This is a genomic window from Pseudomonas sp. LP_7_YM (genome assembly GCF_004364435.1).
GTDB lineage: Bacteria > Pseudomonadota > Gammaproteobacteria > Pseudomonadales > Pseudomonadaceae > Aquipseudomonas.
In genome coordinates, this window is record NZ_SOCT01000004.1 from 172,020 (window position 1) to 227,588 (window position 55,569).

The 55,569-nt window shown below is 60.2% G+C and carries 57 protein-coding genes and 1 pseudogene (2 of these 58 running past the window's edge); 34 read left to right on the forward strand and 24 right to left on the reverse strand.

Annotated features, from left to right (window positions below):
* Together EC915_RS12515 and EC915_RS12520 are read left to right on the forward strand one after the other, a co-directional pair.
* Positions 1-812 carry the final stretch of a hybrid sensor histidine kinase/response regulator gene (locus tag EC915_RS12515; protein ID WP_133750847.1) on the forward strand. Its footprint begins 1,984 nt before the window's first position, so the window shows 812 of its 2,796 coding nt (coding positions 1,985-2,796); the start codon falls outside the window, past its left edge; the stop codon is at positions 810-812.
* A gap of 66 nt (positions 813-878) precedes the next feature.
* Complete coding sequence (locus tag EC915_RS12520; RefSeq protein WP_133750848.1) at positions 879-1,475, forward strand: MarC family protein; 597 nt, start codon at positions 879-881, stop codon at positions 1,473-1,475.
* Between the two features lie 3 nt (positions 1,476-1,478).
* Here the strand turns inward: EC915_RS12520 and EC915_RS12525 are convergent, their stop codons facing one another.
* From EC915_RS12525 to cobG, 7 genes are all read right to left on the reverse strand, one after another.
* Positions 1,479-2,123 carry a hypothetical protein gene (locus EC915_RS12525; RefSeq protein WP_133750849.1) on the reverse strand — a complete coding sequence of 215 codons (645 nt, stop codon included), beginning with the start codon at positions 2,121-2,123 and terminating at the stop codon, positions 1,479-1,481.
* Positions 2,120-2,794, reverse strand: a complete 675-nt coding sequence (locus EC915_RS12530; RefSeq protein ID WP_133750850.1) for a hypothetical protein — start codon at positions 2,792-2,794, stop codon at positions 2,120-2,122. Before EC915_RS12530 ends, EC915_RS12525 begins: the two co-directional genes overlap by 4 nt.
* Before the next feature lie 89 nt (positions 2,795-2,883).
* Positions 2,884-3,657, reverse strand: a complete 774-nt coding sequence (locus EC915_RS12535; protein WP_133750851.1) for a hypothetical protein — start codon at positions 3,655-3,657, stop codon at positions 2,884-2,886.
* A gap of 324 nt (positions 3,658-3,981) precedes the next feature.
* Positions 3,982-5,694, reverse strand: coding sequence for a precorrin-3B C(17)-methyltransferase (gene cobJ, locus EC915_RS12540; RefSeq protein WP_133750852.1), 1,713 nt, complete (start codon positions 5,692-5,694; stop codon positions 3,982-3,984).
* Positions 5,694-6,428: a precorrin-2 C(20)-methyltransferase gene (locus EC915_RS12545; RefSeq protein ID WP_372237887.1), complete on the reverse strand. Its 735-nt coding sequence runs from the start codon at positions 6,426-6,428 to the stop codon at positions 5,694-5,696. The genes cobJ and EC915_RS12545 overlap by 1 nt, the downstream gene beginning before the upstream one ends.
* Entirely contained in the window at positions 6,425-7,051 is a 627-nt protein-coding gene (locus tag EC915_RS12550) for a precorrin-8X methylmutase (RefSeq protein ID WP_133750853.1), read from the reverse strand. The genes EC915_RS12545 and EC915_RS12550 overlap by 4 nt, the downstream gene beginning before the upstream one ends.
* Positions 7,044-8,396, reverse strand: a complete 1,353-nt coding sequence (gene cobG, locus EC915_RS12555; protein ID WP_372237889.1) for a precorrin-3B synthase — start codon at positions 8,394-8,396, stop codon at positions 7,044-7,046. The genes EC915_RS12550 and cobG overlap by 8 nt, the downstream gene beginning before the upstream one ends.
* Before the next feature lie 341 nt (positions 8,397-8,737).
* Here cobG and EC915_RS25460 point away from each other — a divergent pair, with 341 nt between their 5' ends.
* The 8 genes from EC915_RS25460 (at position 8,738) to EC915_RS12595 (ending at position 15,141) form a co-directional block, all read left to right on the forward strand.
* Positions 8,738-9,094 (forward strand): hypothetical protein, encoded by a 357-nt coding sequence (locus tag EC915_RS25460; protein ID WP_177413372.1) that lies wholly within the window; start codon positions 8,738-8,740, stop codon positions 9,092-9,094.
* A 99-nt stretch (positions 9,095-9,193) separates the two neighbouring features.
* Positions 9,194-10,396 carry a precorrin-6y C5,15-methyltransferase (decarboxylating) subunit CbiE gene (gene cbiE, locus EC915_RS12565; protein WP_133750855.1) on the forward strand — a complete coding sequence of 401 codons (1,203 nt, stop codon included), beginning with the start codon at positions 9,194-9,196 and terminating at the stop codon, positions 10,394-10,396.
* Entirely contained in the window at positions 10,396-11,493 is a 1,098-nt protein-coding gene (locus EC915_RS12570) for a cobalt-precorrin-5B (C(1))-methyltransferase (protein ID WP_133750856.1), read from the forward strand. Before cbiE ends, EC915_RS12570 begins: the two co-directional genes overlap by 1 nt.
* Before the next feature lie 11 nt (positions 11,494-11,504).
* A complete protein-coding gene (locus EC915_RS12575) occupies positions 11,505-12,245 on the forward strand; it encodes a cobalt-precorrin-6A reductase (protein ID WP_133750857.1) in 741 nt (246 codons plus the stop codon).
* A 9-nt stretch (positions 12,246-12,254) separates the two neighbouring features.
* Positions 12,255-12,671: a DUF2946 domain-containing protein gene (locus EC915_RS12580; protein WP_166650976.1), complete on the forward strand. Its 417-nt coding sequence runs from the start codon at positions 12,255-12,257 to the stop codon at positions 12,669-12,671.
* A 53-nt stretch (positions 12,672-12,724) separates the two neighbouring features.
* Positions 12,725-13,198 (forward strand): copper chaperone PCu(A)C, encoded by a 474-nt coding sequence (locus tag EC915_RS12585; protein ID WP_133750859.1) that lies wholly within the window; start codon positions 12,725-12,727, stop codon positions 13,196-13,198.
* Between the two features lie 38 nt (positions 13,199-13,236).
* Positions 13,237-13,683 carry a DUF2946 domain-containing protein gene (locus tag EC915_RS12590; RefSeq protein ID WP_372237896.1) on the forward strand — a complete coding sequence of 149 codons (447 nt, stop codon included), beginning with the start codon at positions 13,237-13,239 and terminating at the stop codon, positions 13,681-13,683.
* An 84-nt stretch (positions 13,684-13,767) separates the two neighbouring features.
* Complete coding sequence (locus tag EC915_RS12595; RefSeq protein WP_133750861.1) at positions 13,768-15,141, forward strand: PepSY domain-containing protein; 1,374 nt, start codon at positions 13,768-13,770, stop codon at positions 15,139-15,141.
* A gap of 114 nt (positions 15,142-15,255) precedes the next feature.
* Here EC915_RS12595 and EC915_RS25270 read toward each other — a convergent pair whose 3' ends face one another.
* A complete protein-coding gene (locus EC915_RS25270) occupies positions 15,256-15,390 on the reverse strand; it encodes a hypothetical protein (RefSeq protein WP_256658722.1) in 135 nt (44 codons plus the stop codon).
* A 137-nt stretch (positions 15,391-15,527) separates the two neighbouring features.
* On the opposite strand from EC915_RS25270, the gene urtA reads away from it, so the two are divergent.
* The 12 genes from urtA (at position 15,528) to EC915_RS12660 (ending at position 27,438) form a co-directional block, all read left to right on the forward strand.
* Positions 15,528-16,793, forward strand: a complete 1,266-nt coding sequence (urtA, locus tag EC915_RS12600) for an urea ABC transporter substrate-binding protein (RefSeq protein ID WP_133750862.1) — start codon at positions 15,528-15,530, stop codon at positions 16,791-16,793.
* A 170-nt stretch (positions 16,794-16,963) separates the two neighbouring features.
* A complete protein-coding gene (gene urtB, locus EC915_RS12605) occupies positions 16,964-18,553 on the forward strand; it encodes an urea ABC transporter permease subunit UrtB (protein ID WP_133750863.1) in 1,590 nt (529 codons plus the stop codon).
* Positions 18,553-19,632, forward strand: coding sequence for an urea ABC transporter permease subunit UrtC (gene urtC / locus EC915_RS12610; protein WP_133750864.1), 1,080 nt, complete (start codon positions 18,553-18,555; stop codon positions 19,630-19,632). The genes urtB and urtC overlap by 1 nt, the downstream gene beginning before the upstream one ends.
* Entirely contained in the window at positions 19,629-20,495 is an 867-nt protein-coding gene (gene urtD, locus EC915_RS12615) for an urea ABC transporter ATP-binding protein UrtD (protein ID WP_133750865.1), read from the forward strand. The genes urtC and urtD overlap by 4 nt, the downstream gene beginning before the upstream one ends.
* A 67-nt stretch (positions 20,496-20,562) precedes the next feature.
* The gene (gene urtE, locus EC915_RS12620) at positions 20,563-21,261 is read left to right on the forward strand and encodes an urea ABC transporter ATP-binding subunit UrtE (protein ID WP_133750866.1); all 699 of its coding nucleotides are present in this window, start codon (positions 20,563-20,565) and stop codon (positions 21,259-21,261) included.
* A gap of 86 nt (positions 21,262-21,347) precedes the next feature.
* Positions 21,348-22,193 carry an urease accessory protein UreD gene (locus EC915_RS12625; RefSeq protein ID WP_133750867.1) on the forward strand — a complete coding sequence of 282 codons (846 nt, stop codon included), beginning with the start codon at positions 21,348-21,350 and terminating at the stop codon, positions 22,191-22,193.
* 154 nt (positions 22,194-22,347) lie between these two features.
* Complete coding sequence (locus tag EC915_RS12630) at positions 22,348-22,650, forward strand: urease subunit gamma (protein WP_081563993.1); 303 nt, start codon at positions 22,348-22,350, stop codon at positions 22,648-22,650.
* 28 nt (positions 22,651-22,678) lie between these two features.
* Positions 22,679-23,230 carry a GNAT family N-acetyltransferase gene (locus EC915_RS12635; protein ID WP_133750868.1) on the forward strand — a complete coding sequence of 184 codons (552 nt, stop codon included), beginning with the start codon at positions 22,679-22,681 and terminating at the stop codon, positions 23,228-23,230.
* A gap of 48 nt (positions 23,231-23,278) precedes the next feature.
* Positions 23,279-23,815, forward strand: coding sequence for a GNAT family N-acetyltransferase (locus EC915_RS12640; RefSeq protein ID WP_133750869.1), 537 nt, complete (start codon positions 23,279-23,281; stop codon positions 23,813-23,815).
* Positions 23,812-24,117, forward strand: a complete 306-nt coding sequence (locus tag EC915_RS12645; RefSeq protein WP_133750870.1) for an urease subunit beta — start codon at positions 23,812-23,814, stop codon at positions 24,115-24,117. The genes EC915_RS12640 and EC915_RS12645 overlap by 4 nt, the downstream gene beginning before the upstream one ends.
* A gap of 223 nt (positions 24,118-24,340) precedes the next feature.
* Positions 24,341-26,041 (forward strand): urease subunit alpha, encoded by a 1,701-nt coding sequence (gene ureC, locus EC915_RS12655; protein WP_133750872.1) that lies wholly within the window; start codon positions 24,341-24,343, stop codon positions 26,039-26,041.
* A 263-nt stretch (positions 26,042-26,304) separates the two neighbouring features.
* Entirely contained in the window at positions 26,305-27,438 is a 1,134-nt protein-coding gene (locus EC915_RS12660; protein ID WP_133750873.1) for a sensor histidine kinase KdpD, read from the forward strand.
* A gap of 128 nt (positions 27,439-27,566) precedes the next feature.
* On the opposite strand, the gene EC915_RS12665 is transcribed toward EC915_RS12660, so the two are convergent.
* Positions 27,567-27,866 (reverse strand): chaperone modulator CbpM, encoded by a 300-nt coding sequence (locus EC915_RS12665; RefSeq protein ID WP_133750874.1) that lies wholly within the window; start codon positions 27,864-27,866, stop codon positions 27,567-27,569.
* 2 nt (positions 27,867-27,868) lie between these two features.
* A complete protein-coding gene (gene cbpA, locus EC915_RS12670; RefSeq protein WP_133750875.1) occupies positions 27,869-28,831 on the reverse strand; it encodes a curved DNA-binding protein in 963 nt (320 codons plus the stop codon).
* Between the two features lie 296 nt (positions 28,832-29,127).
* On the opposite strand from cbpA, the gene EC915_RS12675 reads away from it, so the two are divergent.
* Entirely contained in the window at positions 29,128-30,393 is a 1,266-nt protein-coding gene (locus tag EC915_RS12675) for an Hsp70 family protein (RefSeq protein ID WP_133750876.1), read from the forward strand.
* Between the two features lie 216 nt (positions 30,394-30,609).
* On the opposite strand, the gene EC915_RS12680 is transcribed toward EC915_RS12675, so the two are convergent.
* Both EC915_RS12680 and EC915_RS12685 read right to left on the reverse strand, forming a co-directional pair.
* Entirely contained in the window at positions 30,610-31,620 is a 1,011-nt protein-coding gene (locus EC915_RS12680; RefSeq protein ID WP_133750877.1) for an AI-2E family transporter, read from the reverse strand.
* A 190-nt stretch (positions 31,621-31,810) separates the two neighbouring features.
* The gene (locus EC915_RS12685; protein ID WP_133750878.1) at positions 31,811-32,101 is read right to left on the reverse strand and encodes a PsiF family protein; all 291 of its coding nucleotides are present in this window, start codon (positions 32,099-32,101) and stop codon (positions 31,811-31,813) included.
* Between the two features lie 152 nt (positions 32,102-32,253).
* Here EC915_RS12685 and EC915_RS12690 point away from each other — a divergent pair, with 152 nt between their 5' ends.
* On the forward strand, positions 32,254-33,138 hold the full coding sequence (locus EC915_RS12690) for a DMT family transporter (RefSeq protein ID WP_133750879.1): 885 nt from the start codon (positions 32,254-32,256) through the stop codon (positions 33,136-33,138).
* Positions 33,139-33,142: 4 nt separating this feature from the next.
* On the opposite strand, the gene EC915_RS12695 is transcribed toward EC915_RS12690, so the two are convergent.
* Both EC915_RS12695 and EC915_RS25275 read right to left on the reverse strand, forming a co-directional pair.
* The gene (locus tag EC915_RS12695) at positions 33,143-33,379 is read right to left on the reverse strand and encodes a hypothetical protein (protein WP_133750880.1); all 237 of its coding nucleotides are present in this window, start codon (positions 33,377-33,379) and stop codon (positions 33,143-33,145) included.
* A gap of 60 nt (positions 33,380-33,439) precedes the next feature.
* Positions 33,440-33,644 (reverse strand): annotated as a pseudogene (locus EC915_RS25275) (triacylglycerol lipase); the annotation flags it as partial.
* 225 nt (positions 33,645-33,869) lie between these two features.
* On the opposite strand from EC915_RS25275, the gene osmE reads away from it, so the two are divergent.
* Together osmE and EC915_RS12705 are read left to right on the forward strand one after the other, a co-directional pair.
* The gene (osmE, locus tag EC915_RS12700) at positions 33,870-34,208 is read left to right on the forward strand and encodes an osmotically-inducible lipoprotein OsmE (protein WP_133750881.1); all 339 of its coding nucleotides are present in this window, start codon (positions 33,870-33,872) and stop codon (positions 34,206-34,208) included.
* A gap of 271 nt (positions 34,209-34,479) precedes the next feature.
* Positions 34,480-35,013 (forward strand): bacterioferritin, encoded by a 534-nt coding sequence (locus tag EC915_RS12705; RefSeq protein WP_133750882.1) that lies wholly within the window; start codon positions 34,480-34,482, stop codon positions 35,011-35,013.
* A gap of 295 nt (positions 35,014-35,308) precedes the next feature.
* Here the strand turns inward: EC915_RS12705 and EC915_RS12710 are convergent, their stop codons facing one another.
* Entirely contained in the window at positions 35,309-37,375 is a 2,067-nt protein-coding gene (locus EC915_RS12710; protein ID WP_133750883.1) for an AsmA family protein, read from the reverse strand.
* A gap of 205 nt (positions 37,376-37,580) precedes the next feature.
* Positions 37,581-38,033 carry a hypothetical protein gene (locus tag EC915_RS12715; protein ID WP_133750884.1) on the reverse strand — a complete coding sequence of 151 codons (453 nt, stop codon included), beginning with the start codon at positions 38,031-38,033 and terminating at the stop codon, positions 37,581-37,583.
* 25 nt (positions 38,034-38,058) lie between these two features.
* Here EC915_RS12715 and EC915_RS12720 point away from each other — a divergent pair, with 25 nt between their 5' ends.
* The 6 genes from EC915_RS12720 to EC915_RS12745 all read left to right on the forward strand — a co-directional run bounded on the left by EC915_RS12720 (position 38,059) and on the right by EC915_RS12745 (position 42,979).
* Positions 38,059-38,691, forward strand: coding sequence for a TetR family transcriptional regulator (locus tag EC915_RS12720; protein WP_133750885.1), 633 nt, complete (start codon positions 38,059-38,061; stop codon positions 38,689-38,691).
* Positions 38,692-38,982: 291 nt separating this feature from the next.
* Positions 38,983-39,483, forward strand: coding sequence for an urease accessory protein UreE (gene ureE, locus EC915_RS12725; protein WP_133750886.1), 501 nt, complete (start codon positions 38,983-38,985; stop codon positions 39,481-39,483).
* A complete protein-coding gene (locus EC915_RS12730; protein ID WP_133750887.1) occupies positions 39,480-40,184 on the forward strand; it encodes an urease accessory protein UreF in 705 nt (234 codons plus the stop codon). Before ureE ends, EC915_RS12730 begins: the two co-directional genes overlap by 4 nt.
* 63 nt (positions 40,185-40,247) lie before the next feature.
* Positions 40,248-40,862, forward strand: coding sequence for an urease accessory protein UreG (ureG, locus tag EC915_RS12735; RefSeq protein ID WP_133750888.1), 615 nt, complete (start codon positions 40,248-40,250; stop codon positions 40,860-40,862).
* A 26-nt stretch (positions 40,863-40,888) separates the two neighbouring features.
* On the forward strand, positions 40,889-41,476 hold the full coding sequence (locus EC915_RS12740) for a HupE/UreJ family protein (RefSeq protein ID WP_133750889.1): 588 nt from the start codon (positions 40,889-40,891) through the stop codon (positions 41,474-41,476).
* 366 nt (positions 41,477-41,842) lie between these two features.
* Positions 41,843-42,979 (forward strand): AGE family epimerase/isomerase, encoded by a 1,137-nt coding sequence (locus EC915_RS12745; RefSeq protein WP_133750890.1) that lies wholly within the window; start codon positions 41,843-41,845, stop codon positions 42,977-42,979.
* Between the two features lie 66 nt (positions 42,980-43,045).
* On the opposite strand, the gene EC915_RS12750 is transcribed toward EC915_RS12745, so the two are convergent.
* The 8 genes from EC915_RS12750 to EC915_RS12785 all read right to left on the reverse strand — a co-directional run bounded on the left by EC915_RS12750 (position 43,046) and on the right by EC915_RS12785 (position 53,079).
* On the reverse strand, positions 43,046-43,819 hold the full coding sequence (locus tag EC915_RS12750) for an SDR family oxidoreductase (protein WP_133750891.1): 774 nt from the start codon (positions 43,817-43,819) through the stop codon (positions 43,046-43,048).
* Positions 43,820-44,597: 778 nt separating this feature from the next.
* Complete coding sequence (locus EC915_RS12755; protein WP_133750892.1) at positions 44,598-45,314, reverse strand: ABC transporter ATP-binding protein; 717 nt, start codon at positions 45,312-45,314, stop codon at positions 44,598-44,600.
* Positions 45,311-46,186, reverse strand: a complete 876-nt coding sequence (locus EC915_RS12760; protein WP_133750893.1) for an ABC transporter ATP-binding protein — start codon at positions 46,184-46,186, stop codon at positions 45,311-45,313. The genes EC915_RS12755 and EC915_RS12760 overlap by 4 nt, the downstream gene beginning before the upstream one ends.
* Positions 46,183-47,481, reverse strand: coding sequence for a high-affinity branched-chain amino acid ABC transporter permease LivM (gene livM, locus EC915_RS12765; protein WP_133750894.1), 1,299 nt, complete (start codon positions 47,479-47,481; stop codon positions 46,183-46,185). Before livM ends, EC915_RS12760 begins: the two co-directional genes overlap by 4 nt.
* A 2-nt stretch (positions 47,482-47,483) precedes the next feature.
* Positions 47,484-48,398 carry a branched-chain amino acid ABC transporter permease LivH gene (locus EC915_RS12770; protein WP_133750895.1) on the reverse strand — a complete coding sequence of 305 codons (915 nt, stop codon included), beginning with the start codon at positions 48,396-48,398 and terminating at the stop codon, positions 47,484-47,486.
* Between the two features lie 182 nt (positions 48,399-48,580).
* Positions 48,581-49,714, reverse strand: a complete 1,134-nt coding sequence (locus EC915_RS12775) for a branched-chain amino acid ABC transporter substrate-binding protein (protein WP_133750896.1) — start codon at positions 49,712-49,714, stop codon at positions 48,581-48,583.
* Positions 49,715-50,070: 356 nt separating this feature from the next.
* On the reverse strand, positions 50,071-51,354 hold the full coding sequence (locus EC915_RS12780) for an FAD-binding oxidoreductase (protein WP_133750897.1): 1,284 nt from the start codon (positions 51,352-51,354) through the stop codon (positions 50,071-50,073).
* A 222-nt stretch (positions 51,355-51,576) separates the two neighbouring features.
* Positions 51,577-53,079 (reverse strand): aldehyde dehydrogenase family protein, encoded by a 1,503-nt coding sequence (locus tag EC915_RS12785; protein WP_133750898.1) that lies wholly within the window; start codon positions 53,077-53,079, stop codon positions 51,577-51,579.
* Positions 53,080-53,241: 162 nt separating this feature from the next.
* Here EC915_RS12785 and EC915_RS12790 point away from each other — a divergent pair, with 162 nt between their 5' ends.
* Both EC915_RS12790 and pncB read left to right on the forward strand, forming a co-directional pair.
* Positions 53,242-54,147 (forward strand): LysR family transcriptional regulator, encoded by a 906-nt coding sequence (locus tag EC915_RS12790; protein WP_133750899.1) that lies wholly within the window; start codon positions 53,242-53,244, stop codon positions 54,145-54,147.
* Positions 54,148-54,457: 310 nt separating this feature from the next.
* Positions 54,458-55,569 carry the 5' portion of a nicotinate phosphoribosyltransferase gene (gene pncB, locus EC915_RS12795; protein WP_133750900.1) on the forward strand. It continues 88 nt past the right edge of the window, so only the first 1,112 of its 1,200 coding nucleotides appear in the window; the start codon lies at positions 54,458-54,460; its stop codon lies off the right edge, out of view.

Sequence of the window (55,569 nt, forward strand, 5' to 3'; positions counted from 1 at the left end):
CCTGGGGTCTGAATGTCAGCGCCGTACCCTCGGGCAAGGAAGCCCTGGCGTTGCTGCGCACCAAGGCGCACTTGCGTGACTATTTCGACATTGTCCTGCTCGATCAAAACATGCCTGGCATGACCGGCATGCAACTGGCAGCCAAGATCAAGGAAGACCCGAGCCTGAACCACGACATTCTGCTGATCATGCTCACCGGCATCAGCAATGCGCCGAGCAAGGTCATCGCCCGTAATGCAGGGGTCAAGCGCATCCTCGCCAAACCAGTGGCCGGTTACACCCTGAAGACTACTCTGGCCGACGAGCTGAACCAGCGTAACAAGGGGCAGGTGCCATTTTCTCCGGGCCAGTCGGTGGCCAGCGAAGTGGACGTGCCCAGCGATTTCCGGATTCTGGTGGCCGAAGACAACAGTATTTCCACCAAGGTGATTCGCGGCATGCTCGGCAAGCTCAACCTGCAACCGGACACCGCCAGTAATGGCGAGGAAGCGCTGCAAGCGATGAAGGCCCAGCGTTACGATCTGGTGCTGATGGACTGCGAGATGCCGATCCTCGACGGTTTTTCGGCGACCCAGCAATTACGCGCCTGGGAGGTGGGCAACCAGCGAGTCCGCACGCCGGTGGTCGCCCTGACCGCGCATATCCTCGCCGAACACAAGGACCGCGCCCGCCAGTCGGGCATGGACGGGCACATGTCCAAGCCGGTGGAACTGTCGCAGCTGCGTGAGCTGGTCGAATACTGGGTCGAGCAGCGCGCGCGTCAACAGATCGGTATCCATGGTGGTGATCAGGAGCGCTATCAGCAAAACTGACCCTTCTTCCCGGGCGGCGCCTGATAGACTTGCCCGCGTCCAAGTCTGCCGCCACGAGCTCAAACCATGCTTCATGTGCTGTTCAGCGTTTATCTGAAGATGCTGGTGCTTTACAGCCCGTTCTTCGTTCTGTCGTGTTTCATCAGCCTGAGTCGCGGCTATTCGCGCAAGGAACGCCGGTATCTGGCGTGGAAAATTGCTTTCGCGACCTTGGTATCGAGCGTGTTGCTTTACCTGTTCGGTCGGGCCATTTTCGGGGTTTTCGGCATCACCGCCGACGCCTTCCGTATCGGTGCCGGCAGTGTGCTGTTCATTTCGGCGCTGGGCATGGCGCAGGGCAAGTCGGGCGTTCAGACCGATAACGTCCAGCAGGATGTTGCCATCGTACCCCTCACCATTCCGATCACGGTCGGCCCCGGCACCATCGGAGCGCTGCTGGTCATGGGCGTCAGCCAACCTCACTGGGACGACAAGCTGACCGCTATCGTCAGCATTGCCTTGGCCAGCTTCACGGTGGGCGTGGTGCTTTACCTCTCACACAGCATCGAACGCATCCTGGGTGAGCAAGGCCTGCAGATCGTCAGTCGGTTGATGGGCCTGTTCGTCTGCGCATTGGCTGCACAGATCATCTTCACCGGCATCAAGGGTTACCTGTTTCCCTAGGCGTCAGATAGGGAACGCTTTGATCGCATGATCGGAATTGGCGTTCAGCTGCATGCGGATCTGCTCTCTGTAACCGGCATAGACCGCCCGATCGAAATGGTAGACGCCGCCGCTGATACGCAGGAGCATGTCCCGCCGGGTATCGGTCCAGAAATCGAAATCACGGGTGTCGACCGACGCGGTCAGGCGGATGGCGCAGATCAGTATCAGCACCTCGCCCTTCGAGTCGCTCAGGCATGGGACCATTTGCAAGCGCCCCAACTCTCCATCGCGCGAGCCATTGCTGAAAAACCGGTCGGCGTGGCGATTGACCTTCAAGGAGCGCCAGGCGGCACCGGCCAGACTCGCGAGCGCCCGTGACCCGGCTGAATCAATGATATTGAAGGTTACGGCGTCCAGCTCCGAAGGATGAAAAATGACCTGCGGGGTATGCCGGATCGGAGAGACCAGCAGACAACCGCGGTTTTCGAGTCGCGTACGGTAGCGGAATATCCAGTTGGAATAATCGTCCCGCTGATCGTGATATCGACTGGCGAAGGCGTGGGCATGGGACAGGCAATCGAGGATGTCTTCGCGGTCCTGCCTGCCGATCCCGTCGTACAGAGAAACCAGGCTGGAGCCGACGATTGCGCCGACTGCGGTACTCACGACCGTGCCGCCCGGACCGGGAGAGAAAGCTGCGCTCGCTTTTCAGCCAGCGCCGTATCGACCCGCTGTCGAAACAGGGAATATCGCAGGTCGTCCAGCACGCCGACAAACGCGAAGGATCTGAATTCGCCGACCAGCCGACCGGGCTCCAGGCGCTGGGCAAACGGGTTCGCGCCAACCCTTTCCAGGGTGTCAAAAGCCATACACAGCAGGATCATCTCGCGTGAGGGCAACACGAATCCGATCTGAAGGACGACCGAAGTGACAACTTCAGGCTCCTCTGCTGTGGCAGTTCGGGCGCTGGTATTGCTGGCGGCCACTTCAACACAGCGCTCGTGGAGCGCCTTTAGGACATTGTCATCGGCGACGTCGAAAATCGATGCAAGCACGTTGTCCAGCCGCTCGCCGCGCCATTGGTCGAGCGCATCGGGCAGTAATTCGTGCAACACCCGGGCAACAACGACACTTTCGCTTTTTGCTTCCCGCTTCTCGGCAAAGTCCAGCCGCAGCCAGCCGAAGGCAGCCAAGGCCTTGATCAACGTGGCTTGCCAATCGCGATAGTGAGTGAATTTGTTGAACTGCCTGTTTGCCGCCAACTGCGTATACAGACTGCAGTCCAGAACGTCGCGCTGAAGGCTCTGGTCCACCGGCGCAACGAAGACCAGCAGCACCCCTTCGTTCAAATAAGTTTGCACAGTTTCCTGACTCATCATGCTCACTCCTGTGAAAGAAGGCCGCGCAAACAGCGCGGCCTGATTCCTTAAATCGGGAACTCACTCAAGGCTGCATCGGACGACTGCAAGAGTGCCTGGCGAACGCGCTCGCGGCGTTGTGCGTAAAGCGATTGATGAAATACCAGGACATCTGCGCTTTGGTTCAGATCCACGGCTACCGAATTCCAGTTGGCAAACAACACGTTGGTCACATTGAGACTGGTTTTGACCTCAACTGCACCCACGGCCAGAACGATGACCCCTTCGGCGCTCTCGTTGCATCCGCCGACGAGGAATCGCGCACCTCCAGGTTTCTCGGTCCGGCTGTTGAACAGGCGGGCAGGTTCATCCTGACCTCTCAATGCCTGGACGGCATCCTGGGCGATTTGCAGGATCAACGCGCCTGCTGCTGTGCCACCCGTAGCTGCAGCGGCAAGGGAGGAAGCGATGAGCTGCAGGCCGACCTGGTCCAGGGTCAGCACTCTTTCGCGGCTGGAACGACTGACGTAAGCAAGATCCTGTGGGGTCCAGTTCAGGGCGCGGGTCATCGCGCTGCGGAAGGTCTTGTACCACTCGCCATTCTCCGTCACTACGTCGTAACGCTTGTCTGCCGCCAGGGTCGCGTAGGTCACCGTATCCAGAACGTCTTCGCGCGCCTGCTGGCTCATGCCCTCGACAAAGCCGATGAGGGCTTGCCCCGTGACGGCTGCACGGGCCGGCTCAATGGCTTCGAGCTGCGAAATGTGCGAGACAAGGGCGGGAGGGATTGAATCCAGCGAAGGGATAGTCGACAGATGATTCATGAATGCTTCGTTGTTCATTGCTAAGTCCTTTTAAGAATCCGTCCGTCATGGACGCCGATACCCTAGCGCATACCGCGCGCCCGCGATCAGTCGAACCGGGCTTCATGCGGTGAAGATCACGAAGCGAAAAAAGGGTTAGAAAATGTGTGTTCAGGCTCGCACCGCCTGTGCTGAAAGGGGTGAAGGCAAGTGGGGAATAAGACTGCCAGTAAAGGGATGGACTGATTCGCGGGTGAACAGCTGAAGATTCCAAACGACTGAGACGTCGAATCCCGCATGGGAGAGGCGCTTTCTTACGCACAAACGGAGGGATTCCGAAGCCCCTCCGTTCAGGTCATTGACTCATCCGGCAGGTTTGATGCCATACCAGCGTGGCGTATAGACCCAGTGCCGTCCCTCGGCCCTTGGGAACCTGGTCGTCAGCGATGAACCGACCAACACCATCGTGCGCATGTCCACCTGCTCGGGAGTCAGTTCGCCCAGAGTGATGACACGCAAGGTTTGCCCAGGACGCCCAATGTCTCGCCCCAGCGTCACCGGGGTTGCAGGGACACGGTGCTGACGCACGATTTCCAGCGCGCGTCCGAGCTGCCATGGGCGGGAACGAGAAATCGGGTTGTAGAACGCCAGCGCAAGGTCGGCCTGACAGGCCAGGTCCAGACGCTTTTCGATGATGTCCCAAGGCTTGAGGTTGTCCGACAGCGACATCACGCAGAAGTCGTGGCCCAGCGGGGCGCCCGCTTGTGCAGCCGTTGCCAGCGAAGCCGAGACGCCCGGCAGGATTTCCAGATCAACAGCATGCCAGCGCGGATCGTCTGACTCGTGCAGCGCCTCCAGCACAGCCGCCGCCATGGCGAAAACGCCGGGGTCGCCCGAAGACACCACCACCACGGAACGCCCTTGGGCTGCGAGCTCGAAAGCATGGCGGGCACGCTGCATTTCTTCGCGGTTGTCCGTGCAGTGCAGCACCTGATCGGCACGGAACGGCCCGGCCATGCGCACATAGGTCTCATAGCCCAGCACGTCATTGGCCCGCGCCAGTTCGGCTTTGACGGCCGGGATCATAAATTCGGCAGCGCCCGGGCCCAGACCAATGACCGCCAGCCGTCCGCGACCAGTGCCGATGCGCTCGATATCCAAGGGCTGTGGCGCAACGGCAATGGCGATACCGTCGCGCGGCGTGATCGGAGGCAATAGCTGTGGCAGAACCCGCTGTGCCCTATCGCTGGCCGATACGCCAGAGGTGAAGCGCACCGGTACACCCAGTTCCTGCGCCGCTACATGCAACGCCGAGGCGGCCATGACGGTTTCGCTCGCCAGCAGACACGCGAGCGATTGCAGGGCGATGCGTGAGTCGTGCAGCGCAGCCCTCACAACGTTGACCAGATTCTCGATGTGCGCATCCACCGAAACCAGCACATTGCGCGGGTAGATCAGCAGTTCGTGGGCAGAAGGTTCGCGCTCGGCATTGCCGACATGAATCGCCAATTGCGCACGCTCGTCCTCCGGCAGTTGGGCTTTGGCCAGCCACGGCGCTTCGCCTTCGATACGCACGGTTTCGCCGGACAGCAGATCGGAAACGAAACGCTTGCCCAGTTCCAGGTCGCCCAAGGTGTAACCGGGCGGCGGGTTGAGCAGGCAGGTGCCAAAACGCAATTCGCCGCTGGTGGTGATGGCGGCATTGGTCTTCAAGCCCGCCGCGATTGCCCGGGCCATGACGTTGACCCCGGCCAACCCACCCAGTAACGGCACCACGGCGCTGCCATCTTCGGCCACCGCCAGCACTGGCGGCTCGGCGCCCTTCTCCAGTAATAACGGCGCAAGTGTGCGAATGACAATGCCCGCCGCACACAGCGCGATGATCGGCGTGTCCTGCTGGTACAGGCTGCGCAACGTTGCGCCGAACTCGGTATAGCTGCGATCAGCGCCTTCCACCCGGTCAGCCAGGCCGTAAATAAGCGCATCCGGGTACAGCCGTTGAATCCGCTGAGCGGTGCTCAGCGCGCCTTTGCTGAGAATGACGATGGCCGGAGCCTTTATAGAGGTAGCGCCCATCAGCCTTGCCACCTTTCACCGGGAACGATGATCAGCGAAAAATACGGCGAAGACATCGGGTCGACTTCCGCCAGTGGCACGATCTTTTGATTGCTCATGGTGGCGCGTTCGACGTACAGCGCGCGCTCGGCCAGGCCAATGTCCATCAACACCTGACGCACCTTGGGCAGGTTGCGGCCCAGCTTCATGATTACCGCCGCATCGGCGTCCACCAGTTTGCGCTTGAGTTCTTCGGCCGACAGCACACCCGACAACACCGACAGACTCTGATTGCGATACACCAGAGGCGCGCCCAGCACCGAAGCGCCGCCGAGCATCGAACACACACCAGGCACCACTTGGGCTTCGTAGCGTTCGGCCAGGCGATCATGCAGGTACATATAGGAACCGTAGAAAAACGGGTCGCCCTCGCAGATCACTGCCACATCCCGACCGGCGTCCAGATGGGCGGCGATATCGAGGCTGGACGTGTCGTAGAAATCGCTGATGATCTGCTCGTAGGACATCGGCGCAGGCAGCGCTTCGGTGGTCACCGGGTACACCAGCGGCATCAGGGTTTGAGCCTCTTGCAGGTGCGCTTCGATGATGCCGAACGCGTTGCCCTTCTTGCCTCTGGCGACGAAGTACGCCACCACCGGCGATTCGCGCAGCAGGCGCAGTGCCTTGACGGTGATCAGCTCAGGATCGCCGGGGCCGACGCCCAGACCGATCAGACGACCGCGTGCCTGCATCATTCGACCTCCGTAGCGAGCGCGTTGACTGCGGCAGCGGCCATGGCGCTGCCGCCACGACGGCCCTGCATGATCACGTAGGGCACGCCACGGCTGTCAGCGGCAAGCATGTCCTTGGATTCCGCAGCGCCGACGAACCCGACCGGGAAGCCCAGGATCAGCGCCGGTTTCGGCGCCCCGGCATCAATCATTTCCAGCAGGTAGAACAGCGCGGTCGGCGCATTGCCAATGACCACCACTGCGCCTTCCAGATGCGGGCGCCATAGTTCCAGCGCTGCGGCGGAGCGGGTATTGCCCAGCTCGCGAGCGAGTTCAGGGACGCCTTCGTTCTTCAGAGTGCAGATCACCTGGTTGTTGGCTGGCAGGCGCGCACGGGTCACGCCCTCAGCCACCATGTGCGCATCACACAAAATCGGCGCGCCCGCTGCGAGGGCCTGACGGCCTGCAGTACCGGCACCAGGGGAGAAACGCAGGCCCTCGACCGCATCGACCATGCCGCAGGCATGAATCACGCGCACGGCGAGTTTTTCCAGGTCGGCCGGGATGCTGTCGAGCAGTGCTTCGGCACGAATGATCGCGAAGGAGTTGCGGTAGATCTCCTGGCCGTCGCGGATGTAATCAATCATCGGTGTTGCTCCGTGAGTCGGCGGTCAACATCGCGCCGACTGCTTCAATAGTGAGGTCACGCCCACGCAGCACACCGAATCCCGGCTGAGCTGCGTCGCGAAAATACAGGTCATAGCGGCCAGCGGAAACCGCCAGCAAGGTGATAGGTGCCACATGGGCAGCGGCGCAGGCCCGGTTGCAGCCGGACAGGTGCACGGCCTGGCTTACACCCGCATGTTGCAGGTACGCGGCCAGTTGCAGCGCTTGGGCCTTGGTGTCGGACAGGCCTTTGCCACAGGCGGCGGAGCCTGTGCAGGCAATCAGTTGCGACAGGGCCTGATCTGCATCGCACAACAGCCCGGCCGCGCGCAGTCGCTCCAGAGCAGACCCGGCCCGTTCGCAACGGACATTGCGCACCATCAGGCTTTGCCAGGGCGTCATCGCCAGCGAACCATCGCCACGTTCCACCGAGAGCGTTGCAGCGCTGCGCAACATGGACGGACTCAACCGCCCCAAAGGCACGACACCGCCGACCGAGACCAAACCGGACTGGCGCTGTGGATAAAGGCCGATATGTGAATTGAGTTGAGTCGGCGCACGACGCCATGTGGTGATTCGTTGATCATGTCGCAAGGGGTGCTGCAGACGTTTCGATAAACGCTCGAGAAACTGCGAGGCGGGCATCTCCTGCAACAGATGACGCATGCGCGTTTGCTCGGGCCGGGCGTATTCGAGGAACAGCTCAAGCACCGCCACCACCAGAGCATGGCCCGCTTCCAGCGCCACGGCTGCCAGCGGCGATTGCGTCGCAGGGCAACCGGCAAGGCCGAAACCCAACAATGTCTCGCCGTTGACGTTCAGCGCCGACAGCCAAAGATCATGGGGATGCTCAAGCATTGCCAGGCCTTCGCCCGCATCCAGCGACAACGCGAATTTGGGCGACAGCTCATGAAAGCGCGGGTGTGTTTCCAGCGAACCAAGGATCTGTGCCGCGAGCGGACGAGCATCGAACGATTGCAGAGCGTCCATGCCCGCAGTGGGACTGAGCATCAGGTTGCGCACATCGTCGCTGGCCGGGTTTTTCGGACCCAGACCGGCGTCGAGCAGTGTCGCGATCAGTTGGTCGTGTTCGGTCCCGATGCCGCGAATCTGCAGATTGCTGCGGTTGGTCGCCTCGATCACACCCCCGGCAAAACGCTCGGCAGCCTCGGCCACGGCGATAGCCTGCGCGGCGGTAATGAGCCCGCCCGGCAGCTTGATCCGGCAGATGCCCCCGTCCAGCGCCGGGACGATACGCAACAACCCCGGACAGGCCGAGGGGCGCAAAGGCATGGCGGGAATGCGAGCGAACAGCGGCTCGGTCAAAGGGTCACCTGACGTGATCGGGCTGGGAAGAGCAGATACCGGGATCTGCGAGGGCCGTATTATGCCTGCTTTGGCAGGGGCCATGAAAACACGGTCTGTCGGAAGGTCTCATTGGCCTGCGCTGAACTGCGACAGGCTTCGAAAACCTTCCGATGAAGAACCTGCTCATCAAGCGCTATTTGATGCCTCAAGCCTGGACTGAAACACACGACTGTGTGCATCAAAATCTGCCCGAGCCGCACTCAAAGAAGCCTCCCTTATTCTTCCGCGATTCGTCCTACATAACCCCTGCAGAAATTCGTTTAGCGTCTGCCCTCCAGCACCCCCATCCAAGGAATGGCATGACCCCCGTCGCCCGCCTTGGCGATATGCACCTGTGTCCTGTTCCCGGTCAGGGTACGTCGCCCATCCTCTCGGCCTCCTCCACTGCCCGCGCCATCGTCGATTTCGCCAAACTCGGCGCCATACGTCTGGACGGTTCGGTGGATGACGCCCTGATGGCTGAACTGCTGGCCGATCCTCACCTGCAACAGCGCGCCTTGCTCTCGAGGGCGCTGGTGCAGCCCGGCGGTTCAGCTGCCACCACCGCCAACGCGCCGTTAACTCCGGAACTCCATTGCGCAGTAAGTCCCTCCTCAACCCATGCGGACGATAGATGGCCTTGGCAGCCGTTGTTACGCTCTCCAACGCTGCGCTAACGAATAAACTCGCTCCCACAATCGCCTCCGTTTCGTGCTTGCAGCGCGACAGCGCAGTATCATGGCGCCTTTATCCACTGATCGGGTCGAGGTAAACACATGTCCCCTTGGCTGACAGTCGTGGGAATCGGTGAAGACGGGTTCAAGGGGCTGGGCAGGAATGCCAGGCACGCGTTGCTACAGGCACGTCAGGTGTTTGGCAGTGCGCGTCAGCTCGATTTGCTGCCGCCGTGCATTCAGGCCGAACGGCGTCACTGGCCCAGTCCGTTTTCATTACAGCCTGTACTTGATGGGCGAGGCGAATCGGTTTGCGTCATTGCCAGCGGCGATCCGATGCTGTTCGGTGTCGGCGCCAGTCTGTCGCGGCAGGTGCCCATCGAGCAGATGCGCGTGATCCCGGCGCCCTCTTCCTATTCGCTGGCCGCCGCACGCCTGGGCTGGGCGTTGCAGGATGTGCTGACATTGTCGGTGGTCGCCCGGCCCGTGGCTGCGTTGAGTGCACAACTGCATCACGGTCTGCGCCTGTTGGTCCTGAGCAATGACGGCAGCAGTCCTGCCGCAATCGCCGCACTGCTGCGCGAGCGCGGTTTTGGGCCGAGTGCCATGACCGTGCTGGAGCATCTGGGCGGCGCGACGGAACGCCGGGCTGATGGCAGCGCCAATGAATGGTCAGACCTGGAAATCGCCGATCTGAATCTGGTGGCGATAGACTGCCGGGCAGCGCCAGGCACCTTGCGTTTGTCACCGCTTGGCGGCTTGCCGGACGACGCATTTCGTCACGACGGCCAACTGACCAAACGCGATGTGCGCGCCATCACGTTGGCCCGGCTGGCCCCGGTGCCCGGCGAGTTGCTATGGGACGTTGGCGCAGGCTGCGGCTCTATCGGTATTGAGTGGATGCGCGCGCATCCCACGTGTCGTGCGGTAGCGATCGAGTCAAACGAAGAACGCCAGCAGCTGATCGAATTCAACCGCGACGCGCTGGGTGTTCCGGGCCTGCAACTGATTCGCGGACGCGCGCCCGACGCGCTGGAAGGGCTTGAACAACCTGATGCGATTTTCATTGGTGGCGGCGTGACCGGTTCCGGCGTGCTGGACAGTTGCTGGCAACAGCTGCGCACAGGGGGACGACTGATCGCTAACGCAGTCACGCTGCAAAGTGAGGCGATGCTGGTCAACTGGCGCGAGCAGAACGGTGGCGAGCTGACCCGCATCCACCTCGCGCACGCCAAACCGCTGGGCGAGTTCGCTACCTGGCGTCAGGCGCTGCCGATTACCTTGCTCGAAGCGATCAAGCCCTGATGCGCGAGGAAACCGCCGAACAACCTGCGCCCTTGCGCAGCGGCCTGACCACCGGCAGCTGCGCCACGGCCACCTCACTCGCCGCAGCACGCCTGCTGCTGGCGGGCGAGGTCAATGACGCCATCCAGATCACTTTGCCCAAAGGCAGGCAGGTGCAAATGCGCCTGGAATTCTGTCGCGCTGTCGATGGCGGTGCGCAAGCGGGAACGATCAAGGATGCAGGCGATGACCCGGACGTCACCCACGGCGCGCTGCTGTACTCGCAAGTTCGCTTGATCGACACGCCGGGCGTAACGTTCGTCGCAGGCTCCGGGGTCGGCACCGTTACCCGTCCCGGCCTGGTGCTGGGCGTCGGCGAGCCGGCGATCAACCCGGTGCCACGCCGCATGATGACCGAGCACCTCACGCGCCTGGCCGTTGAGTTCGATTACCCGGGCGGGTTCGAAGTCACGGTCTGCGTGGAAAACGGCAGTGAGCTGGCGCTCAAGACCATGAACCCCCGTCTGGGTATTCTCGGCGGTCTGTCGATTCTTGGCACCAGCGGCATCGTCAGGCCGTTTTCCTGCGCGGCCTACATTGCCTCGATTCATCAGGGCATCGACGTTGCCAAAACCAACGGCTATGAACACATCGCCGCCTGTACGGGCAACGCCAGCGAGGACACCATGCGCCGGGTGTACGACCTGCCCGATATCGCGCTGATCGAGATGGGTGATTTCGTCGGGGCGGTACTCAAGCATCTGCGCAAGGCGCCTGTGGCCAGGCTCAGCCTTTGCGGCGGGTTCGGCAAGATCAGCAAACTCGCAGCCGGGCACATGGACCTGCACAGTCGGCATTCGAGCATCAACCTTGAGCAATTGGCGCGGTGGGCGGCGGACGTGGGTGCCGATGACGATCTGCAGCGAAAAATTTGCGAGGCCAATACCAGTCAGCAGGCCTTGGCGATGGCAGCGGCGGTTGGAATAGCATTGGGAGATGCAGTGTGTCAGCACGCCCTGGATTTCGCCCGCAGCGTAGTGCCTGCGCAGGTGCAGATCGAGGTCTTCGCCATCGACCGGCAGGGCGGCATTGTCGGGCATGCGGGGGTGTTTCTATGAGACAGCGGACAGTGAAACGCGTTCTGTTGCTGGGCGGGATCACGGAAGCGCTGGCCATCGCCCGTACGCTGGGGCCTCGCCATATCTACAGTCTGGCAGGTGTCGGGCGAGTACCGAGCGATCTACGCTGTGAGGTGCGCGTCGGCGGATACGGCGGCGCTGAAGGGCTGGCGCAGTTCGTGCGAGACGAAGGCATCCGTCTTATCCTCGATGCAACCCATCCCTACGCGGCTCAGATCAGTCAGCACGCCGCGAGCGCCGCGAAACTGGCGGGCATTCCTTGCTGGGCCCTACGCCGCCCGGCATGGCAAGCCGGTCCCCACGACGACTGGCGCGAGGTCGCTGACTGGGCAGCGCTGATCACGGCCCTGGCCCCCTTCAAGCGGCCGTTGTTCACCCTGGGCCGCGAGCCGCTCGCACATTTGCATGAGGTCCCCACGCATCAGTTCTGGACCCTCCGTGCCCTCGACAGCTACCCCGGCAACGAACGCTGCGAAATCATCGGTGCTCGTGGCCCTTTCAACCTTGAAGGTGAGCGCGCACTGTTCGAGCGCCGCAGCATCGATGTGCTGATCAGCAAGAACAGCGGCAGCACGGCGACCGAGCCGAAGCTTGAAGTGGCGCGGGAGCGTGGAGTGCCACTGTTGGTTCTGAAGCGGCCAGTGTTGGCGGGGGTGGATCGGGAGTTTTGGAGTGTGGGAGAGGTGTTGAAGGGATTGGAGCTTTTTACATCTGTCGGCCATTCAGGCTAAATGGCCGACATGAACCAACAACAAAAGAAAATCATCAGCCTTGAACGACGCCGTGCCTTTGCCTGGGTGGCGTGTTTTGCGCTGCTGTTCGGCATGCTGATGATGCCCATGACACCGACCATGCCGCGTACGCAGGGTGATCAACTCGTTGGGGGCAGCCTGTGCAGCGGCGGCGGGACACGTCTGGTGGCAATAACCATCGCGCCGGTGGATCAACGCAACCCTGATCGTAACGACCCTGTCCTCATGCAGCATTGCCGGTGTTGTTCCGGGGCGCTGTCGATGGTGGCGGTGCCGGCGGGTAATCAACCGGGTTTCATCATGCTCGTTCAGCCCCTGCGCTTGCCAAATGCCGTGCTGGTCATTCACGCACCTGCGCGGGTGCTGTGGCCCAACCTCAATCCCCGCGCCTCACCTCGAGTCTGATCGTTCGTTCGCGCTGCACATTGCGTATCTGAATGGCTTTGAGGCTCCCACCCATGTTGAAGAAGATTCTGTTGCTGGCCGCCCTGCTGCTGCCCGTCTGCCTCGTTGAAGCTCATGAGAGTGAAAACGGCCAACTGTCCATTGCCCACGCCTGGTCGATGGAGTTGCCGCCAAACGCACCCACGGTCGCGGCTTATTTCGTCATCCGCAACACAGGGACGCAGGCCGATCGGCTGATCAGCGTCGACAGCCCGATCGCAGGCGCCGCCCAGCTGCATGAGCATGTAAACCAAGACGGCCTGATGAAGATGCAGCAGGTCGAGACCGTAGACGTGCCAGCAGCCGGCACACTGACATTTGCGCCCATGGCTTACCACGTCATGCTGCTGGACCTGAAAGATCGCTCGAAACTGACAACCGGTCAGACCTTCCCGCTGACCCTTCACTTCGAGAAAGCCGGTGACCTGAGCGTTCAGGTCATCGTGCAGAAACAGGCGCCTGACGATGCCCCGCCCCATAACCATTGATCGATCTTGATCGTCGAAGCTGAACGCCTTTGCAGCGCATATCCGCGATGAGCAGCCGTAAAATCCCCGCCCCCCGCAAGCAGTCGGGTGTGTGGCTGAGCCTGTTCGCCATGCTGATGATCTTCATCGGCCCGCTGATATCGCAATCAATGCCGATGGAGCATCACACGGGCACGCCGCCATCCGTGTCGATGGCTGCGGACATGGACATGTCGCAGCCAATGGACATGTCGGCCCCCGAACACCGCGGACATCACGCAAACTCCGTTGAAACGGCTGGCGTCGATCACGTGCTCTGGGCCAAATGCGGCTATTGCACGCTGCTTTTCAGCTGCCCGGCGCTGACTCGAACCCTGGCCGTTGCGGCCCCTGTGCCGCCGACACCTGCCGATTTCTACAATGCAGCCCCGAGTCAGGGCCATGCTCGGCACGCTGTATTTCCCAACGCACGCAGCCGCGCCCCGCCGTTTCCTGCCGCCGCCTGAACCTTGAAAAGATTCGTACACGCTGGCGGCCCTTAGGGTGCCAGCGTGCTGCGCCGTGCTTATCCCTGACGGGAGCGTTTCACCATGTCCAAACCCAACGTGTCGTTCTATAACCTGGCGTGGCGCTGGCATTTTTATGCCGGGCTGTTCGTCGCGCCGTTCATGATCGTCCTGTCGCTGACGGGCATCGTTTACCTGTTCAAACCGCAGCTCGATTCGCTGATGTACAGCGACTTGCTGACAGTCAACCCCGCTCATCACCTCCTCAGCGCCGATGCGCAGCAACAGCGGGTACTCGACGCCTACCCCAACGTGCTGATCAGCAAATACCTGCCACCTGTGAATGCACAAAGCAGCGCGCAGTTCGTGGTCAGGCAGGACGGTCGTGACGTGAACCTGTTCATTGATCCCTACAACGGCAAGATCCTCGGTACCCAGGACGCCAGCAACAATCTGCAAGCCATGGCCCGGGAGCTTCACGGCGAGTTGATGATCGGCACGCTGGGCGATCGTCTGGTGGAGTTGGCTGCCGGTTGGGGCGTCGTACTGGTGGTTTCTGGCCTGTACCTATGGTGGCCGAGGGGGCGCTCGTCAGCGGGCGTGCTCTGGCCACGCTTCTCTGCTCGCGGACGCCTACTGTGGCGCGACCTGCACGCGGTCATCGGCTTCTGGGGCTCGGTGGCACTGCTGTTCATGCTCCTGAGCGGTATGACCTGGACCGGGCTGTGGGGCAAGGCGTATGCGGATGTGTGGAATACGTTTCCGGCAGCGATGTGGAACGACGTGCCCACGTCTGAAAAACAGGCAGGCGAACTGAATACGGCCAGCGTGCAGACCGTTCCCTGGGCGATGGAGAACACGCCCATGCCGGTGTCCTCTGGCGAACATGGTGAGCATATGCATCACGCGGGCATGTCCAGCGCACCTGCCGCGCCCGCAATCACGTTGCAGCAAGTCGTCGATATCGCCAGAGAGCGCAAAATCGAGCCCGGCTACAGCATTACCCAACCGAAAACCGCTGACGGTGTATTCACGGTATCGGTGTTCGCGGACGACCCGCACAACGACGCCACCCTGCATGTCGATCAATACAGCGGCAAGGTGCTCGCTGATGTGCGTTATGACAATTACAGCGCCGTCTCCAAAGCCACCGAACTGGGGGTAATGCTGCACGAAGGCAAAATGTTCGGCTGGCTGAATCAGTTGGTGATCCTGATCATCTGTCTGATGGTGCTGCTCAGCTCAGTGAGCGGCATCGTGATCTGGTGGAAGCGTCGGCCGCAAAACGGCTTCGGTGTTCCACCGCTGCGACACGCCTTACCACGCTGGAAAATCGCGACCGCAGTGATGATTGCACTGGGCGCCGCCTTCCCGCTCGTCGGGATTTCGATGCTGGTCGTATGGCTGCTGGATCGGCTAGCTCTTACGCACTTTGCCAAATCGACGACAACAGCTTAGATTGCGTCCTGCGGGGCCTGGAACCTCTTGAGTGGTTTAGTGATGAATTCCTCCTCATTTCCGGTTTCAGGCCCCGCCCTTTCTTATTTCCACTTCTCTGGCCACTCGCGCCTTTCACTCGGCAAGCCCGACTGCAGCCAGACGCTGCATCCGTCCCGGATAGAAAACGGTCACCCCGGACAACCTCACGCACCAGATCGGCGCGCACGCTGCACCGCCCGCCTGACCACAGCCCAGATTGGTGCGCACCCTTTTGATCTGCCGACGCCTTGCATTGATTTTGCGACCGTTCCGGCCTTGGCCCAGCCTTTGCTAAAGCCTATGCAGATCCCGTTTCTGCATTGCCAACAGCAGTCATGCCAAAAATCAAAGAATGGAGCCCGCCAATGAAGCGTCGCAGTTTGCTTAAAGCCTTCACTTTATCCGCATCGATCGCCGCCATGGGCCTTAGCTGGACCGCGCAGGCCGCAGACACCATCAAGGTCGGCATCCTTCATTCTTTGTCCGGCACCATGGCCATCTCCGAGACTTCGCTCAAGGACATGGCGCTGATGACCATCGACGAGATCAACGCCAAAGGCGGCGTCAACGGCAAGAAACTGGAGGCGGTGGTGGTTGACCCGGCATCCAACTGGCCGCTGTTCGCTGAAAAGGCGCGCCAGCTGATCACTCAGGACAAAGTCGCGGTGGTGTTCGGGTGCTGGACCTCGGTGTCGCGTAAATCGGTACTGCCGGTGTTCGAAGAACTTAACGGTCTGCTGTTCTACCCGGTGCAGTACGAGGGTGAGGAAATGTCGCCGAACGTGTTCTACACCGGCGCGGCACCTAACCAGCAGGCGATTCCTGCGGTCGAGTACCTCATGAGCGAAGACGGCGGCGCGGCCAAGCGCTTCTTCCTGCTGGGCACCGACTACGTCTACCCGCGCACCACCAACAAGATCCTGCGTTCGTTCCTGCACTCCAAAGGCGTGAAGGACAGCGACATCGAAGAGGTCTACACCCCGTTTGGCCATGCCGATTACCAGACCATCGTGGCCAACATCAAAAAGTTCTCCGCAGGCGGCAAAACCGCTGTGATATCGACCGTCAATGGCGACTCCAACGTGCCCTTCTATAAGGAACTGGGTAATCAGGGCCTCAAGGCGACCGACGTGCCGGTGGTGGCGTTCTCGGTGGGCGAAGAAGAACTGCGTGGCGTGGACACCAAACCGCTGGTGGGCAACCTGGCCGCGTGGAACTACTTCGAATCGGTGAAGAACCCGGTCAACAGCCAATTCGTCGCTGACTGGAAAGCCTACGCCAAGGCGCACAACCTGCCGAACGCCGACAAAGCCGTGACCAACGACCCGATGGAAGCCACTTACGTGGGCATCCACATGTGGGCGCAGGCAGCAGAGAAAGCCAAGTCCACCGATGTGGATAAAGTTCGCGAAGCGATGGCTGGCCAGACCTTCGCTGCACCATCGGGTTTCACTCTGGAAATGGACAAGACCAACCACCACCTGCACAAGCCGGTGATGATCGGCGAGATCAAGGCTGACGGTCAGTTCAACGTGGTGTGGAAAACCACAGAGCCGATCCGCGCCCAGCCATGGAGCCCGTACATCGAAGGCAACGACAAGAAGCCTGACCATGCGGTGAAGAGCAACTGATACCAGCCCCTGATGGTTCCCATGCTACGCGTGGGAACTGAGCCTTGGGCGCTCCGCGTCTGTCACCGGATGACGCCGAGCGTCAGGGAATGCATACCCACGCCGAGCGTGGGAACGATCAGCATCCGCGCATGGCCACCCAGTCATGCGGGTGCTTTCAGGACACCGATATGCCCAGACGTCTCTATCGCCTCATGCTCGCCCTGAGCCTGTTGCTGCCTGTCGCAGCTCATGCCAGCGAAGCCGGCGACTTTGCCGCGGCCGAATCTTCCGAACGTGCCCAATTGCTGGAAGCCTGGGCCGCCAAACCCGACCCTGCGCGTATTGAATGGCTGGTTGCGCTACAGGAAGGCCGCGTGGCCGTCGACAGCAGCCATCGCGCGTTCATCCAGAATGGCGACACCTTCACCCCGGTTGATCCGGGTGCGCCGGCATTGGCCGATGCCCCCGACCCCGATGAGCCTGAAACGCTCAGCCTGAACAACCGTCTGCGCGGCCTGGTGGAAACCGCCCTGGCCAGCCATCAATTGCTCGCCGCGGATGCCAGGCTGCGCTTGACGGCCGCGCTGACCTTGCAAAAAAGCGCACGCCCCGCTCAGTTGTCATTGCTCATGCAGCAAGTGGCGAGCGAGCAAGACGCTGCCGTGCACTCAGCGCTGAACCTTGCGCTGGCCAATCTGCAACTGGTGGACAGCAGCCCGACGGTGCGTCTGGCCGCTGTACGCTTGCTCGGTGAAACCGGCGACCCGCTGGCCCGCACGCGCCTGGAAAACCTGCTCGAACCCAACGTCGAAACCGACCCGACCGTGCGCCTGGCCGCTGAAACCAGCCTGGCTCAGGTCAAGCGCAAACTAATGATCGGTGAAGTGCTCGGTCAGGTATTCAGCGGTATTTCGCTGGGATCGATCCTGCTGCTGGCAGCGCTGGGCCTGGCGATCACCTTCGGTTTGCTGGGCGTCATCAACATGGCCCACGGCGAGATGCTGATGCTTGGCGCCTATGCGACTTACGTGGTGCAGATCATGTTTCAGCGCTACGCCCCCGGCGCCATCGAGTTCTACCCGCTGGTGGCGCTGCCGGTGGCGTTTTTCGTTACGGCCTGTATCGGCATGGCGCTGGAACGCACGGTGATTCGGCACTTGTACGGTCGCCCTCTGGAAACCCTGCTTGCGACCTGGGGCATCAGCCTGATGCTGATCCAGCTGATTCGCGTGCTGTTCGGCGCGCAGAACGTCGAAGTGGCCAACCCCGTGTGGCTGTCCGGCGGGATTCAGGTGCTGCCCAATCTGGTGCTGCCCTACAACCGGATCATCATCATTGCCTTTGCGCTGTTCGTGGTAGTGCTGACTTGGCTGCTGCTCAACAAGACCCGCTTGGGCCTGAACGTGCGCGCGGTCACGCAGAACCGCAACATGGCCGCCTGCTGCGGCGTGCCCACCGGGCGCATCGACATGATGGCTTTCGGGCTGGGCTCCGGCATTGCCGGGCTGGGTGGCGTGGCGCTGAGTCAGATCGGCAACGTCGGCCCTGATCTGGGCCAGAGCTACATCATTGATTCGTTCCTGGTGGTGGTGCTCGGCGGTGTCGGGCAACTGGCCGGTAGCGTGACGGCGGCCTTCGGGCTGGGCATCGCCAACAAGATTCTCGAACCGCAAATTGGCGCAGTACTGGGCAAGATCCTGATCCTGGCGCTGATCATTCTGTTTATCCAGAAACGTCCGCAAGGGCTGTTCGCGCTCAAAGGACGGGTGATCGACTGATGAATCAGCCACTGATGGTTACCGCCGCGCAACGCGCTGGCACCCACGTCACGATCTCGGTAGGGGTGATTATCCTTGCCGTGTTGATCGCGTTGCCACTGCTCTCACTGTTGCCCGAAAGCAACGGCCTGCAAGTGTCGGCCTACACCCTGACGCTGCTGGGCAAGATTCTCTGCTACGCCATCGTTGCGCTGGCCCTGGATCTGGTCTGGGGTTACGCGGGGCTGCTGTCGCTGGGGCATGGCCTGTTCTTCGCCCTCGGCGGTTACGCCATGGGCATGTACCTGATGCGCGAAGCGTCAGGTGACAGCCTTCCCGCGTTCATGACCTTTCTGTCGTGGACCGAGCTGCCGTGGTACTGGGTCGGCACCGAGCACTTCCTCTGGGCCATGTGCCTGGTGGTGCTTGCGCCGGGGCTGCTGGCGCTGGTGTTCGGCTTCTTCGCCTTTCGCTCGCGGATCAAGGGCGTGTATTTCTCGATCATGACCCAGGCCCTGACCTTCGCCGGGATGCTGCTGTTCTTCCGCAACGAGACCGGCTTCGGCGGCAACAACGGCTTCACCAACTTTCGTAGCATTCTGGGCTTCAGCATCACCTCCCAGGGTACCCGTGCGGTGTTGTTCCTGCTGACCGTGGCGCTGCTGGCGGGCAGTTTGTTCGTCGGCTGGCGCCTGGCATGCAGCAAGTTCGGTCGGGTGCTGACCGCGGTGCGTGATGCGGAAAACCGCCTGATGTTCTGCGGCTACGACCCTCGCGGTTTCAAGCTGTTCGTCTGGGTCTTGAGCGCGGTGTTGTGCGGTCTGGCAGGCGCGCTGTACGTGCCGCAGGTCGGGATCATCAACCCGAGCGAAATGTCGCCGACCAACTCCATCGAAGCCGCTGTCTGGGTGGCCCTTGGCGGACGCGGCACGCTTATTGGCCCACTGCTCGGCGCAGGAGTGGTCAACGGCATGAAGAGCTGGTTCACCGTGGCGTTTCCCGAATATTGGCTGTTTTTCCTTGGCGCGCTGTTCATCGTGGTGACGTTGTACCTGCCCAAAGGCGTGATTGGACTGATCAGGAAAAGGGGCGAACCATGAAAAGCTCTCCGACTCCGGCATTCGACCCGATGCTGGATCCGACTCTTCATCCAAACAGTGACGCCGGTACCAGTCGCGACGCCATCGGTCTGGGACAGCTCGCCGGCCAAGGCCTGAACACCCGCCACGGCACCATCCTGACCCTGGAAAACATCAGCGTCAGCTTCGACGGTTTCAAGGCGCTCAACGACCTGAACCTGTACATCGGCGTCGGCGAGTTGCGCTGCATCATCGGCCCCAACGGCGCGGGCAAGACCACGCTGATGGACGTGATCACCGGCAAGACTCGCCCCAGCCACGGCACAGCCTGGTTCGGCGAGACCCTGGACCTGACCCGGATGAGCGAAGTGCAGATTGCGCAAGCGGGTATCGGCCGCAAGTTTCAGAAACCCACTGTTTTCGAGGCGCTGAGCGTATTCGAAAACCTGGAGCTGGCGCAGAAGACCGACAAATCGGTGTGGGCCAGCCTGCGCGCCAGACTCAATGGCGAGCAACGCTCGCGCATTGACGAGGTGCTGGACACCATCCGCCTGACCGCTTCGATGTCGCGTCCGGCAGGGTTGCTGTCCCACGGGCAGAAGCAGTTTCTGGAAATCGGCATGCTGCTGGTCCAGGACCCGCAGTTGCTGTTGCTCGATGAGCCTGTAGCGGGCATGACCGACGCCGAAACCGAGTTCACCGCCGAGCTGTTCAAGAGCCTTGCCGGCAGGCACTCGCTGATGGTGGTCGAGCACGATATGGGCTTCGTCGGCACCATCGCCGACCACGTGACCGTGCTGCACCAAGGCAGCGTACTGGCCGAGGGCTCGCTGGAAGACGTACAGGCCGATGAGCGGGTGATCGAGGTTTATTTGGGACGTTGAATTCTGGCTGTAGGAGCGTTCGATCGTTCCACGCAGAGCATGGGAACGATCACTGGGAGAATCGAACATGCTGCAAGTAGAAAAGCTTCACCAATATTACGGCGGCAGCCATATCCTGCGCGGTCTGTCCTTCGATGCGAAGATCGGCGAAGTCACATGCCTGCTGGGGCGAAACGGGGTGGGCAAGACCACTTTGCTCAAGGTGCTGATGGGCCTGTTGCCCGCCAAAGAAGGCGTGGTGCAGTGGGAAGGCCAGCCGATTACCCGCTTCAAGCCTCATCAGCGTGTACAGTCCGGTATCGCTTATGTGCCGCAGGGCCGGGAGATTTTCGGGCGTCTGACGGTGGAGGAAAACCTGCTGATGGGACTTTCCCGCTTCGGCGCGAAGGACGCCAGGGAAGTGCCTGCTTTTATCTATGAGCTGTTCCCTGTGTTGCTGCAGATGAAGCAGCGACGTGGCGGTGATCTGTCCGGCGGGCAGCAGCAACAACTGGCAATCGGCCGCGCCTTGGCCAGTCGCCCCCGCCTGCTGATTCTGGACGAACCCACCGAGGGCATTCAGCCGTCGGTGATCAAGGAGATCGGGGCAGTGATCAAAAAGCTCGCAGCCCGCGGCGACATGGCTATCCTGCTGGTGGAGCAATTCTACGACTTCGCCGCTGAACTGGCCGACCAGTACATCGTCATGTCACGTGGCGAGATCGTTCAGCAAGGTCGCGGCAAGAACATGGAGACCGAAGGCGTGCGCGGTCTGGTCACCATTTGACGCACCGATTTACGTGTTGTAAATGAGCATTGCGGGTCTGTTTTAACGCAGCGTCACCGAGCGCAGCCACTTTTCGTATAGAGCCTATGAACCTTCCTGCCCACACCGCCCTGTTCACCCCCAACTGGCACGCCGAGCTGGAGCTGGGCTATGGGCGTTTCGGTGACACCACTCGCCCGACTCAACGGCGCCACAAAGGTCCGCTACGGGTGCAGAAACACCTGTATGCCGAAGGCCCGCACGTCTGCCAGCACATCATCGTCCACCCGCCGGGCGGGATTGCCGGGGGTGATCGACTGGACATCAGCGCCAGCGTCGGTCCTGGTGCCTGGGCGCAGCTGACCAGCCCCGGCGCAGCCAAGTGGTACCGAGCGGCGAGCCCTGCCTATCAGCAACTGGATCTGAAAGTCGCTGCAGGCGCTACGCTGGAGTGGCTGCCGCAGGAGACCATCGTCTTCAGCGAGGCCAAGGCCGAACTGACCACACGCATCGAGCTTGAAGGCGACGCCCGGATGTTTTACTGGGATGTGGTCGCGCTCGGGCGCCCGGCCAGTGGCGAGCGTTTCGATCAAGGGCATTTTCAGGCGCATCTGAATATTCGTCGCGACGGCAAATTACTCTGGCACGAGCGCCAGCGTATCCAAGGTAACGACGGGCTGCTGGACTCGCCGGTCGGTCTTGGTGGCAAGCCGGTGTTCGCGACGCTCATCGTGAGCGGAGAAATCGATGTCGAACTGATGGAGCGCTGCCGCCAGGTGGCTGAGCATGCGCCCGTGCGCGGCGACCTGAGCCAGTTACCGGGGCTGGTCGTTGCCCGTTGTCTGGCTGAAGAAGCCCTGCATGCAAGGGCCTGGCTGATCGAATTGTGGAAGCTGCTGCGCCCTGCCCTGTTGGGAAGAGAAGCGGTGGCGCCGAGAATCTGGAGTACCTGACTTTGGGTTAGCTGAACCGAGGTGATCGCGAATGAGTCCGCACCCACAGGGATTTGATTCAACTGAGAGAAAGCGAAGTCATTCGAGAAAGATCGTTCAGGCAACGAAAATTTGAACAGGGCAACACCCCCAACCGATTTGAAACGGAAACAACATGGACCTGACTCCACGCGAAAAAGACAAGATGCTGATTTTCACCGCAGGCCTGGTTGCCGAGCGGCGGCTGGCTCGGGGTCTGAAGCTTAACTACCCGGAAGCCATGGCCTTTATCTCCGCGGCCCTGCTGGAAGGCGCGCGCGACGGACAGACGGTAGCGGAACTGATGCACTACGGCACCACCCTGCTGACCCGTGAACAGGTGATGGAAGGCATCCCGGAAATGATCCCGGAAATCCAGGTCGAAGCCACCTTCCCGGACGGCACCAAGCTGGTCACTGTGCATCAGCCCATTGCCTGAACCACCTTGCGGACAAGTGAAGACGAACATGACGTATACGATTCGTGACGCGCTGCTGACTGACATGCCTGAAGTGCTGGACATCTACAACGACGCGGTGCTCAACACCACGGCGATCTGGAATGAGCAGCCCGTGGACCTGGCCAATCGCCAAGCCTGGTTCACCGCCCGCCAGGCTCAGGGCTATCCGATTCTGCTGGCCGTCGACAGCGACGCTCGGGTGCTGGGCTATTCGTCGTTCGGCGACTGGCGCCCGTTCGAAGGCTTTCGCCATACCGTCGAGCATTCGGTCTACGTTCGCCACGACCAACGCGGCAAGGGGCTGGGTCCGTTGCTGATGAAGGCGCTGATCGAACGCACCAGGACCTGTGACAAGCACGTGATGGTCGCGGCCATCGAGAGCGGCAATAGCGCATCCATTCGTCTGCACGAGCGCCAAGGCTTCATCGTGACCGGACAGATGCCGCAGGTCGGCACCAAGTTCGGTCGCTGGCTGGACCTGACGTTCATGCAACTGGACCTGTCGCCCGGCGCTGATGCCCCACCCTCGCGAGCCCCGTCGCAAGCGTCTGAAAAATAAACCAGAGCAACCCTTAAGCCCTGATTCTTCTCTGCAAGGAAAGCCCACATGAATACTGCCCAGTTGCGACATGTCACCAGTGAAAGCTTTGCGCATTACCGCCACGGTCTGGCGGCGCTGTTGCTCGATGCCGTGCAGCGAGGCGCGTCCGTGGGCTTCATGGCCGATGTGGATGCCGATCAGGCCAGCCGTTATTGGGAAGAGGTGAAGACCCAGGTCGCGCAAGGCAACCTGCTGCTGTGGGTGGTGGTTCAGGAGGAGCAGGTGCTGGCCACGGTGCAGTTGGCGTTGTGCCAGAAGGCCAACGGCCTGAATCGCGCAGAAGTACAGAAGCTGCTGGTGCTGCATCAAGCCCGCCGCCACGGCCTGGCCACACAACTGATGCAGGCGGTTGAGCAGGCTGCCGTTCAGCACAAACGCGGGTTGCTGTATCTGGACACCGAGGCCGGATCCCCCGCCGAAGATTTCTATCGAGGGTTGGGTTATGAACTGTCCGGCAAACTCCCGGACTACGCCTGTAACCCGCAGGGCGACTATCACCCTACTGCCATTTACTACAAGTTACTGTCGAGGAAGAGCGCATGATTCCTGGTCAATACCAGATCCAGCCCGGCGAGATCGAGCTCAATGCAGGGCGCCGGACCATCACCCTCAGCGTTGCCAACAGCGGAGACCGGCCGATTCAGGTGGGTTCGCATTTCCACTTCTTCGAAACCAACGACGCCCTCACCTTCGACCGTGCCGCCAGCCGCGGCATGCGCCTGAACATCCCGGCGGGGACTGCCGTGCGCTTCGAGCCGGGGCAGGGACGGGAGGTCGAACTGGTGGATTTGGCCGGGTTGAGGCGAGTTTTCGGGTTTGCGGGAAGCATTATGGGCGACCTTTAACAGCAACAAGCTATGAGCCACGAGCAGCAAGACCCAGCAGCCCACAGCGCCTGCGACTCGCTTTACTTGTCGCTTGAAGCTTGCCGCTTCTACCTGATCGTTCCCACGCTCTGCGTGGGAACGCCTGACTGGACGCTCCGCGTCCGTTGTTGTGACGCACAGCGTCACGGGATGCGTTACCACGCAGAGCGTGGGAACGATCATTGAATCTCAAGGCATGCACATGAAAATTTCCAGACAAGCCTACGCCGACATGTTCGGCCCTACCGTCGGCGACCGTGTGCGTCTGGCGGACACCGAACTGTGGATCGAAGTCGAGAAGGACTTCACCACGTACGGCGAGGAAGTGAAATTCGGCGGCGGCAAGGTCATTCGAGATGGCATGGGCCAGGGCCAATTGCCGGCCGCCGAGGTCGTCGACACGCTGATCACCAACGCGCTGATCATCGATCACTGGGGCATCGTCAAAGCCGACGTCGGCCTCAAGGACGGACGCATCGCCGCTATCGGCAAGGCAGGCAACCCGGATATCCAGCCGGATGTGACCATTGCCATCGGTGCCGCCACCGAGATTATCGCCGGGGAAGGCATGATCCTCACCGCAGGCGGTGTCGACACGCACATTCACTTCATCTGCCCGCAGCAGATCGAAGAGGCGCTGATGAGTGGCGTCACCACCATGATCGGCGGCGGCACAGGCCCCGCCACCGGCACCAATGCCACTACGGTTACCCCTGGCAAATGGCACATGATGCGCATGCTGCAGGCCGCCGAAGCGTTCCCGATGAACATCGGCTTCACCGGCAAGGGTAACGTCAGCGTGCCCGAGCCACTGATCGAGCAGGTCAAGGCCGGTGCCATTGGCCTTAAGCTGCACGAAGATTGGGGCACCACGCCCGCGGCCATCGACAACTGCCTGAGTGTTGCCGACCAGTACGACGTGCAGGTGGCGATCCACACCGACACCCTGAACGAGTCCGGCTTCGTCGAAACCACGCTGGGCGCGTTCAAGAACCGCACCATCCACACCTACCACACCGAAGGCGCCGGTGGCGGACACGCGCCGGACATCATCAAGGCGTGCGGCTTCCCTAACGTGCTGCCGAGTTCGACCAACCCGACCCGGCCGTTCACCCGCAACACCATCGACGAGCACCTGGACATGCTGATGGTCTGCCATCACCTGGACCCGAGCATCGCCGAGGACGTGGCCTTCGCCGAGAGCCGCATTCGTCGCGAGACCATCGCTGCCGAAGACATCCTGCATGACCTGGGCGCGTTTTCGATGCTCAGTTCCGACAGCCAGGCCATGGGCCGCGTTGGCGAAGTGATCATGCGCACCTGGCAGACCGCCGACAAAATGAAGCGCCAACGCGGCCCGCTGCCGGGTGACGGCGAAGGCAACGACAACTTCCGCGCCAAACGCTACATCGCCAAATACACCATCAACCCGGCGATTACCCACGGCATCAGCCACGAAGTAGGTTCGATCGAAGTGGGTAAATGGGCGGATCTGGTGCTCTGGCGTCCGGCATTCTTCGGCGTCAAACCAACCCTGATTCTCAAGGGCGGCTCCATCGCGGCCAGTTTGATGGGCGACGCCAACGCCTCGATTCCGACGCCGCAGCCCGTCCACTACCGACCGATGTTCGCCAGCTATGGCAGTTCACTGCACGCCAGCAGCCTGACCTTCATCAGCCAGGCGGCATTCGATGCCGGCGTACCGGCGCAACTGGGGCTGAGGAAGCAGATCGGCGTGGTCAAAGGCTGCCGCAGCGTGACCAAGGCCGACCTCATTCATAACGATTACCTGCCTGACATCGACGTCGACCCGCAGACTTATCAGGTCAAGGCCGACGGCCTACTGTTGTGGTGCGAGCCCGCGGACGTATTGCCGATGGCGCAGCGGTATTTCCTGTTTTAAGGGGGCTGCGGGCACGTTTACGGAAGCGGTTGCGCGCTGTCGCTCAGCATTACACATCACCCAGCGGGAGTGAGCTTGCCCGCCAATACGTCATGTCAGTCACCTTCGATGTGACGGCCCAGGCGCATTCGTGAGCCCGCTCACTGCAACAGGTCCGCGTGATATTAATGAACCAAGCGTCCATTCCGTTGTTCTTCCGGCAACAACATGGCGTTAAGATGGCGGCACTTTTACTCAGCGCCATGCCAGCAAGGTTGTTCCCCATGCGTCTTTCCGACTTCATTGTTCAGAATGCGGACCGTATCGTCGATGAATGGGAAAGGTTCGCGGCTACGTTGACGCCTGCGGCGCAAACCCTGAGCAGTGCGGATTTACGGGATCACGCCAAAGCCATCCTTCTGGCTGCCGCGCGTGATATGAACACCGCGCAGACCAGGGCCGAGCAGATCGCAAAGGCCCAGGGCGAGGAGCTCGGTACAACCCCAAGCCTCGATCAGGCAGCAGCGAGCCACGGCGAATTACGGCATATCGTTGGCTTCGATCTGGTGCAGATGACTTCCGAGTTCCGTCATCTGCGTGCCACGGTGATCCGCTTCTGGACGGAAAGCCTGACATCGCCGCAGGGCGCCCACTTTACCGACATGGTCCGTTTCAACGAGGCCATCGACGAAGCCCTGGCCGAATCCACCGCCGTGTATGCCGAACGTGTGAATCGTTCGCGAGATATCTTTCTCGCCATTCTGGGTCACGACCTGCGTGCGCCACTGCAGGCGATCGGCATGTCTTCGGAAATCCTGATGCGTAGGGCAAGTATCAGCGAAGCGGACAGGGCCTTTATCCAACGCATCAAGAGCAGCGGTCGACACATGTCGACCATGGTCAGCGACCTGCTGGAGTTCGTGCGTACCCGTCTGGGCGCGACCTTGCCCATTGAACGTCAACCGATGGAAATGACCACTGCCTGCCGCGATGCCATCGATGCAGCCAGCGCCGGCCATCCGGATTGCGATCCCGTATTCACCATCTGGGGCAACACCCAAGGTGAATGGGATCGCGCGCGAATCGATCAAATGCTGCAAAACCTGATTGGTAATGCCTTGCAGCACGGCGCGGCGACACACAGGATCAGCGTCACGCTGATCGGTGGCGAGAATCACGTCAGCCTGTCTGTACATAACGATGGCGAGCCCATCGCAGAGGAAGCGATTGGCAGTATTTTCGACCCGCTGGTGCGCTCGCTCAACGCACAGGCAGGCACCCGCAATCCATCGACCAGCCTGGGCCTGGGCCTGTTCATCGTCAAGGAAGTGGTCAACGCCCACGGCGGGAGCATCACCGTGACATCGAATTTTGGGGACGGGACCACATTTACTGTGGTGTTGCCGAAGAAGGCCTGACGCTAACGCCCATCGAGCTGTTGGTTCTGGCCGAAGGCCGTAGGCGCAAGCTTGCTCACGATCTGGCGCGCAACGGCAGTAAAACCGGCCAACGCCGTTGGCCTGATATAGAACGTGCCCCGATTTGCTCAATCCTCGACAAAGCGCCCCAGCCGCTGCTTGAGCATGCGATTCTCAGACCGCACTTGCTCAAGCTCGTCCAACAGATTCAATGCCAGTGCCACGCCATCCCACTCCATCGCCAGGTCGCGATGCAGCTTGACCGCACGCTTGGCGACCGAAAGCGAATAGGTATCGAACAGCCACTGATCCGGCCTCACGCCCTGGGGTTCGACGATGCCGTGCTCGACGAGCTCGATCACGTAGGCGACCGGCATATCGATTACCTGACAGAACTCTTGCATGTCTACGACCAGGGTGTTGCTCATGATCAGTTACTCCATTGAGCCCTCGGATCGAAAGCGGCCTTCTCGGCCAGTGTTTTCCACAGGGCCTTGGTAGCATCATCGGTGGACTTGGGCATGACGATCTTCAACTGTGCGAAGAGGTCACCGCGCTGGCCCTGTTTGTTCAACAGACCGTTGCCCTTGACGCGCAATCGCTGGCCGCTCTGGCTGTCCGGACGAATGGTCAGGTTGATCTTGCCGGTCAGGGTCGGAACAGCGACCTTCGCGCCCAAGGCGGCCTCCCACGGTGCCAGCGGCACGGTGATGATCAGGTCATGGCCTTCGACGTCGAACCTGGGGTGCGGCGCCAGACGAATGCTCAGGAACAGATCGCCATTTTCGCCACCGGCCATACCGGGCGCGCCCTGCCCCTTGAGACGGATACGTTCGCCATCGGTGACCCCGGCCGGAATCTTCACGTTCAGGGTTTTGGTGATATCCGCCATGCGCTGGCCGCTGGCGCCGTGCTGCGGCACCTTGAAGCTGATCTTCTTCGACTCGGTCGAGAGGGTTTCCTCGAGGAAGACCGCCAATTCCATTTCCACATCCTGTCCTCGACGCCCCGTGCTGCGCGCACGTCCGCCCTGCTGACCGCCTCGATTGCCGAAAATCGAACTGAAGAAGTCGGAAAAATCCCCGTTCTCGAAGTTGGCGCCGCCGCCGAAGCCTGGCCCTGCACCCGCACCACCACGCCCCTGCCAGCCCGGAGGCGGCTGGAAACGACCCTGCTGGCCGTATTTGCGGATGTCGTCGTACTCCGCGCGCTTCTCAGGATCGCTCAGCGCTTCGTAAGCCTCGGAGGCCTCTTTGAATTTGTCTTCCGCGCCAGTCTCTTTGCTGACGTCGGGGTGATACTTGCGCGCCAGCTTGCGATAGGCGGTCTTGATTGTCTTCTCGTCCGCCGTCGGCTCTACGCCAAGAATCTTGTAATAGTCTTTGAAGTCCATCTAACGGTCACCCATTCCGGATCATCCAGCACAACTGCGCTCCGCATCATCGAATGAGAACGTCGACCGCGCTGAATGTTGCAAGGTTATCGGCACACAGCTTCACGAGCTTGAAACAGTTTCCAAACCGGCCATGTGCAATGAGAGTTGCCTGCAAGATTGGGGGTGTTGCCCCAGGATTCAAGGTGCATGTTTAAAAACGACATACCTGGACAGAAAAACCCGACAGCGCGCTACGAATTCCCCGCGCACTCGCATACACTGCGCGGCCGTTTTTTTTAACCGGAACGTAAAACATGAGCACCCCAACCCCAGCCCGTGCCGTCGGCATCGATTTCGGCACCTCCAACTCCACGGTCGGCTGGCTGCGTCCCGGAGCGCAAACGCTGATCGCGCTGGAGGACGACAAGATCACCCTGCCTTCGGTGGTCTTCTTCAATATCGAAGAGCGCCGCCCGGCCTACGGTCGCCTGGCGTTGCACGAATACCTCGAAGGCTATGAAGGCCGGCTGATGCGCTCGCTCAAGAGCCTGCTGGGCTCCAAGCTGATCAAGCACGACACCAGCGTGCTGGGCACGGCCATGCCGTTCAAGGACTTGCTGGGGCTGTTCATCGGCGAGCTGAAAAAGCGCGCCGAAGCCGCTGCCGGTCATACGTTCGAGCAGGTGGTACTGGGCCGTCCGGTGCATTTCGTCGACGACGATGCTGCCGCCGATCAGGAGGCCGAAGACACGCTGGCCGAGGTGGCGCGCAAGATTGGCTTCAAGGATGTTTCATTCCAGTTCGAACCGATTGCCGCAGCATTCGACTACGAGTCGACACTGGAGCGCGAAGAACTGGTGCTGATCGTCGATATCGGCGGTGGTACGTCGGACTTCTCGTTGGTGCGCCTGTCGCCGCAACGGCGTCTGATCGAGGACCGCCAAAGCGACATCCTCGCCACCGGCGGGGTACACATCGGCGGTACCGATTTCGACAAACAACTCAGCCTGCAAGGCGTAATGCCGCTTTTCGGCTACGGCAGCCGGATGAAAAGCGGCGCCTACATGCCCACCAGTACGCACATCAACCTGGCGACCTGGCACACCATCAACTCGGTGTATTCGCAAAAGTCGCAGCTGGCATTGGGCAGCATGCGTTACGACATCGAAGATACGCAGGGCATCGATCGCCTGTTCAAGCTGATCGAGCAGCGCGCCGGGCACTGGCTGGCGATGGAAGTGGAAGAAACCAAGATTCAGCTCACCCATGCTGAACATCGCCTGGTGCCGATGGACCGCGTCGAAGCCGGGTTGAGTGTCGATCTGACGCGCAAGCTGTTCGAATCGTCAATCGACTCGCTGCTGCAGCGCGTGCGTGAAAGCGTGACACGCCTGTTGAGCAATGCAGGCGTGGGCGTGACCGACGTCGACACCGTGTTCTTCACCGGTGGCTCCAGCGGCATCCCCGCACTGCGCAACAGCGTCGCAGCCATGCTGCCCAAGGCACGGCATGTGGAAGGCAATATCTTCGGCAGTATCGGCAGCGGTCTGGCGATCGAGGCGAAGAAGCGCTACGGCTGAGGGGCACAATACGCCTCTGACTCTGCCCTGATCGTACCCACGCTCAACTTGGGAATGCCGGCCAGAACGCTCCGCGCCCTATCGACGCCAAACGTCGTCACCGCGTGCCCACGCAGAGCGTGGGTACGATCATCAAGGCATGACCCGATACTTGAGAGAAAGCCAGGACCTGTAGGAGCGAATGAACTCGCTTGCACAGGGGTTAGGCGACGCCTGTCAAACCAGCTCGACCTTGCGCAGCTCACTCTTTAAGTACGCGTAATAGATCGGCCCCGCCACCACGCCCGGCAGGCCGAATGCCGCTTCGAAGATCAACATGGCCAACAGCAACTCCCACGACTTGGCGCTGATCTGCCCGCCAACGATGCGCGCGTTGAGAAAGTACTCGACCTTGTGGATCACGATCAGATAGCCCAGCGCCGCCAGCGCTACCCAGATCGACAGCGACATGCCGACGATGAAGATCAGCGTGTTGGACATCAGGTTGCCCACTACCGGCAGCAAGCCCAAGAGGAACGTCAGAACGATCAGGGTTTTGGTCAACGGCAGGTGCACACCGCACAACGGCAGGATCACAGCCAGGAAAATCGACGTGAACGCCGTGTTCAGCAGCGAGATTTTGATCTGCGCGAAAACAATGTTGCGGAACGCCTGACTCAGCAGATGCAGACGCTCGAACAGCGCCGCCGCCAGTGGCTTGCGTTTGGTGACGTCGGGAATGCGTTGCAGCGCGATGATCGCCCCGAGCACCATGCCGATCAGCAGCGTCACGAACATATGCGCGGCACCCTTGCCCAGCAATTGCAGCTCGCCAATGTGTTTGGTCAACCAGGCGCTGAGGGAGACCTGAAACTCGGTGGCACTGGCCGGCAGATACCCGTCGATGAACGGCGGCAGCTGCCCACGGGCGCGGTCCACCAGAATCATGAATTTATCCAGCGACGCCCCTGGGTTTTCGGCTTCATGCAGAACAAAACTGATCGCACCGGCAAACAATAGCGCGAGCACGCTGACCACCAGCGTGCCCAGCAGTGCCACGGCCAGCCAACGCGCGCGTTCACCTGCGATCAGGCGTTGCAGCTGCGGCGTGAGCATGTCGACCAGTTCGTACACCAGCAAGCCTGCGAGCAGGCTGGGCAGCAGTTTGAGGGGTAACACCAGAAGCAGACCAACGAACACAAGAATGCAGCTGGCCAGATACACATGACGCGGCGAAAACGTTGGCATACAGCCTCAAAACGAGCGGTTTGAAAAGACGGGCAGTCTGCCAGCGTTCTGAGTCGAGAACCAGCGATGTAAGGGGCGCAACGGGATCAACAGCAGGAACGCCGCGATCACAATCGGCAGCACCCGCTGCAACCGCAGGCATTAGACGGGGTGGGCATCCTTCCCGGACGCCCGACCCGGACGCGGAGAATTATTTCTTCTTGAGACAATCGCTCATAAACGTCTTACGGGCATCCCCTTTGAGCGATTGAGTGCCGGCGCTGACATTGCAGGTTTTCATCTTCTCCTGCTGGGTGGCTGCAGGCGCTGGCGCAGCCTTCAGACAGGTACTCATGAACGCCTTGCGATCATCGCCCTTGAGGGATTTCGCCGAAGCGTTGGCATTGCAGGTGGTCATTTTGTTTTGCTGTGCAGTTGCGGCGAAACCTTGAGCACACATCAACAAGCCCATGACCAACAGAGGAACACGCAGCATTTTCATCGACCTTTCTCCGGAAACGCCGCGCATCCGCGCAGCTTTCCACGCAGTGTAGCCAAGAATGTTTCGGCATATGTCGTGGAAACGCCCAGACAGGGTAGACGTCGGTCCGGACAAGCCGATAATGACGCCTCACTTTTACTGTCGGTTTTTCCATGCAATACCTGTATCCCCTGCTCACCGTCATGATTTGGGCGGGCAACAATGTCATTTCCAAAGCCGCCGCCGGGCGCATCTTTCCCGCAGAGATCGGCTTTTATCGCTGGTTGCTGGCAGGCTTGCTGTTCACGCCGTTTCTGCTCGGCCCGGTGCTGCGCAATCGCGCGGCGATCAGGCCCATCATCGGCAAAGTCGTGGTGCTGGGTGTGTTGGGCATGGCGGTCTATCAGAGCCTGGCGTATTACGCCGCCAACATCACCACTGCGACCAACATGGGCATCATTCTGTCGCTGGTCCCGGTGATGACCCTGGGCATGTCCATCGCCAGCCTCGGCACGTTACTAACCGCTGGCGCGCTGGTAGGCGCACTGGTGTCGTTCGCAGGGGTATTACTGGTGGTGTCGCAAGGGAGCTGGACGGTACTGATGGCGCATGGGGTCAATCTTGGCGATGTGACGATGCTGGTCGCGACACTGGCCTATGCGACATACAGCACGTTACTGAAGAAATGGCAGCTGCGCATGCCGCCCCTGCAGTTACTGTATCTGCAGATTCTGGTGGCGATCATCACACTGTTTCCGCTGTACCTGCTGTCGCCCAAGACCGGGCTCAATGCCAGCAATATTGCACTGGTGCTTTATGCCTGTATTCCGACGTCGATGATTGCGCCGCTGCTGTGGATGAAGGCCATCGGTATGCTTGGCCCGAGTCGCACGACGCTGTTTTTCAATCTGGTGCCTGTTCTTACCGCGCTGATTGCTGCTCTGGCACTGGGCGAGCATCTGGCGTCCTATCACTTCATCGGCGGCGCGCTGACGCTGGGCGGTGTGGTCCTCGCTGAACGCTGGACCACACCGCTGCGCAAAGCCGCGATCAGTTGAAGCTTCAGATCTCGTCGCGATTTTCCGCGCTGTGAATCGACACGTCGGTGATGCCCGCAACATGAGGCAGATCGACAAGCGGATTACCAGCGCCGAGCGGATCATCATCCAGCGCTACGTGATGTTTTAGCGCCAACTCGTGCACGACTTCGATGATCGGCACATCCAGGTTTTCAATTACATCAACATGGTGTTCACCGGCGAGGGTGTACTCAATTTCATAAAGCTCTTTATCGCTCATCGCACTACTTCCTTAATGACCCCCAATGGGTCGACTGATCACGAACTGCGGCTCATAACGTCAAAGGCCGGCACCTTTAAGGCGCGCGGCGTGCTCGAGAAACAACCCTATGGGATTGGCCCCTTTACCCACCGAACCAGGATGCTGGTTGACGAGACGGTCGGGCATAAAGTCATCCCCCGATGACCGTGCCCGGGCGCGAGCTGTATCTCCCGACCATGCCATCAGATTGACCTCGCTGTTTCATGAACGTGCCAGCAAATATTCATCAGGCGAGATGAGTGGCATAAACGGGTACATTCATGCGCCAAAAACGCCGATGAACACCGGCATGTGCGGGGCCCCTTTCTCGATCCTGATTGGAATCGTTCATCACCCAGGATGAAAACAGGGTAATGCCCCATCGCCATCTTTTAATCGAACTCTTTCAGCCGATAAACGCTCATAACTGCAACGGGCCACCAATGGCCTCTTTCCGGAGTGAGCGGTTATGTACAAACAATCCCTGGCAGTAGTGTTCGCAATGGCCGCGCTGGCTGGCTGTACTTCCAAGACCCTGCAAAATCCCGTCGATTACGCGACTTATCGCAACGAGCCGCTGGTCAAGCAAATCGACGAAGGCATGACTGAACAGCAAGTTCTGACCATCGGCGGCGAGCCCTCCACCCGCGTGCACCGTAAGGTTCACCCAGGCACCTGCAACAATTACGTCCTCAACAAGGATGGCCATCAGCAGGCGTACTACGTGACCTTTGGCGCCAATGATCGCGTAGACAGCAAGGGCTTCATGACCTGCGAACAGCGTGAAGCGAACGAAAAAGCGATGTAAACGCTTACCTTACGTGGGAGCGAGCTTGCGCGCGAAGGCTCAAGCCCGGCGGCACGAATTGTCATGATCGACGTCGCCCGGAGCAAACTCGCTCCTGCTGAATCCGATGCGGCAGAATGCCACGCTGCAGCGGCCAAAACAGATAAACTTTTCAGCGCGCAAGACACTCACACCTTAAGACCCGATCTCACCGAACGCCGATCAGGCAGCATACGACCGGCGCATCAAGAGCGAGACGGCGAGAAAACCGGATTAGTCCTGGAGATTAAAGATGAGCGATGTGCAGCAATTAACCGATATCAGCATTTTGCGCGAACGCGCGCGTCACAACATTGAAAATGGCGCCGTGACCGAAGGCTATAACGCCGACCGTGAAGAAATCCTGCGCCTGCTCAACGCCTCGCTGGCCACCGAGTGGGTTTGCGTACTTCGTTACAAGCGCCACTACTACATGGCCAAAGGCGTCAAGGCTCAAGTAGCCGCAAAAGAATTCCTCGAGCATTCCGAGCAGGAAGCCGAACACGCCGACAAACTCGCCGAGCGCATCGTGCAGTTGGGCGGTGCGCCGGAACTGAACCCCGACCTGCTGTCGAAAAACTCTCACGCGCAGTATGTAGCGGGCAACACACTGAAAGAGATGGTCAGAGAAGACCTTATCGCCGAGCGTATCGCCATCGACAGCTACCGCGAGATCATTCAATACATCGGCGAAAAAGACCCGACCACGCGCCGGATCTTCGAAGAAATCCTCGCGCAGGAAGAAGAACACGCCGACGACATGGCGGACATCCTCGACGGGCTGTAATACTTGCCGGAAATGCAAAGCCAGGGCTCATGCCCTGGCTTTTTTGTGGGAGATGTAAACCTGCGAGTGCTTTTACAGCGCGATAAACCTCGTAAGCGCTGACTAGCGGACGAACGCCGTAAACGTAAATCCGACTACGCCACAAACCCTGTGGGAGAAGTCGGAGGTTACGACGGCTGCGGACGCGGTGGATCAGCTGCGCCTCTTCAACTGAACCACTGCATTGGCCACTGTCGCACAGCTGGGAAGCTCCCAAAGGTTAAGCGGCGCTTGCGCGTTTTCGGCTTAACGCGTGCTATTTCACTGTCTTGGGTGCCTTGCCCGAACGCATCTGTTCCAGTAACGGCGTGCATTGATTGGGCTCTTCACCACTCGGCGCGATCAAGGCCAGCAGACCGGCAACAGGCCCCACGGTCGCACCCAATATCACCATGCCTGCACCGCGCAACAGCAACGGCCCGGATTGCACCCCAGCACTTGGCTTGACGAACGGTCCGCGCACATAGAGCGGTGAACGCAAGGAGAACACACGGAAGCCCTTGGACTCCGGGGTAATCTTCAGGTCCATTTGCTCAGTCTTCATATTCGCGGTGCCACTGATATAGATGATCGCGTTCTCCGTGTCGAACGCGAACAGCTTGGCCGTCGCCAGACCGTCCTTGATGCCGAAGTCAGAGGCTGCGCAATTGATCTTGACGTTCTTGTCGCCAAACAGCGTACCCACGACATAATTACCCACGTTCAACCCGGCAATTTCCATGAGGTCACGGCTGATGGCACCGTCGTTGACCAACATTTTCACTTCACCATTGGCCGTACCCAGCAGCGCCGCAACCGAGTTACCTTTGCCGCCGATATCCGCGTCGCCATTCAGTTCACCAAAGCTGGTCTTCATCGGCTCGAAGGTCGGGAACAACTGCTTGAGTTTGAGGTTACGCGCACTCAGTCGGGCACGCCCGTCCAGCGGGTGGGAGTGGCCGTCGAGCTTGATATCGGCGTCCAGTTTGCCGCCAGCCACGCCGAAGCGCAGAGGCTGAAGGCTAAGCTGGCCGTTATTGAGCACCACATGCGTATACAGATCGGTAAACGGCAACTCCGCACTCTGAACGATGCGCTTGCCAGTGAACTCGACATCCGCGTCCATCGCGCTCCAGCGATCAGTCTTGAACTCCTCGACCGGTAACACTTTATCGGCAGGCTGCTTGCTTTCGCCGCCACGGTTTTTCTGCTCGGCATTGGAGTCGGCGCCAATCAGCGGCTTGAGGTCAGCCATCAGCAATTGATTGGACACCAGCGCACCGCTCAACTTGGGCCGTGGCTGCCCTGCCACAAAGCCCAGATCGCCATGAATGTCGCTGTTGCCGATCTTGCCGTTGAACCCCTTGTACTGGAACGACGCCCCGGAAGGTTCATGCAGTTTGGCAATCAGTCGGCCGTCGGTGGAATAAGGTGGCGAGTCGGGCAAGGTCACGCCCGTCAGCGGATACAGATTGCCAAGGCTGTCGCCCGACAATTTCAAACGCAGGTCCAGCTCGCCAAGGTTCTGGGGATCGGTAACGGTGCCTGCTACGGAGACCCGGGTATGCCCTGCGCTGACGTCGGCCTGTACCGGGAAAGGCAATGCGGCATCCTTGAGAGCGAGCAACCCGCCCACCTTGCCACTGCCATCGAGCTTCTGGCCGTGATACTGACCTTTGGCCGTAAAACCAAACGCGTAATCCTGTGCCGATGCACCCTTGTCCTGAACCTTTTTCGCTTCGCCGCTGCCGACGATGTCGCTGAACGGAATCGGCTTGCCCAATGGATCAACCACCACCTCGACCGAAGTATTGATCTTCTGGTCGTTGTAGCTGACGAAGCCTTTATCGAAACCGATAGAACCGATGTCGACCACCCAGTTTGAAGGCTTGGCGTTCGGATCACTCTTGGGCAGGTCGAACACCCAGTTCGCACGACCATCGGCCAGACGCTCAATCCTGGCGTTGGGTTCGGTCAGATCAATACGCGGAATCACCACTCGCTGGGCCAGCAAAGGCAACGGCGAAAGGCGCATGTCCACACGCTTGAGCGTCACCATTTGTGGGGTTTTCGACCACTGCGGGTTGCCCAGGGCAATGTCCTCGGCAGACAGGTGCGGCCAAGGCACCCACGCGCGCCAACCGCCCTCATCCGGCTCGCGGCGCCAATGCACCTCAAGGTTGCCGTTGATGGCGAACGGTCGATGCAGTTCGGCAGAGACCTTTTCATTGATGGTCGGCTTGAGCCGGTTCCAGTCGAAAGTGGCGATCACGATGATCAGTACAACCAGCAACAGCAGCAGAATGCCAACTGTCCAGGCGAAAATCTTGCGGCCTCGCGTCATTGCGTTTCTCCCCTTATACCGACGCCTCATCCCGAGCGCGTCCAACACGTGTTAGCCTTTTCGACTGACAAAAGCGCTGGGGGTTTGATGAAATCAGGCAGTCGGCGTGCGAAAAGTTCCGCATGCCCGGTTTGCACTGCTGGGGAGCCTCGCGTGAAAATCCTGCCTTCTGGGCTACAGACCACGTCTGACAAGGGCTGGAGGGTCAATCATTTCCGTCGATGGTCACCATCGGCCCTTTGAACTTCTTTATGAGTGGGAGGCCGATAAAATGGGTTTCACGTTCATCCCCCACAATTTTCATGAGCATCACCCTATGAAACACCCACTCATCGCCTTCACTTTTTGCTTCCTGGCCTCGGGCGCGTTCGCCATGCCAGCCAGCGAAGAACCCTTGTTGGGCGGGCTGCATGACACCCGGCAGTCTGACCTGCCAGTCTTTGCACAGCACAGTTCGAGCCGTTTGATCCATCAGCGTGTCGCCGACAATGGTCCTGATCGTCTGGTACAACAATATCAGCGCGTGTCCTGAGCCCTGCGAGCAAGCAATGACAACGACAACGCCCGGCCCTGATGCCGGGCTTTTTCGGTCAGATGGCCACCAGGAAGCAACACAGGTTCGACGCAGCGCAAACGCATTTGCTAGAGTGCTGCCCATTCTTTCTTCAGATACCGCACACCCCATGCTGCCCCGCGCCGAACAGAAACAGCAGACTCGCCATGCCCTGCTCGATGCAGCCCGGGGGTTGATGGAGAGTGGCCGCGGTTTCGGCAGCCTCAGTCTGCGGGAAGTAGCGAAGACTGCAGGCATCGTGCCGACAGGCTTCTATCGCCATTTCGACGACATGGATCACCTGGGTCTGGCACTGGTCAGCGAAGTCGGCCAGACCTTCCGTGAAACCATTCGTCTGGTGCGGCGTAACGAGAACATCCACGGCGGGATCATCGACGCCTCGGTGCGAATCTTCCTTGACGTGGTGGCGGCCAATCGTTCGCAGTTTCTGTTTCTGGCACGCGAGCAATACGGCGGCTCATTGAAAGTGCGTCAGGCACTCGGCGCGCTGCGCGAAGCGATCATCGCAGACCTTGCGACGGATCTGGCTTCGATGCCCAAATTCCAGCACCTGAACACCGATGACCTGTCGGTGATGGCGGATCTGGTGGTCAAGAGCGTGTTCGCCATGCTGCCTGAACTCATCGACCCGCCGCCGATGACGCTGGCCGAGCACCTGACCCCACGGGCCAAGATTACCCAGCAACTGCGCTTCATCTTCATCGGCGCCAAGCGCTGGCAGGGGTTGGGGAGCACTGAGTAGTGAAGGCCTGATCGCATGGTTGCCTCGTTACGCTGACCCGGGCCCCGGGTGTTCACGAGCCGTGACCCCTATCTAAACTGAGATGCATGAGTCGCTCCGAGCACGCTCACTCTTCACCCAGATGTGCGCCCCATTTCAGCGCACTCTTTGCTGCGCTGCACCAATAAAGAACAACCTCACGCCCTACCATCAGTCACCTCTGCTACGTCCTCAGGCAATTGCTGACTAAGCTGTCAGTTGGCAAGCCACTTGCTCAGGCTTACACATCGCACAATTGCTGGAAGTTTTCCGATGCTGGTGATTCATCAACGAATCGAACCCCAGGCCACTTGGGCCGCCGAGCTGCATTTGAATGTCGAAGCACGCAGCAAGAGCCGTCTGCGCTGTTTCAGTGCCGATGGCGAAGACGTGGGTCTGTTTCTGGAACGCGGTCAACCACCGCTGCGCGATGGGGAATTTCTCAAGGCTGAAGACGGTCGGGTCGTGCGCGTCGTGGCCCGCCCCGAACAGTTGATGCACGTCACCTGCAAGAATGCGTTCGAACTGACACGCGCCGCCTATCACCTGGGTAACCGGCATGTTGCGCTGCAAGTCGGCGATGGCTGGCTACGACTGCTTGACGACTACGTGCTTAAGGCGATGCTCGATCAACTGGGCGCGATCACCGAATCCATCGAGGCACCCTTCCAGCCGGAGCACGGCGCGTACGGCGGTGGCCATCATCACTCGCGCGCAGGGGAAGAAGACTTCAACTACGCGCCGCGCATCCACCAGTTTGGCGTACACAAATGAACAAGGCCTGGGCGCTGCTGCGTCTGGCCAGCCCGCAATTGCCGATCGGTGGTTACAGCTACTCGCAAGGCCTGGAGATGGCAGTGGAGCAATCCATCGTCACCGATTCGCCCAGCGCCGCTCGCTGGATAGGCGACCAAGTGCTGCTCAATCTCGCTCGCTTCGAAGCTCCGCTGCTGCTGGCCCATTGCACAGCGGCAGCGGAAAACGATTGGGCGAGATTGCGGCAACTGAGTGAGGAACACCGCGCCAGCCGGGAAACTCGCGAGCTGCATCTGGAAAGCCGGCAGATGGGTTATTCGCTGAAGCAGTTATTGAGCGGTCTGCCTGAGCTGGACCCACCTGCACGGGACTTTCTTGAGCGGCTCGGCCTTGAGCAGCCTGGCGCACAACAAATTGACGAGCCGCATCTGGCCCTGGGATGGGCGCTGGCTGCTCGCGCCTGGCAAATCAATCCACAGGATGCCCTGGCTGCCTGGCTCTGGAGTTGGCTGGAAAACCAACTGGCGGTGCTGATGAAAACCCTGCCGCTGGGCCAACAGGCTGCACAACGGCTGACCAGCGAACTGACACCTCTGTTGCAAAGCGCTCAACAGCACGCCATTGAGCTTGACCCGGAACATATCGGCAGCGCCCCGTTCGGCCTGGCGTTGGCGAGCATGGCCCATGAACGCCAGTACAGCCGCCTGTTTCGGTCCTGACTGCTTTTATACCGGCAGCGGCAACACCACGAACTGCACAAGAAGATTAAAGGAGAGCATTTCATGAACAGCCAACCTCTGCGCGTCGGTATCGGCGGTCCGGTCGGGTCCGGCAAGACGGCCCTGACGCTTGCCCTGTGCCTGGCGCTGCGCGATCGCTACAACCTCGCCGTGGTGACCAATGACATCTATACCCGCGAAGACGCTGATTTTCTGGTGCGCAATGAGGCCCTAGCGCCCGAGCGCATCATTGGCGTGGAAACCGGCGGCTGCCCGCACACAGCGATTCGCGAGGACGCCTCGATCAACCTTGAAGCCGTGGACCAGTTGAATCGCCGATTTGCAGGGCTTGACCTGATCATCGTTGAGTCGGGCGGTGACAACCTTTCCGCGACGTTCAGCCCTGAGCTGTCGGACCTGACGATTTACGTGATCGACGTTTCAGCAGGCGACAAGCTGCCACGCAAGGGCGGTCCGGGTATCTGCAAATCCGATCTGCTGGTGATCAACAAGATTGATCTGGCACCGCTGGTGGGTGCGTCGCTGGAGATGATGGATCGCGACACTCGAAAGATGCGCGGTGACAAGCCATTTGTGTTCAGCAACCAGAAAACCGGCCATGGCCTTACGGACATCGTTGCCTTTATCGAACGCCAGGGTCTGCTGACCGCCGCCTGATTTCATTTACTAAGGAAAGACCATTGATGAAGTGCAAGAACATCTCGGGCAAACACGTTTTTGGCGCGCTGGCGCTGTTGCTGGTTCCGGCGCTCGCCTTCGCCCACCCTGGGCACGATGAAAGCGGGCTGGTGGCGGGTATCAGCCACCCATTGGGCGGCCTTGATCACCTGCTGGCGATGGTTGCCGTCGGCCTGTGGGCGGCGCAACAGAAAGGCGCCGCGCGCTGGGCCCTGCCTTGTACATTCGTCGGCATCATGCTGATCGGCGGGCTACTGGGCTTTGAAGGGCTGGAACTGCCCGCGCTGGAAAGCGGGATTGCGGCTTCGGTGTTCGCACTTGGCCTGGCCGTGGCGCTGGCTGTGCGGCCGCCGTTGTTCGTGGCAGTCGCTGCGACTGCGCTGTTCGCGATGTTTCACGGCGTGGCGCATGGGCTGGAGCTGCCTGAGATGTCCAGCCCCTGGGGTTACGCACTGGGCTTCGTTGGCGCCACCGCTGCGCTGCACGCCGCCGGTTATGCCGTGGTGCGTTTGCTCCCCGCGACGGCTGCACCGGTTGTACGGATTGCCGGAGCATTGTCAGCTGCGACCGGCGTGTGGTTGTTCGCGGGCTGAACAACGGCTTGAATTTGCGCATGCCTCTTGACTCCTGTGGGATCGATCATCAGCGAGACGGAAATACAGTCGATAGCGATAGGTCGGCTGTACAAGCCCATCGCGAATGAATTTGCTCCCACAGGTATTCAGCGGTGTCTTTCAGGCAACTCAACGTAGCCTGACACACCGCATTTGCCACTGTCGCACAGCCCCAGCCGCTGCCACAGGTTCAACGGCGCTCGCGCTTTACGGCTTGACGCGGTCCGTTGACTGCTAAAGCATTATCGGCATTTCATCCAATGCAGATGCGCCTCTGACTGACTCAACCTCCCCGCCGCCTGCTACCATGTCGCGCCATTTGCCTCATTGCTGCGACGACATCCGATGCCTGACGCTTCTCTCAACGCCGCCAAGTCCCAACTGTCCGCCGTGTTCTCCACTGTGGAGCATCACTTCACGACGGTGATCGTGCCACTTTGGCAGGGGCCAGGCTGGAATGCCGAGATGGCGTTGCCTTACGAAGCGCTGGGCGCGCAACACCAACCGCTGGCGCCACAGCGTTATCGGGCCATGGCGTGTGCGCGGCAGCTGTTCCTGTTCTCCAGCCTGATGGGGCACCCGTCCTTCCCGGATGCGCAGGTACGTGCGTCCGCGCTGTTCCGCTCGCTGCAACAGCATTTCCACGATGCCGAGCACGGCGGGTGGTACTACAGCATTGATCCACAGGGCGCCCCGCTCGACCGCCGCAAGGATCTCTACACCCACGCTTTTATCATTTTTGCCTGCGCGCATTACTGGGCGAAAGTGCGTGAGCCGCTGGTGGAATCGGTGCTCAGCGCTGCTTTGAACGTCGTGGCCGAGCGATTTGCCGATGGCGACGGTCTCTATGAGGCCGTGCTGAACGAAGACTGGTCGTCACTCGATGCAGGACCGCTGCAAAACCCGCTCATGCACCTGGCTGAGGCTTTTCTGGCGACACTGGAAGTGCGCGAAGACGCCGACACCTTGGCAGCCCTGGATGCCTTGGCAGAAGCCATGCAGCGGCGCTTTGTCGATGTCGAACACGGGGTGATGCTGGAGAAGCCGCTCGACGCTGTGGATAACTGGTCCGAGCCGGGGCATCAGTTCGAGTGGTTCTATTTGCTGGAGTCCTCCGAACACCTGCGCGGCACACCCCTGCATCGCTCGCTGACCAGCGCTTTCGCCCGCGCACAGACTCAGGGGGTCGATGAGGCTTGCGGCGCGGTGGTCGCGATGCAGGAAGTAGATGGGTCGGTGAAAGACGGCACCCAGCGCATCTGGGCTCAGGCTGAATACCTGCGCGCGTTGACCCTGCGTCCTGACAGTCAGGCAACGTTGGCCCATCAGTTGAACGCGTTGCAGCAGCGCTTTCTGCATCCGCACGGCTGGCACGAATGCCTGGACAGGGAGGGCCACATCAGCCGCAGCGACATGCCCTCAACCACGCCTTATCACCTGGCGACCTGCTATATCGCGCTGGCGGAATACTTTAAGACCTGACCCAAGCATGCAGGAGCCAGCAACGCCGGCCCCTGCAATCATGCGCTACGCTGCAACGCCAGCCTGTTACTTGGCCTCACTGCGCGAACGATCAATCGAGAAGCCCGCCCAGGTCTGGCTCACCGGCATCAGTTCCAGGCTGTTCACGTTGACGTGAGCCGGCGTGTTCATGATCCAGAAGATGGTCTCGGCAATGTCCTGTGGCTGAATCGGCTCGGCGCCGGCGTAGGTCGCGTCGTACTTGGCCTGGTCGCCGCCGAAACGCACCAGCGAGAATTCGCTCTCGCACAGACCTGGCTCAAGGTTGGTCACGCGCACGCCAGTGCCGACCAGGTCGTTACGCAGGTTCAGCGAGAACTGGCCGACAAATGCTTTGGTGCCGCCATACACGTTACCGCCCGGGTACGGATAGTTGCCCGCAACCGACCCGAGATTGACGATGCTTGCCCCGCGACCGTAGGCGATCAGCCGCGACAGCAGTGAGCGGGTGGTGTAGACCAGCCCTTTGACGTTGGTGTCGATCATGGTGTCCCAGTCATCCAGATCGCACTTGGGTGCCGGATCGATACCCAGCGCCAGACCCGCGTTGTTGATCAGGCCGCGAATCTTCGCGAACTCGACTGGCAGGCCTTCCACGGCTTTCTCCACGGCGGCACGGTCGCGTACGTCCAGCGTCAGGGTGTGCACCCTGGTCTGTTTCGACAGCTCGGCGCTCAGCGCCTGCAGACGATCCTCACGGCGCCCGGTCAGCACCAGTGACCAGCCTGCTTGTGCAAAGCGTCGCGCGCAGGCTTCGCCAAACCCGGAAGTGGCACCGGTAATGAACACGGTAGAAGTCATGTGGTTCTCCTGACTGAATACGGGCTTACGGATAAGCGTGGATTAACGCAAACGTGTTGCGTGTAGGAAGGTTCTGGAGAATGCCCGCGCGAACAACTCTGGATCAAGCCCCAAGCTAATAATCGTCAAACCAGGCGCTACCCTCCACCCGCGCTGATCAAAAAACATACAACTTGATCAAAGCCTTATGGCCCGTGGCCTGGACGCAGTTTTGCCCACGTTATCCACAGTCAGACCCACAAAAAACGGGGGCAACCTGAAATCGCGCAAGCCGCGCCATGCGAGGCCTGCAAGCAAATCTCGCGCTGATTTAGCTTGACCAGGCCCTGCGTATCTGTAGGCGAATCAAGGCCTCATCTTGTTGAAGCACAGGATCCAGCCGACAACCCCAGAGATTGCGCTATCCGCGGCGGTCTTTCCAAAGGTTGCACACAGAGTTATCCACAGGCCAGCCCCCAGGCAAAGCTGTATAAAAAACCAGCCCAAAAAGCGTTGACAACCGGGCTCAAAATACCGGCCGAACCTGCTGATCAATTATTAACCACGTTGCTGAACAGCACGTATAACGGGGCCTGTAGCCAACTGCCACCAACTTATTCACAGTCAGTTCCACAGTAAAACTGAACAAGTCAAAACAGTGACAAAACAACCATTTGCAGCGGCTATATGTCGCGCTTTGAGAGCAGCCCAAAATTGTTTTCCACAATTTCGCTCCGCAAAAAAAAAGCGCCCCGTGTGTTATCCACCGGAGCGTTTCTTTGCGAATACTGCGAGAGGGTCAATGCCCACCGAGATAAGCGTTTCTAACCTCCTCGTTGGTCAATAACTCCTGACCCGTGCCCGTCAGTCGAATCTCGCCATTGACCATCACATAAGCCCGATCCGACAGCTTCAGCGCATGGTTGGCGTTCTGCTCGACCAGAAAGATCGTCATCCCCGTCTTCGCAAGTTCGCCCAACGTGGAGAAGATCTGTTTAACGATGATCGGTGCCAGCCCAAGGCTCGGCTCATCCAGCAACAACAGCTTTGGCCGGCTCATTAGTGCACGGGCGATGGCCAGCATCTGTTGTTCACCGCCAGACATGGTCATTGCCCGCTGGTTACGGCGCTCCTTGAGCCGCGGGAACAGTTCGAACATACGCTGCATGTCTTCGCTGGCGTGCTTGTCTCCAATTGGGATCGTGCCCATCATCAGGTTCTCTTCCACCGACATGTCGGGGAACACGCGGCGGCCCTCAGGCGACTGCGCAATACCGTTGGAAGCGATGTAATGCGACGACTTTTGGGTGATGTCAGTGCCCTGGTAGATGATCTGCCCGCTGGCGGCCCGTGGCTGACCAAAAATCGACATCAACAACGTCGACTTGCCAGCGCCGTTGGAGCCGATAAGGCTGACGGTTTCGCCTTCGTCGATATGCATCGAGACTTTCTTCAGGGCCTGAATCGGCCCGTAATACACGTCGATCTCTTTCAGTTCGAGGATCGGTTGACTCATACCAGCTCCTCTTCATCAGCACCCAGATACGCGGCGATCACCTTCGGGTCATTGCGGATCTGCTCCGGCCTGCCTTTAGCAATCACATTGCCATGGTCGAGCACGACGATGTCGTCGGAAATCCCCATGACCATGCCCATGTCGTGCTCGATCAGCACGATGGTCATGTCATGGTCGTCGCGCAGGTGACGGATCATGCTGCTCAACGCTTCGGTTTCCTGGGGGTTCAGGCCGGCCGCAGGTTCGTCCAGACAGATCACCTGTGGGCGTGTGCACATGGCCCGGGCGATTTCCAGACGCCGTTGCTGACCGTAGGAAAGCTCACCGGCCAGGCGGTTGGCGCAATCCACCAGGTCCACCACTTCCAGCCAGTAGAAAGCAGTGTTCATGGCGTCATCTTCGGCCTTGCGGTAGCCCTTGGTGTTGAAGATCCCGGCGAGCATGTTGCGATTGACCCACATGTGCTGAGCCACCAGTAGGTTCTCGACGACCGACATTTCCTTGAACAGGCGAATGTTCTGGAAGGTGCGCGCCAACCCTGCGCGGTTCACCAGGTGCGTGCCACCGAACATCTTGTAGAACAGACGGCTACCAAAGCGTTTGGGCGAGGCGAAGTCGCTGGCGCAAAACTGCTCACCAAGCAGCTGAATGACGTCGGTTTTCTTGCCCCGCGCATTCAGTTCGATGCGCCCACCCGTGGCCCTGTAGAAACCAGTCAGGCAGTTGAACACGGTGGTCTTGCCTGCGCCGTTGGGCCCGATCAAGGCGAAGATCGAGTTGCGACGCACCTGCAGGCTAACGCCGCTGAGGGCTTTGATACCGCCGAAGTGCATCATCAGGTTCTCCACAGAGAGAACGATTTCATCACTCATCTTGCGCCCTCCACCTTGGCCAGCATGCCTTTGCGTGGCTGAACGCCGGTGCGGCTGATGCGGATCAGGCCGCGTGGACGCCAGATCATCATCAGCACCATAAGAATGCCGAACAACAGCACTCGATACTCGGCGAAGCTGCGCAGCAATTCAGGGGCTACGGTAAGCACGAATGCGGCTATCACCACGCCCAGGGTGGAACCCATGCCGCCCAGTACGACGATGGCAAGGATCAGCGCAGATTCGAAGAAGGTGAACGAGGTCGGGTTGACGAAGCCTTGATAGCTGGCGAAGAACACCCCGGCCAGGCCGGCAGTGGACGCGCCGATGGTGAACGCCGAGAGTTTGACCAGCACATGATTAAGGCCCATCGACCGGCAGGCGATTTCGTCTTCGCGCAGGGCTTCCCAAGCGCGACCCACGGGCATGCGGGTCAGTCGATGCTTGACGTACAACACGGCCAGCACCACCAGAAACAGCACGGCGTAGATGAAGATGAATTTCAGGTTCGGGTTGTATTCGAAGCCGAAATACTCGTGGATCGGCACCCCGCCGTCTTTGGCGCGACGCCCGAACTCCAGGCCGAAGAAGGTCGGCGCGGGCACTGCCACGCCGTTCGGACCGCCGGTGAACGACATCCAGTTGTTGAGCACCAGACGAATGATTTCGCCGAAGCCCAGGGTCACGATAGCCAGATAATCGCCATGCATGCGCAGCACCGGGAAGCCCAGTATGCAACCGGCCAAGGCCGCAGCAATGGCCGCTAATGGCAATGCCGACCAGAAACCCAGGCCCAGATACTGATAACCCAGCGCCAGACCGTAGGCGCCGATGGCGTAAAACGCCACGTAACCCAGATCGAGCAGACCGGCCAGGCCGACCACGATGTTCAGGCCCAGGCCCAGCAGCACATAGATCAGCCCAAGAATGACCACGGTCAGCACGTACTTGTCGGCAAACACCGGGAAGATCACGGCGACCAGGATCATCAATGCAATGATCAAGCGCAGACGCGTCTTGTAGCCCGGTGGCAGTACATGCACGCCAGAGCCCGAGCTCTCGAAGCTTTGAGCGATGGTGATGCCTCTGGGCGTTTGCAGGAACAGGCTCATCACAAAACGACCGACCATCACCACACCGACCAATACGGCCACGCGAGTGGGCTGCGTGTTGAAGCCGTAACCTTCCAGCACGATACCGACGATAGGACCGAACACGATCAGCGCCAGCAGGCCGGCAATCACTGCGTCGATCAGGCTTTGTTTGACATCCATGGGTTTGACAGGAGCAGACATGGTTATACCTTCGCCACGAGTGGGCGACCCAGCAGGCCTTGGGGACGAAAGATCAGAATCACGACCAGCAGGCCGAAACTGAACACGTCTTTGTAGTCGGAGTTGATCAGACCGGAGAATTGCGACTCGGCGACCCCCAGGATCAACCCGCCCAGCATCGCGCCGGGCAGCGAACCGATACCGCCGAGTACCGCTGCGGTGAAGGCCTTGATGCCAATGACGAATCCGGCGAAGAAGTCGAAGGTGCCGTAGTTCAGGGTAATCAGCACCCCAGCCAAAGCGGCCATGGCTGCACCGATGACGAACACGTAGGAGATGATCCGGTCGGTGTTGATGCCCAGGATCGAGGCCATCTTGCGGTCCTGCTGCGTGGCGCGGCACATCCGGCCCAGCTTGGTGTATTTGATGATGTAGGTCAGCACGCCCATGCCGACGAACGCGGCAATCAGGATGAAAATCTTGGTGTAGGTGATTTGTACGAAACCACTGCCGACGTCAAAGCGCATGGCGCCTTCGAGCAATGTCGGAACGCCTTGCTGACGCGGGCCCTGAGCGATCTGCGCGTAGTTCTGCAGGATCAGGGAAATGCCGATAGCGCTGATCAACGGGGCCAGACGTGTCGAGTTACGCAATGGTCTGTAGGCTACGCGCTCAATGACGAAGCCGTATACGCCGGTCACCACGATGGTGAAAACCAGTGTGCCGAGAATCAGGAAAGGAAAGGACTCGATACCGAAGAACGACAGCACGGCCAGGCCGATGGCTGTGAGATAGGCAGAGATCATGTACACGTCGCCGTGGGCGAAGTTGATCATGCCGATGATGCCGTAGACCATCGTGTAACCGATGGCGATCAGGCCGTAGACCGAACCGAGGGTCAGGCCATTGACCATTTGCTGCAGGAAAATACCATCCATCACGCACGCTCACGAACTTGAAAGGCCAACCTGGCGCGCGCCGGCTCTCTCCTCGTGAGAGACAGCGGCACGTACGCGCTGGCAACAGAAGATCCGATGCTGCGCGGGCAGCATCGATTACCGGTCGGGACCGCTTCGAGGTTCCAAGCCAACGAAACGCCCCAACCGACTAGGCGCTCGACTTACTTCTGCTTTTCGAGCTGGTGGTATTTGCCATTCGCGTCCCATTGGTAAACCACGTAGTCGGAAACCTTCAGGTCACCTTTGGCATCCCAGGCTTTCGTGCCCATGACAGTGCTTATGTCGTGGGATTTGAGGAACTTGGCGGCGTCTTCGCCTTTGTTCGACTTGGCGCCGTTGAAGCCAGCGGCCAGGGCCTGAACAGAAGCGTAGGCGTACAAGGTGTAGCCTTCAGGCTCGTAACCGGATTTGCGGAACTGCTCGACCACTGCCTTGCTGTCTGGCAGCACGCGCGGGTCGGCACCGAAGGTCATGTACACCCCGTCGACGTACTGTGCGCCGCCTGCGGTGGTGACCAATTCGTCGGTGACAACGCCGTCGTCGGACATGAATTTCACGTCCTTGAGACCTTGCTCGCGCAGTTGGCGTACAAGCGGACCGGCCTCGGGATGCAGGCCGCCGAAGTACACAACATCGGCACCCACACTGCGAATTTTGGTGACCAGAGCGCTGAAGTCTTTCTCGCCGCGGGTCAGACCTTCTTCCAGCACAGGCTTGACGCCGCGGGCAGTCAGCTGCTTGGCGGTTGCATCAGCCAGGCCTTTGCCATAGGTGTCCTTGTCGTTGATGACCGCGATTTTCTTGCCTTTGAGCACGTCGACGATGTAATCGCCAGCGACCACGCCCTGCTGGTCGTCACGACCGCACATACGGAACATGGCGTCATAACCGCTTTCGGTTACCGTCGGGTTGGTGGAGCCTGGCGTAATCGCGATGATGCCTGCCTCGTCATAGACTTTCGACGCTGGAATGGTCGATGAGGAACAGAAGTGACCCACCACCCCGGCAACCTTCGCCTCGGACATCTTGTTGGCGACCGCTACGGCCTGTTTTGGCTCACAAGCGTCGTCACCTTGAACCAGGACGATTTTCTCCCCGTTGACACCGCCAGCGGCGTTGATAGCGTCAGCAGCTGCTTGAGCGCCCTTCATGTACTGCAAACCGAACGAAGCATTGGCACCCGTCATAGGGCCTGCGACGCCAATCTTCACGTCAGCCTGCACAAACGTAGCCGCCCCCATTGCAGTAGCGACTGCGAGTGCCAGAAAGCCTTTCCTGTAAAACGTCTGCGACATGAGTTGGTGCTCCTAGGTTTTTTAATTAGCACTGCGACCGCCCGTAACCCGTGAGCAAGTGGCGTGCCATCGGTTTTTTATTCTGAAAAAAGTCGTGACTTTGGTGTTATTCGACTGTTCCGAGCCCTTTTTCACTGGGCGTGCAACCCTCTAAACCGCACAAGGTGCAACCACTGGAATCAAAAAGAGCAACCTCCACCGATAAACCTCGCAACCATGCCCGACCGGCCTGTACAACCCTGTTGTTACAGCCTGCGTCACCGAACTGCACACCCTCGGTGCGCAATCGCTACGGGACGCACCATGTGAGGCTAATACCTGCGCACATCAGCGCAGATCAACGAACCAACACCCTCTCAGACCACCACTCGAAGGCACTGTCCGGCGTGGTATAGCGAAAAGCCAGCCTCATGCAAGGCGCTACGCAAGCCGATGGCGGAGAGTGGCTGCATGGGAGTGAACGGAACCGGCAGCGCATGCGTGTTACCGCTGCACAGGTAATCCGCGAACGCCTTGCCAACGACAGTACCGGTGGTATTGCCGCGCCCGTTGTAACCGGTCATCGCGACCAGTCCTGGTGCAGGCTCGTACATGCGCAGCAGGTGATCGGGCGTAAAGTCGATGCAGCCGGTCCAGGTGCAGTCCCACTCGACCTTGTTCAGGTAGGGGAAGTAATGCCGCTGCACGCGGTCAGCCCAGGCCTTGAGGAACCAGGCCGGCTTCTGATTGCCGTTGCCCAGACTGCCCAGCAAGAGGCGCCCATCGGCATCGCGACGAATGCTGCTCAGGACCTGACGCGTGTCCCAGGCGCCTTGGCCACCAGGCAGAATCTGCCGAGCAGCGTCTTCGGTGAGCGGCACTGAAGCGACCTGGTAGTAATAACCGGGGAAGAAACCGCGGCGAACGTCGGTCCACTGCCCTTCGGTGTAGGCATTGGAAGCAATGACCACTTGATCGGCAATGACCGAGCCATGCTCGGTGATCACGCACCAGCGCTGGTCCTGGCGCTCCAGACGCTTGACCGGCGAGTGATCGTAACGCTCGCCGCCGAGCCAGGTAACGGCAGCGGCAAGACCACTGGTGTAAGCCATCGGGTTGATGGTGCCTGCTCGGTGGTCGAGCAGTGCCGAAGTGATTTCCTTGGTGCCTGTGGCTTGCTGGCAGGCTTTGCCGGTGAGCAGCTCGATGGGCGCATCGCGACGGCGCCATTGTTCTTCGCGGCTGCGCAGGTCAATTTCGCCCTTGACGTTATGCGCCATGTGCAGCGTGCCCTTGCGCGTGGCCTGGCAGTCGATGGCGTATTTTTCTATGAGGCTGAAAACCAGAGACGGGGCATTGCCAAGCATGCTGTTGAGCTGGCTGCCGACTTTTTCGCCGAAACCGGCTTCGATCTCGTCGGGCGGGATCCACAACCCGGCATTAACCAACCCCACGTTACGTCCCGAGCCGCCCTGCCCAGTGCGATGAGCCTCGACAATGGCGACCTTTTTGCCTCGTTCGAGCACATGAATCGCCGCCGACAATCCCGTGATGCCCGCGCCGATGACGCATACATCAACGGTCACCTCCCTGTTTAACCCTGGCGCTTGCGGCCTTTGCGGCGTCAGCGTTTCCCACAGACATTCTCCGCGTAGCGGCATCGCAACACCTCGGAAAGAGACAACGATGATTCAAATGGACTGACCGATCGTTCCTGCACTGCGCTTAGGAGCGCATCCAGTGATGCTCTGCGTCACACACCAGCAGACGCAGAGCGTCTATCAGCGCATACCCACGCAGAGCGTGGGCACGATCACCACAAAGCGATGCGCGCAACAGACACGCATGCTCTTTGAGAGCGGGCCGCCTGTGCACCGCACAGGTCAGTCAAAGGTAATGCCTTGGGCCAACGGCAGTTCGCGAGAGTAGTTAACCGTCGCGGTCTGACGACGCATGTAGCCTTTCCAGGAATCCGAACCCGACTCGCGACCGCCACCGGTTTCCTTCTCGCCACCGAACGCACCGCCGATCTCTGCACCGCTCGGGCCGATGTTGACGTTGGCGATACCACAATCGCTGCCCAGTGCCGAAATAAATTGCTCGGCCTCGCGCAGGTCCGTCGTGAAAATGCACGAGGACAGGCCTTGCGGCACGTCGTTGTTCAGGCGCACCGCTTCGCTGAATTCGTCGTAACCGACCACGTACAAAATAGGCGCGAAGGTTTCGCTGCGCACCACATCGCTCTGCTCCGGCATCTCGACGATGGCAGGCGACACGTAATAGGCGCTGGGGAATGTGTCGGCCAACTCACGCTTGCCACCGAACACCTGGCCACCCTCGCTCAGGGCCTGCTCCAGCGCTTGCTGCATGTTGTCGAAACTCTGCTTGTCGATCAGCGGACCGACCAGATTGCCTTCCAGCGGATGACCAATGCGCACTTTGGCGTAGGCCGCTTTCAGACGCTCGACGAATTCGGCCTTGACCGAAGCGTGCGCGATCAGCCGACGCAACGTGGTGCAACGTTGACCGGCGGTGCCCACTGCGCTGAACAGCACGGCGCGCACGGCCAAGTCCAGGTCGGCACTTGGGGTCAGGATCATGGCGTTGTTGCCGCCCAGTTCCAAAATGCTGCGGGCGAAACGTGCGGCGAGCTTCGGCGCCACTTCGCGCCCCATGCGGGTGCTGCCGGTGGCACTGATTAACGCCACACGAGCATCATCCACCAGCGCTTCGCCGGCCTCACGACCGCCGATCACGCACTGGGCCAGGTATTGCGGTGCGTCGGCGAACTCAGCCGCGACCCGGTCGAACAGCGCCTGACAGGCCAGCGCGGTGAGCGGGGTCTTTTCCGACGGTTTCCAGATCACCGAGTTGCCGCACACCAGCGCCAGCGCGGTGTTCCACGACCAGACTGCAACCGGGAAGTTGAACGCGCTGATCACGCCAACCACGCCTAGCGGATGCCAGGTCTCACGCATGTGGTGGCCGGGGCGCTCGGAGGCGATGGTCAGGCCGTAGATCTGCCGGGACAGGCCGACCGCAAAGTCGCAGATATCAATCATCTCCTGCACTTCACCCAGACCTTCCTGGGTGATTTTGCCGGCTTCCCACGACACCAGTTCGCCCAGATCGGCCTTGTGCTTGCGCAGGGCTTCACCAAACAGGCGAACCAGTTCGCCGCGACGCGGAGCAGGCACTTTGCGCCAGGCTTCAAAAGCGTGATCGGCGCGGGTGATGCGTTGCTCGACCTCGGCCGCGCCCTCCCAGCTCACCGAAGCAACCTGACTGCCATCGATTGGCGTGTGAACCGGCTTATCGCCGTTTTGGTAGAGCGCGGGGTCCACATCGAGGTTTTTAAGTAAGTCGCTTAGCGGAGCGTTGAGCATGATTTCTCCTGATTCTGGTTAGGCGTTAACGCGAATGCGGAATGCTGAACTTTCGGTCGTTTCGTCAGCGTCTAGTAATAGCTGGGTCAACGCGGGTGAACAAACGACCATTAAGCGAGATATCATTCCGTTTTTTCATGCTGACGCCGAGCACGCCTGACTATGCTGAACAAACGTCATCTGCCCTCCGTGACCGCGCTGCAATGTTTCGAAGCGGTGACCCGGCACCTGAGCTTCACCCGCGCCGCCGAAGAGCTGAACCTGACACAAAGCGCGGTCAGCAAGCAGGTCGCACAGCTGGAAGACATGGTTCAGCATCTGCTGTTCAGGCGCGTGCGTCGACGCCTGCAATTGACGCCAGCCGGCGCGCTGTACCTGGCAGAGGTGCGCAAAATCCTTACGCAGATGGAGATGTCTACGCATTTTCTGCGCTCCTACGGCGGTGAGACGCAAGTCCTGCGGGTCTCCACGCCATCGACCTTCGGCGCGCGCTGGCTTGTCCCACGCCTGAAGGGCTGGCGTCTTCGTCATCCGCACATTCATCTGGACCTGGTGAACGAGCAGGAAAGCGATGACCTGGCCCGGGCCCGGTGTGACCTGTCGTTCTATTTCGGTCAGGGGGCCCGCCCCGGCGCGGAAAGCATCAGGCTGTTCGCAGAGGAGTTGGTCCCGGTCTGTTCTCCCGCCAGCCTCCCCGATCAACCCTTTACCGATCCGACCCAGCTCGCCGACCTGGTGCTGCTGCAAAACGCTCATCGTCCGCAGGGCTGGCATGAATGGTTCGACAGCCAGGGTTACCAGACTGAGCACAGTTACCACGGACCGCGCTTTGAAACGTTCTATATGTGCATCCGCGCCGCGCAAGTGGGCTGCGGAGTCGCGCTGATGCCAAGGTTTCTGGTGGAGGAAGAACTGGCGGACGGCAAACTCGTCATCCCATGGCCGCACGCGCTGCCCAGCCATGATGCGTATTACCTGGCCTACCCGGAACACGCAGCGGAAGTGCCTAAAATCAGGGTGTTCGTGGAATGGATGCTGGAGCAACTGGATCAGCCGACGCCGCAGTGAGCGATCAGGCGCATGGCCTTGTGAGAGCGAAGCCATTCGCACTGCCCTGGCACAGACGACAAAGATGTGTCTAGTGAGCCGTCCGTGCGCGAATGAATCGACCCCCACACAGGTCATACAGGCAGCGCGGCGCGGGTGAAACATTTGTGCCTCAACCGGGCGACGACTGGCATTATGTTCGCCATCGTCACTGACAAGCCGGGCGTAGTGGCATGGAGCCGATATCTGCCGTCGCCACAAGGCTGTATGCGTCACCGACTCGGTTTTCTTAAGCCGCACATTTGCGGCCACTGCTGGCTGGAGCGACACAATGAGTGAGAGCGCTTTTGCAGGTCGTATCGTTCAGAACCTGCTCGATACCGACCTCTACAAGCTGAGCATGATGCAGGCTGTACTGCACAACTACCCCAACGTCGACGTGGAATGGGAGTTCCGCTGCCGCAACGGGGAAGACCTGCGCCCTTATCTGGCGGACATCCGTCATCAGATCGAGCAGCTGTGCGATCTGTCGCTGAGCGCCGAAGAAACCGGGTTTTTGGAGCGCATCAACTTCATGAAACCGGATTTTCTGCGTTTTCTCGGCCTGTTCCGGTTCAACCTGCGCTATGTGCAGACCAGTATCGAGAACGACGAGCTGTGCATCCGTCTCTCTGGCCCCTGGCTGCATGTGATCCTGTTCGAGGTGCCGATCCTGGCCATCGTCAGCGAAGTCCGCAATCGTCATCGCCACCCAGATACCCTGCTGAGCCAGGCCCGCGACCAGCTGTATCGCAAGTTCGACTGGCTGACCGCCACTGCCACCGCTGATGAGCTGGCAGAGCTGAAAGTCGCCGATTTCGGCACCCGTCGGCGCTTCTCGTTCGCGGTGCAGGAAGACGTCGTTTCGGTGTTGAAAAAGGACTTCCCCGGCCAGTTCGTCGGCACCAGCAACGTCTATCTGGCGCGCAAGTTCGACCTCAAGCCGCTGGGCACCATGGCCCACGAATGGATCATGGCGCATCAGCAACTGGGCCCTCGTCTGATCGACAGCCAGATCGCCGCGCTCGATTGCTGGGTACGCGAATACCGCGGTCTGCTGGGCATTGCCCTGACCGACTGCATCACCACGGACGCCTTCCTGACCGATTTCGATCTGTTCTTCGCCAAGCTGTTCGATGGTCTGCGTCACGATTCGGGGGACCCGGTGCAGTGGGCCGAAAAATGCATCACCCATTACCAGCGTCTCGGCATCGATCCGATGAGCAAAACCCTGGTGTTCTCCGATGGCCTGAACCTGCCCAAGGCGCTGGAAATATTTCGCGCCCTGCGTGGTCGGATCAACGTGAGCTTCGGTATTGGCACCAACCTCACCGCCGACGTACCGGGCACCGACCCCATGAGCATCGTGCTCAAAATGACAGCTTGTGCGGGGCAGCCGGTGGC

What these genes read in the sequence shown, in the direction of transcription:
- EC915_RS12520 (WP_133750848.1), top strand. Translation starts at nt 879, where the DNA reads ATGCTTCATGTGCTGTTCAGCGTTTATCTGAAGATGCTGGTGCTTTAC.
- EC915_RS12535 (WP_133750851.1), bottom strand. Translation starts at nt 3,657, where the DNA reads ATGAACAACGAAGCATTCATGAATCATCTGTCGACTATCCCTTCGCTG.
- cobJ (WP_133750852.1), bottom strand. Translation starts at nt 5,694, where the DNA reads ATGGGCGCTACCTCTATAAAGGCTCCGGCCATCGTCATTCTCAGCAAA.
- EC915_RS12545 (WP_372237887.1), bottom strand. Translation starts at nt 6,428, where the DNA reads ATGATGCAGGCACGCGGTCGTCTGATCGGTCTGGGCGTCGGCCCCGGC.
- EC915_RS12550 (WP_133750853.1), bottom strand. Translation starts at nt 7,051, where the DNA reads ATGATTGATTACATCCGCGACGGCCAGGAGATCTACCGCAACTCCTTC.
- EC915_RS25460 (WP_177413372.1), top strand. Translation starts at nt 8,738, where the DNA reads ATGACCCCCGTCGCCCGCCTTGGCGATATGCACCTGTGTCCTGTTCCC.
- cbiE (WP_133750855.1), top strand. Translation starts at nt 9,194, where the DNA reads ATGTCCCCTTGGCTGACAGTCGTGGGAATCGGTGAAGACGGGTTCAAG.
- EC915_RS12570 (WP_133750856.1), top strand. Translation starts at nt 10,396, where the DNA reads ATGCGCGAGGAAACCGCCGAACAACCTGCGCCCTTGCGCAGCGGCCTG.
- EC915_RS12580 (WP_166650976.1), top strand. Translation starts at nt 12,255, where the DNA reads ATGAACCAACAACAAAAGAAAATCATCAGCCTTGAACGACGCCGTGCC.
- EC915_RS12585 (WP_133750859.1), top strand. Translation starts at nt 12,725, where the DNA reads ATGTTGAAGAAGATTCTGTTGCTGGCCGCCCTGCTGCTGCCCGTCTGC.
- EC915_RS12595 (WP_133750861.1), top strand. Translation starts at nt 13,768, where the DNA reads ATGTCCAAACCCAACGTGTCGTTCTATAACCTGGCGTGGCGCTGGCAT.
- urtA (WP_133750862.1), top strand. Translation starts at nt 15,528, where the DNA reads ATGAAGCGTCGCAGTTTGCTTAAAGCCTTCACTTTATCCGCATCGATC.
- urtB (WP_133750863.1), top strand. Translation starts at nt 16,964, where the DNA reads ATGCCCAGACGTCTCTATCGCCTCATGCTCGCCCTGAGCCTGTTGCTG.
- urtC (WP_133750864.1), top strand. Translation starts at nt 18,553, where the DNA reads ATGAATCAGCCACTGATGGTTACCGCCGCGCAACGCGCTGGCACCCAC.
- urtD (WP_133750865.1), top strand. Translation starts at nt 19,629, where the DNA reads ATGAAAAGCTCTCCGACTCCGGCATTCGACCCGATGCTGGATCCGACT.
- urtE (WP_133750866.1), top strand. Translation starts at nt 20,563, where the DNA reads ATGCTGCAAGTAGAAAAGCTTCACCAATATTACGGCGGCAGCCATATC.
- EC915_RS12625 (WP_133750867.1), top strand. Translation starts at nt 21,348, where the DNA reads ATGAACCTTCCTGCCCACACCGCCCTGTTCACCCCCAACTGGCACGCC.
- EC915_RS12630 (WP_081563993.1), top strand. Translation starts at nt 22,348, where the DNA reads ATGGACCTGACTCCACGCGAAAAAGACAAGATGCTGATTTTCACCGCA.
- EC915_RS12635 (WP_133750868.1), top strand. Translation starts at nt 22,679, where the DNA reads ATGACGTATACGATTCGTGACGCGCTGCTGACTGACATGCCTGAAGTG.
- EC915_RS12640 (WP_133750869.1), top strand. Translation starts at nt 23,279, where the DNA reads ATGAATACTGCCCAGTTGCGACATGTCACCAGTGAAAGCTTTGCGCAT.
- EC915_RS12645 (WP_133750870.1), top strand. Translation starts at nt 23,812, where the DNA reads ATGATTCCTGGTCAATACCAGATCCAGCCCGGCGAGATCGAGCTCAAT.
- ureC (WP_133750872.1), top strand. Translation starts at nt 24,341, where the DNA reads ATGAAAATTTCCAGACAAGCCTACGCCGACATGTTCGGCCCTACCGTC.
- EC915_RS12660 (WP_133750873.1), top strand. Translation starts at nt 26,305, where the DNA reads ATGCGTCTTTCCGACTTCATTGTTCAGAATGCGGACCGTATCGTCGAT.
- EC915_RS12665 (WP_133750874.1), bottom strand. Translation starts at nt 27,866, where the DNA reads ATGAGCAACACCCTGGTCGTAGACATGCAAGAGTTCTGTCAGGTAATC.
- cbpA (WP_133750875.1), bottom strand. Translation starts at nt 28,831, where the DNA reads ATGGACTTCAAAGACTATTACAAGATTCTTGGCGTAGAGCCGACGGCG.
- EC915_RS12675 (WP_133750876.1), top strand. Translation starts at nt 29,128, where the DNA reads ATGAGCACCCCAACCCCAGCCCGTGCCGTCGGCATCGATTTCGGCACC.
- EC915_RS12680 (WP_133750877.1), bottom strand. Translation starts at nt 31,620, where the DNA reads ATGCCAACGTTTTCGCCGCGTCATGTGTATCTGGCCAGCTGCATTCTT.
- EC915_RS12685 (WP_133750878.1), bottom strand. Translation starts at nt 32,101, where the DNA reads ATGAAAATGCTGCGTGTTCCTCTGTTGGTCATGGGCTTGTTGATGTGT.
- EC915_RS12690 (WP_133750879.1), top strand. Translation starts at nt 32,254, where the DNA reads ATGCAATACCTGTATCCCCTGCTCACCGTCATGATTTGGGCGGGCAAC.
- EC915_RS12695 (WP_133750880.1), bottom strand. Translation starts at nt 33,379, where the DNA reads ATGAGCGATAAAGAGCTTTATGAAATTGAGTACACCCTCGCCGGTGAA.
- osmE (WP_133750881.1), top strand. Translation starts at nt 33,870, where the DNA reads ATGTACAAACAATCCCTGGCAGTAGTGTTCGCAATGGCCGCGCTGGCT.
- EC915_RS12705 (WP_133750882.1), top strand. Translation starts at nt 34,480, where the DNA reads ATGAGCGATGTGCAGCAATTAACCGATATCAGCATTTTGCGCGAACGC.
- EC915_RS12710 (WP_133750883.1), bottom strand. Translation starts at nt 37,375, where the DNA reads ATGACGCGAGGCCGCAAGATTTTCGCCTGGACAGTTGGCATTCTGCTG.
- EC915_RS12715 (WP_133750884.1), bottom strand. Translation starts at nt 38,033, where the DNA reads ATGGGCAGCACTCTAGCAAATGCGTTTGCGCTGCGTCGAACCTGTGTT.
- EC915_RS12720 (WP_133750885.1), top strand. Translation starts at nt 38,059, where the DNA reads ATGCTGCCCCGCGCCGAACAGAAACAGCAGACTCGCCATGCCCTGCTC.
- ureE (WP_133750886.1), top strand. Translation starts at nt 38,983, where the DNA reads ATGCTGGTGATTCATCAACGAATCGAACCCCAGGCCACTTGGGCCGCC.
- EC915_RS12730 (WP_133750887.1), top strand. Translation starts at nt 39,480, where the DNA reads ATGAACAAGGCCTGGGCGCTGCTGCGTCTGGCCAGCCCGCAATTGCCG.
- ureG (WP_133750888.1), top strand. Translation starts at nt 40,248, where the DNA reads ATGAACAGCCAACCTCTGCGCGTCGGTATCGGCGGTCCGGTCGGGTCC.
- EC915_RS12740 (WP_133750889.1), top strand. Translation starts at nt 40,889, where the DNA reads ATGAAGTGCAAGAACATCTCGGGCAAACACGTTTTTGGCGCGCTGGCG.
- EC915_RS12745 (WP_133750890.1), top strand. Translation starts at nt 41,843, where the DNA reads ATGCCTGACGCTTCTCTCAACGCCGCCAAGTCCCAACTGTCCGCCGTG.
- EC915_RS12750 (WP_133750891.1), bottom strand. Translation starts at nt 43,819, where the DNA reads ATGACTTCTACCGTGTTCATTACCGGTGCCACTTCCGGGTTTGGCGAA.
- EC915_RS12755 (WP_133750892.1), bottom strand. Translation starts at nt 45,314, where the DNA reads ATGAGTCAACCGATCCTCGAACTGAAAGAGATCGACGTGTATTACGGG.
- EC915_RS12760 (WP_133750893.1), bottom strand. Translation starts at nt 46,186, where the DNA reads ATGAGTGATGAAATCGTTCTCTCTGTGGAGAACCTGATGATGCACTTC.
- livM (WP_133750894.1), bottom strand. Translation starts at nt 47,481, where the DNA reads ATGTCTGCTCCTGTCAAACCCATGGATGTCAAACAAAGCCTGATCGAC.
- EC915_RS12770 (WP_133750895.1), bottom strand. Translation starts at nt 48,398, where the DNA reads ATGGATGGTATTTTCCTGCAGCAAATGGTCAATGGCCTGACCCTCGGT.
- EC915_RS12775 (WP_133750896.1), bottom strand. Translation starts at nt 49,714, where the DNA reads ATGTCGCAGACGTTTTACAGGAAAGGCTTTCTGGCACTCGCAGTCGCT.
- EC915_RS12780 (WP_133750897.1), bottom strand. Translation starts at nt 51,354, where the DNA reads ATGCCGCTACGCGGAGAATGTCTGTGGGAAACGCTGACGCCGCAAAGG.
- EC915_RS12785 (WP_133750898.1), bottom strand. Translation starts at nt 53,079, where the DNA reads ATGCTCAACGCTCCGCTAAGCGACTTACTTAAAAACCTCGATGTGGAC.
- EC915_RS12790 (WP_133750899.1), top strand. Translation starts at nt 53,242, where the DNA reads ATGCTGAACAAACGTCATCTGCCCTCCGTGACCGCGCTGCAATGTTTC.